This window comes from Chryseobacterium sp. AG363 (assembly GCF_003610675.1).
Taxonomy (GTDB): domain Bacteria; phylum Bacteroidota; class Bacteroidia; order Flavobacteriales; family Weeksellaceae; genus Chryseobacterium; species Chryseobacterium cucumeris.
This window is the reverse complement of the sequence record NZ_RAQF01000006.1, coordinates 115,344-173,014: the sequence shown is the minus strand read 5'-3', so window position 1 is coordinate 173,014 and position 57,671 is coordinate 115,344. Positions and strand designations below refer to the sequence as shown.

The following is a 57,671-nucleotide window of genomic DNA, read 5'->3' as shown; positions in this document are numbered from 1 at the left end:
GCTGCACAATATGGTTCTGATGCTATTGCCGGAGTGATCAACATTATTCTTAAGAAAAATGCCGGAGCTTCAGCAAGTCTTACTTACGGATTAAGCGGAAGAAATGATGGAGATACTTATCAGGCAGGAGTCAACTATGGTACTTCATTAGGAAAAAAAGATGGTTATATCAATCTATCCCTGCAATTAAGCCACAGAGGAAAAACCACAAGAACTCAAAATCACGATCTGGATATTTTCGGCGATAATTTTGCTTATGAATTTGCTGGTGACGCTGAAGCGGTAAAAGCAGCCAGAGCTACGGATGATGCCGAAATTGAAAAAAGAGGGTTGACCCGTGATGATTTTAATTTTCAGATCGGAGATGCCCAGATCAGACAGGGACAGTTGTTTTTCAATTCAGAATATCCTTTTAATGATCATTTTAAACTCTATTCTTTCGGAGGTTTCAGTATTAAAGAAGGAGAAGGGTTTGGTTTCAGAAGACTGCCGAGCGAAAAGTCTAATGTAGTTTCATCCATTTATCCGAACGGTTTTCAGGCGGTTCTTGGGTCTCAGGTATATGATGTTTCCTATGCCGTAGGTGCAAAATATAATGTTAACGACTGGCTATTTGACCTTAGTAACACCTTTGGAAGCAATACTTTCAATTATAATGTAAACAATACGAATAATGCTTCTTTGGGAGCAAAATCTCCCACCCGTTTTTATGCCGGAGCGCATAGTTTTCTGCAGAATACCATTAATCTTGATGTTTCTAAAAATATAAACCGTTTCAATATTGCTTTCGGTGGTGAGTTCAGGTTTGAACAATACCAGATTAAAGCGGGTGACGAAGCATCCTATACCCAATATGACATCAATGGAAATGTTGCCACTGAAGGATCAACAGTGCTTGGTGCAGGCGGATCTCAATCCTTCATCGGATTCTCTCCCAACAATGCCTTGAAGAAAGACAGACATTCCACGGCAGTATATGCAGATGTTTCCTATGATTTGGATAAAAAACTCAACATTGACGCTGCTGCCAGATTTGAAAATTATTCAGATTTCGGAAATACCTTGAATGGAAAACTCGCTGTACGATATGAGTTTGTAAAAAACTATGCGGTAAGAGCCGCTGTTGGGACAGGATTCAGAGCACCATCATTGCAACAGCAGTATTTTAATAATTCCTATGCGGATATTTCTACCTCGGGTTCAAAGATTGTTACCAAAGGAATATTCAGCAACGATAGCGAAGCCGCTAAAATTCTTGGATTTGATAAACTCAAACAGGAAACTTCTGTCAATGCAAGTGCTGGATTTACGCTTAAACCTTTAAACAACTTGACAATTACTATAGATGGATACTGGATCAAAGTAAAGGATAGAGTTGTGATCACCAGCAATATAACAGATAAAAGACTGGATCAGTTTAAGGTAGAAAGCGGAAGATTCTTCGCCAATGCCATTGATACAGAAACGAAAGGAGTAGATGTAGTGGTTTCCTATGACTGGATTCTTGGGAATGGAAAATTAAATTTGAATCTTGCCGGAAACTATACGGAAACAAAAATCACAGATTTTCATTTTCCTGAAAACTTAGGAACGCCTCAGGATCAGTTTTTTGGTCCCGATCAGATCAATATCATTGAAACCCTGTCTCCAAAAACAAAAGCTTCATTAGGATTAAATTATGGAATAGGAAAATTCAGTTTTCTCGTAAGAAATACCTATTTTGGTAAGGTAATAAGAGATGGTTATCCGTTTGGAGACGTGCAGGAATTCTCACCAAAAGTAGTGACAGACATCAGCGTTGGGTATGATATTACTAAAAGTATCAATTTTACAGTAGGAGCCAACAATATATTTGATGTCTTTCCGGACCGCCAGATTTATAAAAATTCATATTATGGAGTATTCAAATATGCGCCTGTACAGATGGGAACGCTGGGGAATTATTTCTTCGGAAGGCTTAATTTTAATTTTTAATCATTAAATGAGTACTTCCTCACATCAGATTGGCTGGAAAACAGCCGCAGCCATCGTCGTTTCCAATATGATCGGAACAGGGATTTTTACCACCTTGGGATTTCAGCTTTCCGATATTACCAACACCTACAGTATTTTCCTGCTATGGAGCATCGGAGGAGTTCTCGCATTGTTCGGAGCTTTTTGCTACGCAGAATTGGGCTCCCATTTTAAAGGAAACGGAGGCGATTTTATTTATCTTAAAGAAACCTATCATCCGATTTTCGGATACCTCATAAGCTGGATTTCGCTCATCATAGGATTTTCCTCTCCCGTAGCGCTGGCAGCTTTGGCTATGTCAAAATATCTTTCTGTATTTGAATATTCTTTTGGAAACGGATTTGCCATAGCCGCGATATTCCTGGTGGCAATTGCATTATCATTCAGCCTGAAAACATCCAGCAGGTTTCACAACTTTTTTACATTCATTAAAATCGCTTTTATTATTGTACTGGTTATTCTTGGAGTAGGAATTTCAAATTCACCGCAGATCGGCAACAGCCTTAATTTCAGTGACAGCTGGCAAAATGAGATCATGCTTCCTGCCTTTGCTACCTCTCTGGTATTTGTGACCTATTCATACACAGGCTGGAATTCAGCTTCCTATATTGCGGGAGAAATAAAGGATGTGCAGAAAAACCTTCCCAAATCATTGATTATAGGAACTGTTTTTGTGACGGTAAGCTATATTCTGGTGAATTATATTATGCTGAAACACGCTCCAGTAAATCAGCTGGCAGGAAAAGAAGATGTGATGGGCGAAGCAGCAGTCAATATGTTGGGTCCGGCTTTTGGAAAAATTGTTAATATTTTTATAGCCCTGCAGCTGATTGCAACCATAAGCGGATACTTGTGGGTTGGCTCAAGACTGACACAGGCTTTTGCAAAACATACCCACATCTGGAAACCATTGTCATCTGGAAATGCAAAAGGAATTCCGGTAAGAGCTATCTTTGCCCATGCTGTGATTGCTGCTATTATTATTTTAACGGGAAGCTTTAAAGAAATTTTTGTTTATACAGCTTTTATACTACAGCTTTTTGCCAGTCTTGCGATTTCGACGGTTTTCTTTCTGAAGAAAAAAGACAGAAAAATCTTTAAGTCGAATGCTTTCCATATTTTTCCGGCAGTTTTTCTTTTGTTCAGTATCTATATCCTCTATTTTACATTCATTCATAATCCTAAGGAAAGCTTGATAGGATTGGGAATTATCGCTGTAGGAATTATTTTATATCTGATAGACAGAAGACTTTCTAAAGGATATCAAACTTAGTTTTGATGATTCAGAAAGGGAATAAACAGATTGGCAAATCTACCTTTTTGTGGTTTTGCATCCTTTATCCCTAATGCTCAAAAATTTATGATGATTTGGAATTTTAATTTTGAATTAATAATCCTTATCTTTGCACCCACAAAATTTCTACAATGTCTAAATCATTAATTCCAAAATTAGAAGCTATAAAACAAAGATATAATGAGGTTGCAGACCTTATTATACAGCCTGATGTCATTTCAGACCAAAAAAGATATTCTTCTTTGAACAAAGAATATAGTGATTTGGGAAAAATTGTAAGAGTTTATGATCAGTACAAAGGCGCTTTGGACAGTATCGCAGAATCTGAAGAAATCATTGCAGATGGTTCAGACAGAGATCTGGTGGATCTGGCTAAAGAAGAAAAACTGGAAGCTCAGGCTAAAATTCCCGGATTGGAAGAAGAGCTGAAAGTATTGCTGATTCCTAAAGATCCTGCAGATGACAAAAACGTTATCGTGGAACTACGTGCCGGAACCGGAGGTGACGAAGCCGCTATTTTTGTGGAAGATATCTACAGAATGTATACCATGTATTTCAAAACAAAAGGATGGAGACATGAAGTGACAGATTCTAACGAAGCAGCGAAAGGATACAAGGAATTGATCATGAAAGTGGAAGGAGAAGGTGTTTACGGAATCATGAAGTTTGAATCCGGAGTTCATCGTGTACAGCGTGTACCTGAGACAGAATCTCAGGGAAGAGTACATACTTCTGCCATTACGGTTGCAGTTCTTCCGGAAGCTGAAGAAGTAGATTTTGAACTGAATCCTGCAGATATTGAAATGCAGACTTCCCGTTCAGGAGGTGCCGGAGGTCAGAATGTAAACAAGGTTGAAACGAAAGTTCAGCTTACCCACAAGCCTTCAGGACTTGTTGTCGTATGTCAACAGGCTCGTTCTCAGTTGGCTAACCGTGAGCTGGCGATGGAAATGCTGAGAACAAAATTATACGATATCGAATTACAGAAAGTACAGGGAGATATCGCAGCACAGCGTAAATCCATGGTTTCTACCGGTGACCGTTCTGCAAAAATTAAAACGTACAATTATCCGCAAGGTAGAGTTACAGACCATAGAATCAACAAGTCTATGTACAACCTTGATGCTTACATGAATGGCGATATTTCTGAAATGATTGATGCCGTAATCATGGCAGAAAATGCAGAAAAGATGAAAGGGGAAGAAGAAAATTACTAAAAATCGAAATAAAATAAAACACAGCCTCTGATTTTTCAGAGGCTTTTTTACATACTAAATACAATTTAAACTATGAAAAACTACAAAATTATTTTCCTGCTATTGCTTTCCGTGATGGGACAGCAGCTGATGGCTCAGACAGAAGTGAAGAAACCCAAAGAAGCCTTTGAACTCTTTTTCGGAACTTTTGTCAATAATGATGAAACAGCTTTGAACAAACTTAACGATTATCTAAGACCTACTGTAGAAGGTCAGAATGCGTATCAGGTTGATTTTAAGGAAACTTCAAAAGAAATGATAAATGGCAGCGTTGAGAATTTTCTGGCTGCTTTCCCAAAAGCCACGGCTTCAGCATGCAAAAAAGAGGCGGAAGAGTATTTTATCGCGATGTTTGGAAACTTTAAAACGGGAAAACTTATCGTTAAAGACGTAAAAGTAGTTCCGAATGAACATGTTGAAGGGCAAAAAGTTGCTGAGATAAACTATTCTGTAAGTTTTCTTGTTCCATCAAAACTGACTTCCGGACCAAAAGGAGATCTGAATAAAATAAAAACGGAAGACCTTAAAAAGTATTTAATTCAGGCAGTTCAGGATTTTAAAAATGCCAATAAGACTGTAACAACAGATCAAAACTTTACTTTATACGAACTTAAAGAAGGAGATAAAATATACTATTGGAATGGAAGTCCGGATGAAATTGTTTCCAATCTTACCGATTTCTATTTTGAAAGTTTTGGAGCTAATGAATAGTCTAAAAGTACCATCATAAAGAATAGAAAAGTCCCAATACAACGGGACTTTTTTTATTTCACATACTTTGCGTATTTTTGAGAAAAACCGATCAGTATGAATTTTAAGCCTATATTGTTAACCGCTGGAGTATTGTTTTCAGCATCTTTTTATTCTCAGAAAATGAATTATCCTAAAGCATTAAAAGGAAACCAGACAGATACCTATTTTGGAACTGCCGTTTCTGATCCTTTCAGAGATCTGGAGAATGACTCTGAACCTACAAAAAAATGGGTGGATGAAGAAGTTGCTTACAGCCAGAATTACCTTTCTAAGATTCCGTTCAGGGATAAAATTAAAAATCAGTTGAAGGAAATCTGGAACTATGAAAAAATTTCTGCACCTTTCAAAGAAGGAGATTATACCTATTATTATAAAAACGATGGTCTGCAGGCGCAATCTGTTTTGTACAGAACCAACAACAAGACCAATGCTACAGAAGTATTTTTAGATCCTAATAAATTTTCAGAAAAAGGAACGACATCTCTTTCCAATCTTTCATTCAATAAGAAAGGAAACCTTGCAGCTTATTCTATTTCCGAAGGAGGAAGCGATTGGAATAAGATCATCATCATCGATGCTGTGACTAAAAAACAGATTGATGAAACTTTACTGGATGTAAAATTCAGTGGAATTTCATGGCAGGGAGACGAAGGCTTCTATTATTCAAGCTATGACAAACCTAAAGAAGGAACAGTACTTTCCGGGATGACGGATAAGCACAAAGTATACTTTCATAAACTGGGAACAAAACAGTCTGAAGATAAATTGATTTTCGGAGGAGATAAGACTCCAAGAAGATATCTTAGTGCAGGAGTTTCTGAAGATCAGAGATATCTTATCATTTCTGCTGCTAATGCCACGAATGGTAATGAACTGTATATAAAAGACCTTAAAAAAGGAGGAGACTTTGTACAAATTATGAGCGGGTTTGACATTAATGCCAGCATCGTAGATACACAAGGTGATGATCTTTTCATTTTTACAGATAAAGATGCTCCGAATATGCGTCTTGTAAAAACTACCATTGCTAATCCGGCTCCTGCAACATGGAAAGACGTAATTCCACAAACTGAAAACGTATTGGGAATCTCTTCAGGGGGAGGATATTTCTTTGCAACCTACATGATTGATGCGATAGACCAGGTAAAACAGTTTGATAAAACCGGAAAATTGGTGAGAGAAATTACTCTTCCGGGTAAAGGAAATATCTCAGGATTCGGAGGAAAAGAAAAAGAGAAAGATGTTTACTTCTCTTTCAGCAATTATATTACACCGGGAACGACTTATAAATTCAATGTAGATTCCGGAAAGTCTGAAGTCTATCAAAAACCTAAAGTGAAGTTTAATCCGGATGATTATGTTTCGGAACAGGTATTCTATACTTCAAAAGACGGTACAAAAGTTCCTATGATGATCAACTATAAGAAAGGAACTAAACTGGACGGTAAAAATCCTACTATTCTTTACTCTTATGGAGGTTTCAACATCAGCCTTCAGCCATCATTCTCTGTTGTCAACGCTATCTGGATGGAAAATGGCGGTATTTACGCTGTTCCAAACATCCGTGGAGGAGGAGAATATGGTAAGAAATGGCATGATGCAGGAACAAAACAGCAGAAGAAAAATGTTTTTGAAGACTTTATCGCTGCCGGAGAATACCTTCAAAGTAAAGGTTATACTTCAAAAGAATACATGGCCCTTTCCGGAAGATCAAACGGAGGATTATTAGTAGGAGCAACAATGACAATGAGGCCGGACCTTGCGAGAGTAGCCTTCCCGGGAGTAGGAGTGTTGGATATGTTGAGGTATAATAAATTTACAGCAGGAGCAGGGTGGTCTTACGATTATGGTACTGCAGAAGACAGTAAGGAAATGTTCGAATATCTGAAATCATATTCTCCTGTACATAATGTAAAAGCAGGAACTTGCTATCCATCTACAATGATCATTACTAGTGATCATGATGACAGAGTAGTTCCGGCACATTCATTCAAATTTGGAGCAGAACTTCAGGAAAAACAAGCATGTAAAAACCCTATTCTTTTAAGAATTGAAAAGAATGCAGGTCACGGAGCTGGAAGATCAACAGATCAGGTGATCAGTGAAAATGCAGATCTTATATCATTTGCTTTATTTGAGATGGGAATAAAGAAATAACTTAAATTTATACCCATAAGAAAGGCCGGACATTTGTTCGGCCTTTTTCTTTTGCTAAATGAAAGAAAAACAGAATATTAACAGAAGTTTCATGTTTCGTTCAAAAAAATTAACTTTACGGGGACAAAAATAATTGGAATGCGAAAGACAATTTCTGTGAAAAAACCGGATTTTAGTGTATTACCTCAGGAAAAAGAGATTTACAATTTTGAAAAAGACGGCCTTGAACTCAAATCATCCTATGAAAAAAAAGATGTAAAAGATGAATCATTAACGCAGACTTCTCCAGGAATTGCTCCCTATCTGAGAGGGCCGTATTCCACCATGTATGTTCAGAAGCCATGGACAATTCGCCAGTATGCCGGATTTTCCACCGCTGAAGAATCCAATGCTTTCTACAGAAGAAACCTTGCGGCAGGTCAGAAAGGACTTTCCGTAGCATTTGACCTTGCAACGCACAGGGGATATGATTCTGACCATTCAAGAGTGGTGGGAGATGTAGGAAAAGCAGGAGTTGCCATCGACTCTGTGGAGGATATGAAAATCCTTTTCAATGAAATTCCATTAGATCAGATTTCAGTTTCAATGACCATGAACGGAGCTGTACTTCCTATTTTGTCATTCTACATCGTAGCGGCAGAAGAGCAGGGAGTAAAACAGGAGTTGCTTTCCGGAACTATTCAGAATGATATTTTGAAAGAATTCATGGTAAGAAATACTTATATCTATCCGCCAGCACCTTCCATGAAGATTATCGCAGATATTTTTGAATACACTTCGCAAAATATTCCCAAATTCAATTCCATTTCCATTTCCGGATACCATATGCAGGAAGCTGGTGCAACGCCTGTACTTGAAATGGCTTACACATTGGCAGATGGTCTTGAATATGTAAGAACAGGAATAAAAGCAGGAATGAACGTAGACGATTTCGCCCCAAGGTTATCCTTCTTCTGGGCAATCGGAATGAATCATTTCATGGAAATTGCGAAAATGCGTGCCGCAAGATATATCTGGGCAACCCTTTTGAAACAGTTTAATCCACAGAATCCAAAATCTCTGGCATTAAGAACCCATTCACAAACTTCAGGATGGTCTTTAACGGAGCAGGAGCCTTTCAATAATATTACAAGAACGGCTATTGAAGCGTTGTCTTCAGCATTAGGAGGAACGCAGTCTCTCCATACCAATGCACTGGATGAAGCTATCGCCCTTCCTACAGATTATTCGGCAAAAATTGCAAGAAATACACAGATCATTCTTCAGCAGGAAAGCGGAATATGTGATGTCGTAGATCCGATGGGAGGAAGTAACCTTGTAGAAAGCCTTACTCAGCAAATGATTGAGGAAGCAATGAGGTATATTGATGAGGTAGAGCAGGAAGGAGGAATGACCAAAGCCATTGAAGCCGGAATTCCAAAAATGAGAATTGAAGAAGCCGCAGCAAAAAAACAGGCTAAGATCGATAGTGGTGAGGAATTTATTATCGGAGTCAATTCATTCAAATCCTCATTGAAGCAGGATCAGATAGAAATTTTAGATATTGACAATACTGAAGTTCGCAGAAAACAAATTGAAAGGTTAAATACGATCAAAGCAGAAAGAAATACAGAAGCTGTTGGGCAAATCCTGAATGACATCCGCGAAAGCGCGAAAACAGGAAAAGGAAACCTTCTGGCTCTATGTATCGAAGCCGCAAGAAGAAGAGTAACCCTTGGCGAAATGAGTGATGCCATGGAAGAAACCTTTGGAAGATATAAAGCAAATATTAAAACAATCTCTGGTGTATACGCAATGAATGCCGGTAAAAACGAATACTTTGAAAAAGCCCTTAATCTGACTCAGAAATTTGAAGAAGAAGAAGGACGCCGCCCAAGGCTAATGGTCGCTAAAATGGGGCAGGATGGACACGACAGAGGCGCGAAAGTAGTAGCTACAGCATTTGCCGATATGGGATTTGACGTAGACGTTGCTCCATTGTTTCAGACGCCGGAAGAAGTGGCTAAGCAAGCGGTAGAAAATGATATTCACATTTTGGGAGTTTCTTCATTGGCTGCAGGACACAAAACATTAGTTCCGCAGGTAGTGGAAGAATTATCTAAACTGGGAGCAGACGATATTACCATCGTTGTAGGAGGAGTGATTCCGCAACAGGATTATGAATTCCTTTATGCTAATGGTGCTGACTTTATTTTCGGGCCCGGAACCAATCTTCCGAAATGTGCAGTGGAAATTTTAGAAAGATTTTTAGAAAAATAAATAGAAAAACTTAATTTCTGTACTGAAATTAAAACATAACCTATGAATCTGAAGAATATAATAAAGCCTACGAGGAAAAAGTTGTTTCTTCTCGTAGGCTTATTTATTATCGCCGGTGCTTTCCTTTTAGCTTCAGGAAAAAATGAATCCATACAAAGCTCAAAAACCGTTGCAGATACTGCTTTGGTTAAGAAACATTTGACAGCACTTACCCAAACAGTGCAATTTAGAAATCATAAAAATATTGACCAGCTGAGTCATATCGCAGATTATATTCATCAGACGTTTGCTCCTTATGGAGACAGTACCGCTTTTCAGGAATATAAAGTAGACGGGAAAATTTATAAAAACGTTATTACTTCTTTTGGAACAGAAAATACCAAACGGATCATTATTGGAGCACATTACGACGTTTGTGGAGATCAGCAGGGAGCAGACGATAATGCCACCGGAGTTACTGCCCTATTGGAGCTCGCTAGAATGTTGAAAGGACAGAAGCTGAAGTACAGAGTAGATCTGGTTGCTTACACGCTGGAAGAGCCGCCTTATTTCAGAACCGAAAATATGGGAAGCTATATTCATGCAAAATACTTAAAAGACAACAAAATTGATGTCTATGGAATGGCCAGTGTAGAAATGATAGGTTATTTCCGAGACGAAAAAGGTTCTCAGGGTTTTCCTATAGGTATTCTTTCCTGGATATATGGTGATCAAGGAAATTTTATTATGTTGGCTAAAAAGATGACTGGAGCAGGCCCATTTGTAAAAAGCTTTATTAAAAATTTTAAAGGCTCAAAGCAGATCAAAACAGAGACGTTCTCTGCTCCCAAATTCGTTGCAGGAATAGACTATTCCGACCATTTGAACTATTGGAATTTTGATATCCCTGCCCTCATGATCACCGATACTTCTTTCTTCAGAAATAAAAATTATCACCAAACTACGGATACTTTGAAAACACTGGATACAAAACGGATGACAAAGGTAATTGATGCCATTTTTCTCAGTATTATTCACCTTAAGTGAAAAAAATATTTTGATTTTCAGAAAAATGTATATATTTGCACCTGAAAATCAAGTTTAACCAATAAAAACAACGAAGCAATGTTCAGAACTAATCAGAATTCTACAGTTGGATTGCCACTTATGGTGGTAAGGCTTCGCGGTTTGGTACATTCTTAGAATAACAGTACAATGAAATATCAGAACCCGAAGTCGTAGAGATTTCGGGTTTTTTATTGCGCAATATTTCAAACTTCAAGTTTCCCCGAAATCTTTTTTTAGTGTCATTAAGGACAAAATAGAAGTAGGACATTCCTCAGAACTATTAAGTCTATTATTAATCCATTCAACTAGTATTTTAGTTGATTAAAAGTTGTGTGAGATAAAAAAACAATTAAGTTTCTATAATCTCACATCATACTTCTGTGAACAATGGAAAATGATAACCTTCTGCATTTCCGCCTGAGAAGCGTAAGAAGCAGAAAAAGAACAATTAGAAAAGATGTAGAAAAGCAGATAAGAACAAAATACAAACGTAGTAGAGAGCTCTGGAAAATAAGAAGAAATCTTCCGTTGATACCATTAGATAAACCTTATCAAAAAGGATTTGTAAGATTCTTTGTCGTAAGGGATGATGTAAAACAATCCAAGGACGGAGATTTTTTCGAAGGAATTTTAAAGAAGATAAATACCTATATGTATTCTGATAACCGAAAATTTCTAAAAAAGAAAAGAAAATTAGGAAGAAAGATATATCTAGAAAGAGAACAGAAGCTCAGGTATATTACTTCATTTTCCTGGAATTATCCAAAATGGGAACTTACCGACAGAGAAAGACAATACTTTGAAAAGAAGGATGACTATTGTCCTGTCCGTAAAATATTCGGAACCTACTACAAATTTACTGAACCATGGAGATTTGTTCTAAGAGTAAAGCCCAATATGATTACCCATTACAAACCCCTGGATTTGGTGCTGGAAAAAGAATATGCAGCGCTGGATTCCTGTTTGGGACAGCATAAGGTAATAGGGATTATTCACAAGACTATTTTATGTAAGTCGAATCCATGGAAAGAAAGGTATCAAAGAGAACTTATCAAAAGCAGGAAATATGTTTCCTGCACAATGTCTGCAACAGAGATTGCAGAAAGCTTACAGGACTTATAAGTCCAACTGTTATTTAAAACAAAAACAATGGGAAATTTAAAACTAAAAGGAAAAGATATATTAAAACTGGGCTATCCAAATAACCAAAGCGTCAACGTAGCATTGGAAGTCATGAAAAGAAATTTTGCAACGAAGAATATTCATCATGTAAAAGCTATTTTAAAGGAGATCCTGCTGAATCCGGAAGAATTTGAAAAAGATCTGACTTTCGGACAAATTGCAGAAACTTTGCTTTCATCCAAAAAAACTGAAAAAAGAATGCTGAATTCACAACGTGCTTCGTTTCAGATTTTTGGTAACAATATCTCAGAAGAGGCAAAAAATCAGTTGTACACAGCTTTGAAACTGCCTGTTTCTACTCAGGGAGCATTAATGCCGGATGCCCACAGCGGGTACGGACTTCCCATAGGAGGAGTTCTGGCAGTGGAAAATGCAGTAATTCCTTACGGAGTAGGGATGGATATTGGTTGCAGAATGAGCCTTAGTATTTTGGATACACCGGTTTCATATCTTGAAGGAGCAAGAGATAAATATGAAAAAGCGCTTGCTGAGCATACAAAATTCGGAATGTATGAAACGCATAAATCTCACATAGATCATGAGATTTTCGACAGAGATACATTCGATATGATCCCGATCTTAAGAAGATTAAAGGGAAAAGCCATCAAACAGATGGGATCCTCAGGCGGAGGAAATCACTTCGTAGAATTCGGGGAAGTGGAAATCACTGAAGAGGACGAACAAATTGGTCTCCCAAAAGGAAAATATCTGGGAATACTTTCTCACAGTGGCTCAAGAGGCCTGGGGGCAGAAATAGCACAATATTATTCAAGAATGGCGACAGAACAATGTCCGTTACCAAAAGAAGCACAAAACTTCGCATGGCTGGATTTGAGTACCCATCTTGGATTGGAATACTGGACGGCAATGAACCTTGCCGGAGATTATGCTTCAGCCTGTCATGATGATATTCACAGAAGGCTTGTAAAAGCAGTTGGTGGAAGAATGAAAGCCAGAATTGAAAATCATCACAACTTTGCCTGGAAAGAAATCCATAACGGTAAAGAAGTAATCGTTCATCGAAAAGGTGCAACACCTGCCAATGAGAATGAATTGGGAATAATTCCGGGATCTATGACCGCAAAAGGGTTCATCGTTCGCGGTAAGGGAAATCCTGAATCCCTGAATTCAGCATCACATGGTGCAGGAAGAGCTCACTCACGAGGAGAATGCAGAAGCCTTTTCACTCAGCATGATATCAAAAAAGAGCTGAAACTTAAAAATGTCACATTGATGGGCGGAAATGCAGAAGAAGCACCAATGGCCTACAAAGACATCAATGAAGTGATGAATGCACAGTGTGAGCTGGTAGATATTCTGGGAACATTCCAGCCGAGAATTGTGAGAATGGACAAATAATGCGCCTCATACTTTATAACCTTACAGGTTTCAAAAACCTGTAAGGTTTAATCAGAAAATATTGAAAAACAAAAAATGGGAGCACCACATAACATAAAACGATACGGTGAAGTCTGGCCGGAATTCATAATTCAGTCAGGACTCGGAATTTTAGATAAATTAAAAGATAAAGTCATTATATCAGGGGGTTGGGCATGGCATTTTATGTCAGAAACAGGACATACAGAATACAAGCATGCCCATGACCACAAGGATATTGATGTTTTTGTAAAAAAAGAAAATGTAGCAGAAGTAGTTATCATTCTTCAGCAGGAAGGATTCCAGAAAGTCTGGACACGATATGACCATCTGCCGAGTGACGAAAACTTTCGCAGGTATGAAAAAACAGTTGAACTGAAAAATGAAAAACTTTACAGAATTACCATAGACTTCTTTGAAAGAGATGATCTAGAGACAGTAGAAACCAATGGTTTTACCGTTGTGAGGCCTGATATTTTACTTTCTTTTTACAGAAATATTCACTCCAGTGACAAATGCTGGGCAGTGATGGCCGCAAAAGAACTATTACAAAAGGGAATAAATCCGGTTGGAAACCCTTTATTAAGCAAAATGCCAACATAAAAAATGGAAAAATTAATACAGATCACTTCGGGAAGAGGCCCTTTAGAATGCCAGTGGGTAGTAGCCAGGGTTCTGAAGGCCTTTCTTGAAGAGGCAAAACACAATACAATAGAATACGAAATCATTCATCGTGAAAATGGAGATGAAAACCTGACATTAAAATCAGTAACCCTGCTTTTGAAAGGAAAAGACCTAAGCTTGTTTTTAAAAAGCTGGCTGGGAAGTGTTTGCTGGATAGGGAAAAGTACATTCAGGAAGCTCCATAAAAGAAGCAATTGGTTTATCGGAATTTTTGAACTGGAAAATGTAAAAATGACTGATTTCCATGAAAAAGATATCCGGTTTCAGACTGTAAGAAGCCAGGGAAGTGGAGGACAAAACGTAAACAAGGTGAATACCGCTGTACGTGCCACCCATATTCCTACCAACGAAACTGTTTTTGTACAGGATTCCCGTTCACAGCTGGAGAATAAAAAACGGTCTGTGATCAGACTCAAAGAAAAGGTGATGGCAGTTTATATACAACAACTGGAAAGAAAACTAAAAGAAACCTGGTCGATGCAGATGCAGGTAGAGCGCGGAAATCCGGTTCGTACATTCTCAGGGACAGATTTTAAAAAGAATTACGAAGACAAGACATTTAAGAAAAGAAGAAATGCCTTGAAAAATGAATTAAAAAACTACAGAAATGACGTTAACTAAAAGTAAATATTATTTTGAAGCATTAGACTACTTTCCTTTCAACCTTGCTGAATGTATGGATGCGCTGAATTATGCTTTATCCTATGAACCGGAAGATGCGGACAGTCTTTGTCTCATGGGAAGAATATATTCAGAAGAATTAAAGGATTATGAAACTGCCAAAAAATACTTTGATGAAGCCATGCAGAGTAATATTGGGAATATTAATACTCCCAAATATTATATTGAATGTCTTTTGAGTAATGAAGATTATAGAGAAGCAGAAAAACTGATTGAATTTGCTTTGAAACTAAAAGGAATTGATAAATCAGAAATCCTGACCTGTCTTTCTCTTCTTCAGGAGAGAAGCTTTGATTACAAACAGGCTTTGGCAACACTTAAAGAAGCTAAAAAATTTGCTTACAACCGTGCAGCACTCGAAATTATTGAAGACAGAGAAAAACTGGTTAAAGGAAAAGTAACCAGGACAAGAACCGTAAAAAAGGCCGAATAATCTTTTTTTTGATTTATAATAAAAACAGTATGACTACCTCAAAAGTCAAATCATTTGACTTCTGTCATTCTGACGAATGAAGAATCTTATTGATAACCATAAGCGTGAGATTCTCCATTACATTTCGTTCAGAATGACAATTTTGAGGTAGTCTTATTTTTTATTCACGGAGATCAGATAATCATACACCATTTGATGTTGGTCATCAGTAAGCTTGGCCTTCGGAGCCATTCTGCTTAAAGTATTGATCCATCCCTGGTTGTCATGCTTGGTTGGCTCCGGAAGCTTATGGCATTTTGCACAGGAATTTTCAAAAATGGTTTTTCCTTGCGCCAACTGCTCAGATGAGGTGTACTTTGGCCCGGTAACAGCCACACTTTTCGGTCCGCAGGATACCAGAAATGCCGATGCTGCAATACCTGTTAAAATGAATTTTTTCATATCCTAATATTTTTTTGATGATTACTTCTTTACAGAAACAATATAATCATAAACCCATTGATGCTGTTCATCCGTCAATTTTGCCTTTGGAGCCATAGAATTCATGATTCCTACCCATTGCACAGGGTTGTGTGAAGCAGGATCTGGTAATTTATGACATCTTCCGCAAGAGTTTTCAAAAATAGTTTTCCCCTGAGCAATCTGTTCTGCAGTAGAGGTAGAGGTTCCTGCAGTAGTAGCGGACGTAGAAGCTTTCGGCGTACAGGATACAAGCAAAATAGCCGTAAACGAAGCCGCAGCGATGAGTTTTTTCATGTTTCTTCTTTTGATATAAAACAAATGTAATAAATTCCTGAAGCCGTTGATACAGGATATTCTAGTTTTAATTTAGAAGAAATAAAAACTAAATTCATAAAAAATTGATAATTCCAAATAAAGCCAATTTGTGTCTTTTGTGTGATCATTATGATCCAGGTATTGACCATTCACATTTTAATTATTAATTTTGAATTAATGAAATTTTCTACAGAAGAGCTAATAGAGGGAATACAGTCAGGAAACAAACGCCTGATTGCAAAAGCTATTACATTGGTTGAAAGTAAGAAAGCAGAGCACAGAGCCCAGGCAGAAGAGCTTTTGAAGAAAATTATGCCTCTTACCGGAAACTCTGTGAGGGTAGGAGTAACGGGTGTTCCCGGAGCAGGAAAATCTACCTTTATAGAAAACTTTGGTCGCCTGGTTATTGCTCAGGGAAAAAAGGTTGCTGTTTTGGCTATTGACCCAAGCTCGGCTATCAACAAAGGAAGTATTCTGGGGGATAAAACCAGAATGGAGGAACTTGCCAAAGAAGAAAATGCATTCATTCGTCCTTCTCCTAGTTCAGGATTTCTGGGAGGAGTAGCCAATACTACTTTTGAAACCATGATGATCTGCGAAGCTGCAGGCTATGACTATGTTTTAATAGAAACTGTAGGAGTAGGGCAATCAGAAGTTCTGGTGGCTGATATTACCGATGTCTTCTTATTCCTTAAAATCATTGGAGGAGGAGATGAACTTCAGGGAATAAAACGAGGGATCATGGAAATGGTAGATCTTATCTTCATCAATAAAGTAGATCAGGACAATCTTCAGAAAGCGAAAAATACAAGACTTGAATTAAAAAGAGCTCTAGACTTTATTCCGCCTAAAGAAAAAGGATGGAAGATTCCAGTTTTACTAGGTTCTGCACTTCATAATCAAGGATTACAGGAAGTTTATGATACAATATTCGAATTTATTGATCTGAAAAAGAAAAGCGGCCGTTTTGAAGAAATCCGTGTTCAGCAGGCTGAAAAACGATTTGAATATTGGGTTCAGGAATATATTTTATCCCTGATGAAAAAAAGTAATGCTGTGGAGGAAGCTTATCATATGCACAAAAAAAATGCTTCAGCCATGGTTTCCAATCCAAGTACTGAAGCAAAATTATTTGTTGAAAAATTTTTATCGAACGAAAACAGGGATTAAAGTTTCTCTTTGTCCTGTTTTACCTCAGTTTTAGAAATGTATCCATCATAAGTAATGGGCTGTCTGTCACTACTTCTCATAGAAACGAAAGCTTTTCCGTTTTTAAATACTTCAATATTAACTTCGTCTACGTTTCTTACATCTTTAGGTTTGAACTTAAAAGTCCAGGTTCCTTTTTTATTCTGAGTTTTAGTTACCGTAAAATCTTTTGAAGTAAATCGGTAGCTGTTATCACTGGCACTTCCAAAAGTTGGATTGAACATCCTTCCAAAATAAGGCAACACTACATCCAGTGTATTTTTACTGACATCAATGGTATAATCTCCATTCAGATTCAACATTCTTGTTGCTGTGGCATTAGGCATTGAATTCATGACATTAATAACATCATAATTCGTAGGATTGGCTCTTTGTGCATAGAACGTAAATTCCTGGGAATTCACCAAAGTGTCCACTGTTTTCGGATCTAATGAACCTTGTGAAGCACAGCTCTGAAATAAGAACAGGAATCCAAAAATCATCAGTAAAGAAATATACTTTTTCATAATGATATAATTATTAAATTTAAACAGCAAAATGTATGCAAATATATTCTTTCTGAAATATTTTGGAATAAAAATTGTTAAGGTTGAATTATTAACACTCAAACTATGAAAGTTACACATCTATTTGGAATGGGAGCTATTGCTCTGTCGGCTGTTGCCTGTACTACAAACCCGATTACGGGGAGGTCTTCTTTACAGCTGGCCAACAATTCGGAAATTTTAACAATGTCTTCACAGGAATATAGAACGACATTGTCTAAAGGTAAAGTGATTACCGGTACAGCAGATGCAAAGAGAGTGGTAAATGTAGGAAACAGAATTAAAAATGCAGCAGAAAGATATTATCAGAGTATTGGAAGATCAGCAGATCTTGCAAGCTACAGCTGGGAATTTAATCTTTTGCAGAGCAATGAGCTGAACGCCTGGTGTATGCCTGGTGGAAAAGTTGCAGTCTATACGGGAATATTACCGGTAACAAAAGACGATAACGGACTTGCAGTTGTAATGGGACATGAAGTTTCTCACGCGCTGGCAGGCCATGGAAACGAAAGAATTTCTCAGGCAATGGTTGCTCAGTATGGAGGGGCAATCCTGGGAGGAACAATCTCAAATTCACAATGGGCAAGTGTTTTCCAGAAGGTTTACCCTATCGGTTCACAGGTTGCTTTATTGAAATACGGAAGAGGTCAGGAATCTGAGGCAGATGAAATGGGGCTTTACCTGATGTCTATGGCAGGATATGATCCAAGAGCAGCCATTCCTTTCTGGAACAGAATGGAAGCCGCATCTACAGGAGCAAGACAGCCTGAGTTCTTATCTACCCACCCGAATCCGGAAACAAGAATTTCAGATATCAACAAAGATCTTCCGAAAGCTTTAGAATATTATAAGGCTGCGGGAGGAAAATTATAATTAGAATTTTAATCTTGAGTAAGGCCTTATTAAATTTTTAGTAAATTTGGTAAGGCTTTTTTATGTAACCACCTAAACACAATATTATGAAGAGTTTATCAATTACCGGACTTATCCTTTTAGCTGTTTCTGCATTACTTTTCTATTTAACAACCGATTTTGCCGTAGAACAAATAAAAATTTCTCACATTATGGGAATCATGGCGGGAATCGGGATCGGCCTTATCATTGGAGGAATGGTAGGCTATGTAAGTAAAGGAAGCGCTATAAAAGCGGAACAGAAGAAAAAAGAATTCAAACAGCTGCAGAAAGACAAAGAAGAGCTTGAAAAACAAGCTGCAGAAATTGCAAAACGCCAGGCTGAACTTGAAGCACAAAATAAAAACCCTCAAATTTAAATTTGAGGGTTTAAAGTTGTTATTTTCAATAATTCATTAGAATTTATATCCTAAACCTACCATAAACAAATTAGGTCTGTTATCATATCTGATTTCCGAACCGGAAACTTTGTTGATGAAATTTCTTTCGTCTTTGCTGAAAGCGCCCTCATATCTGGCATTTACAATAAGCTTTTTGATTTCAAGCTGCGCACCGAACTGGTATCCTACTGTAAAGTCATTTTTAGCATTTTCTTTGAAATCGTTGTAAGTATTGTCTTTATTTAAGTTAAAACTTCCTACAGGTCCTACAAAAACGCCCAGCATATTCCCTAAAAGATTATATCCTAAAAGAACCGGAACATCGATACGGTTGCTTTTTACATCAAAAGTAGTGTTCTCTGTAGTAAACTCATTTTTGAAGTGAGTGTAATAGATTTCCGGCATCACAAACAAGGAAGTAGGAAGACCTACTTTTAATGAAAGCCCAACATTGAAACCTACATTATTTTTACCTGTTCCTTCAATCGCATCATTCACTGTTCCTTTAATATTGGACCATGAAGGAGAGCCTGTCGGAAAAATTAAGTTGGCTTTACCTGCCAGTGAAATCTGTGCAGAAGCCCACATTGAAAACCCTAATAACGCTATACTAAGTACCTTTTTCATTATCGTCTATTTTTGTATTTGTCGTTTCAATCGTTTTATTATTCTCTAGTAAATATTCTCTCAGCTCTTTAAACAGTTCTGAAGAATAAACGAAGTCAATCAGATTTTTATTGCCTGCAGTAATCAGAATGTCTTTGTTGCCTTCCCATTCTTTGATTCCCAGTCTTAGGTATACAATTTTCTCGCCAATCGTCATTACAGAGTTCATATCGTGAGTATTGACAATGGTTGTGGTGTTGTATTCCTTTGTGATCTCGTAAAGAAGATCATCTATTACTTTTGATGTATAGGGATCAAGTCCCGAATTGGGTTCATCACAGAACAAATATTTGGGATTGTTTACAATTGCTCTCGCAATAGCAACCCTTTTCTGCATTCCCCCTGAAATTTCAGAAGGATATTTCTTTTCAGCTTTATCAAGGTGTACTCTTCCTATTACTTCAAAAACCCTTTTCTTTTTTTCTCTGTAGGTAAGATTGGTAAACATGTCAAGAGGAAACATAATGTTTTCTTCAACAGTTAAAGAATCAAATAATGCACTTCCCTGGAATACGGTTCCGATTTCTGAACGGAGATGTTGTTTTTCATCTCTGGTCATCGTATTAATATCTTTCCCATCAAACAGGATTTCTCCTGATGAAGGCATATAAACATTCAATAAACTTTTTAGAAAAACGGTTTTCCCGGAACCACTCTGCCCAATAATTAAGTTTACTTTTCCTTTATCAAATGAAGTTGAAATTCCCTTAAGCACTTCAACATCATCAAAACTTTTCTTAAGATCTTTTACCTCAATCATCAGCTTAATATTAATTGGGTTAAAATTAATTCAGAGATAATAATGAACACCATTGTCCATACTACGGCCTGTGTACTGGCTCTACCTACTTCCAAAGATCCTCCTTTTACATTATATCCGAAGTAGGAAGGTACTGTTGCAATGATAAAAGCGAAAACAGTGGTTTTGGTAAATGCATAATAAATGAATAAATTAGGCATATACATTTGAATACCAACAATATAGTCGTTTTCTGTCCAGTTGCCTGTTAAAATTCCTGCAATATATCCTCCGAGAATACCAAATACAATACTGATGGCAATAAGCAGAGGATTAAAAATCATACAAGCGATAATTTTGGGAAATATGAGGAAGTTGGGTGAATTTACTCCCATAATATCCAATGCATCAATTTGCTCTGAAACCCTCATCGTTCCAATACTGGAAGCAATATATGATCCTACTTTACCGGCCAGAATAAGGCTGATGATGGTAGGGGCAAATTCCAATACCAATACTGCTTTTGTAGCGTATCCTACAAATGATGGAGGAATAGGAAAGGAAGAGGCGTCAAAGTTGTTGAACATCTGAATAGCAACTACAGCCCCCACAAAGATTGATGTGAAGACGACAAGCCCGAAAGAATTTACTCCCAAATCATTAATTTCTCTCATGAACAGCTTCCAGAATACTCTCATTTTCTGAGGTTTCTGCAGGGATTTTCCCAAGAGGATAATGTATTCCCCTATCGCTGTGAAAAACTTTTTTAACATACTGCTAAATTAGACTTTTTTATTTAATTGGGCTAGGGTCAAGAATAAGACCAAAGCTTGGTTTTGTGTTAAAATTATTTCAATATTTTTGTTATTCCGTTCTTCATTTTGCATTTTTATCTCCTCCAATCACCAATAAAACGGTTTTTAAAATAATAACCAGATCAAGTACGAAACTCCAGTTTCTTACATAGAAAGCATCTGCCAGAACTCTTTTTTTCATTTCTACTTCCACATCTCCGAAGTCACCACGCAGTCCATTTACTTGTGCTAGTCCGGTAATACCAGGACTTACCATACTTCTCAGACTGTATCTGCCGATTTTAGGTTTGTAATAATTGTCGACAGCCAGCATGTGAGGACGCGGGCCTACCACAGACATTTCTCCTCTCAGCACATTGATGAATTGAGGAAGTTCATCAAGACTGGTTTTTCTTAAAAACTTACCCACTCTGGTAATTCTGGAATCATTGACAGAGGTGGTTTTGGTTGTAGATTCATCATTGACAACCATTGTTCTGAATTTAATACAATTGAAAACCTCTTCATGAAAGCCGTATCTCTTCTGAATGAAAAATACTGGACCTTTGGAAGTTGTTTTGATTAAAATAGCAATGATTGGGAATACCCACGAGCAGATTAAAACCAATATAATAACAGAAAAGAAAATATCAAATGTCCTTTTCATCAGGAAATTAGAAAAATAATCTAATGGATATCTGGCCTGATTAAGGACGGGCTGGGTCTGTATATAGCCAAGGTCATAAAGGAAAAAATCGCTTTGGGTGATACTTGGAATCAGTGAAATGTGAATCTTATGATCTTCGGCCAGTCTGAAAATTTCATTTTCCATTGCTTCGTCATAGGAGTTTTCCATCGATAAAAATAAGGTGTGGATTCCGTTCTTTTTCCAGAAATCTACCAGTTCACTGATCTTCACCGCGGTATGTTCGTATTCAAATATTCTGTATCCATAATCTTTACGGTCTGTAAAGATATTCTTCAAAATTTCTGTGGAATGGTTGTCTCCTAAAAACATGACATTCCTGTAATTGGCACCAAGAGACCGTAAATATTTGATTGCAAAATATACTAATGATTTTGCAAGAAAGATGGCAATAAAAAGGTAAAGGGAAAGCCAGTAAATATCCGAATTGAAAAATACATTCTTACTTACCTTTCCTATAAGCAGCACTCCCAGTATAAAAAACAGGAAATGAATTAAAAGCCGTTCAAGAAACAGGGTATAAGTGAGGTTTCTCGGGATATTGTATATTTTTGTCCTACCACTTAATAGTACCCAGAACAAAAACAACAGAACCAGAGAAAAACTATTCTGATACCAGGTTTCTTTATTGTATTTTAAACTTTCATTTCTGCTTATAAAAAAGAATATGAAGATAGATGCAATAACCATGAGGTCAAGCAACATAATGATTGATTTCAGGTATCTAGAGTATCGAATTCTCTGCATCTATCGGTATTATAGCGAATAAGCCCGGCTAATTTACACTTTTTTACGGGATATTCAGATATTTGTGCGTCTGAACAGAAGCCTGCCATTCAGGGTTTTCCAGAATGAAATCTGTGATCTTGGGATACATGTCGTTTCTTTTGCTCCATTCACTCTGAAGATAAAGCTTACAGTTTTCAGAAACTTTTGCAGCCTGTTCCTGAGCAAAAGTAAAATCATGCTGATTGAAAATAATGACTTTAAGCTCATTGGCCTTTTGATAGATCTCTTCTTTAGGAAGTCCTGTTTTCTTAGGGGAGAGAGTAATCCAGTCCAGTTGCCCGCTCATAGGATACGCTCCTGACGTTTCGATGTGCACTGTACATCCCAATTCTTTCAGTTTGGAGGTCAGGATATCTAAATTCCACATTAAAGGTTCACCGCCGGTCAATACAATTGTTTTACAGTGTCTGGCAGCTGTTTCTGCAATTTCTTCTGCATTCATCAAAGGGTGGAGTTCCGGATCCCAGCTTTCTTTTACATCACACCAGTGACATCCAACATCACAACCTCCCAGCCTGATAAAATAGGCGGCTTTTCCGGTATGTGCTCCTTCTCCCTGTAAAGTGTAAAAATGCTCCATCACAGGGAGCATTTTACCTTCTCTTAATAAAATATCTTCTTCTTTATTCATTTTAAAATTAGTCGTTATAGACCGAAGTTTTGTAAGCAATGATGGTGTTTTTCATCAGCATCGCTCTTGTCATTGGGCCTACTCCTCCAGGTACGGGAGTGATCCAGCTTGCTTTGGCAGCACAGCTGTCAAAATCCACATCACCTGCAAGATAATATCCTTTTGGAGAGTCATTATCTACTCTTGTAATACCCACGTCAACAATTACTGCTCCTTCCTTGATCATATCTCCTTTTAAGAAATGTGGATCTCCCAAAGCGGTAATGACGATGTCTGCTTTTCTTGTATATTCTTCGATGTCTTTCGTGTATGAGTGTGTAAGGGTAACAGTAGAGTTTCCAGGGAAATCTTTTCTTCCCATCAAAATACTCATTGGTCTTCCTACAATTTTACTTCTTCCGATAATGACACAGTCTTTTCCTTTCGTTTCAATATTATATCTTTCCAATAAAGTTAAGATCCCGAAAGGAGTTGCCGGTAAGAAAGTATCCATTTCAAGAGCCATTTTACCGAAGTTTTCCGGGTGGAAACCATCCACATCTTTTCTAGGGTCAATAGCATTGATGATCTTTTCCTGATCAATCTGATCTGGTAAAGGCAGCTGAACGATAAATCCGTCTACTGCTTTAGACTTATTAAGCTCGTCAATTTTTTCCAATAGTTCAGATTCAGAAACAGTGCTTGGAAACTTGATTAAGCTGGATTGAAATCCTACTTCCTCACAGTCTTTCACTTTAGAGTTTACATAGGCCTTGCTAGCTCCGTTATTTCCTACAAGAATAGCCACCAAGTGCGGAGCTCTTCTTTTGCTTGCGAGAATCTTTTCTACTTCTACCTTGATCTCCGCTTTAATTTCCTTGGATACTTTAAGTCCGTCAAGAATTTCTGCCATTTTTACTTTTTTACTTTATAGATTTACTTTTACTTTCTTTTTACTTACTATTTATTTTCTTTATAGTAATTGATCAATCCGTTGGTAGAGCTGTCATGAGAGCTTATTGCTTCATTATTTTCAAGCTCAGGAAGGATTTTATTGGCTAATACTTTTCCTAATTCTACCCCAAACTGGTCAAAGCTGAAAATATTCCAGATGACACCCTGAACGAAAATTTTGTGTTCGTAAAGGGCGATCAATTGACCTAATGAGAAAGGAGTTAATTCTTTGAATAATATAGAGTTAGTTGGAGTGTTTCCATGGAAGACTTTGAAATTGATCAGTCTGTCTATTTCTTCATCAGATTTACCCGAATTTCTAAGCTCTTCTTCCACTTCTTCTTCCAGTTTTCCGAAGGCAAGAGCCTCAGTCTGAGCGAAAAAGTTAGCTAATAGCTTGTCCTGGTGATCAGAAACATGGTTCGGGCTTTTTGCATAGGCAATAAAATCTGCCGGAATCAATTCTGTTCCCTGATGGATTAACTGATAGAATGCATGTTGTCCATTGGTTCCAGGTTCTCCCCAGATGATCGGTCCCGTTTCATATTCTACGAATTCACCATTTCTGTCTACACACTTTCCATTACTTTCCATATCTCCCTGCTGAAGATACGCTGCAAATCTGTCCAGATATTGAGAATAAGGTAAGATGGCATAAGTGGTTGCTGCATAAAAATTACGGTACCAGATTCCTAAAAGTCCCATTAATACGGGAACATTTTCAGAGAATTCTGCTGTCTGGAAGTGTTGGTCTGTATCAAAAGCACCTCTTAAAAGCTGCTCAAAGTTTTCATATCCTACAGAAAGTACAATACTTAATCCGATAGCACTCCAAAGAGAATATCTTCCGCCTACCCAGTCCCAGAATTCAAAAATATTTTCTTCTGCGATTCCAAACTTCTTAACTTCTTCAATATTAGTAGATAAAGCAACGAAATGTTTTGCTACATCTTCCTGTTTTCCTGCTTTCAGAAACCAGTCTTTAGCTGAATTGGCATTCGTCATTGTTTCCTGAGTCGTAAATGTCTTGGAAGCAATGATGAATAAAGTAGTTTCAGGATTTAAATCTTTTACTACTTCTGCGATATGATTTCCGTCCACGTTGGAAACAAAGTGAGCGTTTAATCTTGTTTTAAAATGCTTTAAAGCTGAACAAACCATAACAGGACCTAAATCTGATCCTCCGATTCCGATGTTGACTACATCTGTAATCTCTTTTCCGCTGAAACCTTTATGTTCTCCTGAAATAATCTTCTCAGAAAAAGATTTCATATGCTCAAGAACTCTCTTGATCTGTGGTTTGATATTTTCTCCATCTACGATAATTTCACGGTCGGAGAAATCTCTTAAGGCGGTATGAAGAACAGCTCTCCCTTCTGTTTCATTGATTTTATCTCCTGAGAACATTTTGGAAATAGCATCTTTTAACTGGCTTTCTTCAGCAAGTTGTAGTAAAAGATTCTTTGTTCTTGAATCGATTAAATTTTTAGAATAATCAAAAAGATAATTGTCCTTTTGTAGAGAAAACTCATTAAAACGATTCGGGTTATACTGGAAAAGAGTTCTAAGATCAAAGTCATTTCCACCGAAGTGTTCGTCAAGTGCTTTCCAGCTGCTAGTTTGTGTTGGATTTATTTTTGATAGCATATTACAGAATTTTTATCAATCAGAAGATCATATATCGGATGAGAATAGGTCATAATCCATAATGATTTATTTCTGATTTGCAAATTTACGGAAAAATAAAACCTCTGATAAATTTGAAGACGATAAATAACATTTTTTTAAAAAACAAAACCCCAGAACAGGTCTGAGGTTTTGTAAAATGTGTTTTGTGGTAGGAGTTTTCAATACTATTCATCCATTTCGTTCAGAATGTTTTCCAATTGTTTTGCGCTTCCTCCATAGATGTATTTTGTCCATAGAACAATGCTGGTTATAAACCCTAACGTTCCTATCAGTACTGCAATGATTAATCCCTGTTGAAGAGAAGCAGACAGTTCTGGTAAAGACTTTCCCTGCTCTTTCATCGTATTGTAGATAACCAGTCCAATAGTAATAAGTAAATGTGGAAGTAATAAAAATCCAAAAGACTGATATCTTTCCATATTCAGACGAAGTTCATGATATATTTTCCAAAGACTGTTTTTGGTGTTTCCTGTATAAAGTTCTGTCTGCTTGTAGAATTTATAAAATCCTAGCAGATAGTATGAAGAGATAACCACCATCATCGTATAGGATACATAATAAATAATGTACTGTGAATGAGGGAATTTGAACTGTAAAGGGAAAAAAGCGATCAGAATGATGGCCAGAATCTGCATAGGAAATTCTTTCTTCATGTTTTTCTGGATTTTTTCTATAGGGTGTTTGCTTTCCTTTAATTGCTTTATGGTATCAGGAATATGGACATCGCTGTCTTCTTTATTCCACTGTTCTTTTAATTGATCAAAATTCATAACCTGATTTTTTTATGATTTGCTGTATTTTTTCTTTTGTTCTATTGAGTTTTACTCGCGCGTTGCCTTCACTAAGTCCTAAATTATTCCCTATTTCTTTGTGAGACATCCCTTCCATGAAATAAAATATGACGGCTTTTTCCAGAGAGTTCAGTTCCTGAACGGCCCTGTAGAAAATTTCCAGCTGCCTGTCTTTGGTGGGATTATAATCTTCCTGCTGAACTTCAAAGTGCGAAGGAGCATCTGTGTGATTATTAGATCTTTGCTTTTCCTTTTTTAAATAGGTAATTGCAGTATTGATGGCAACCCGGTACATCCATGTGGAAAACTCACTATTGCCTTTGAAATTCTGGTAGGACTTCCAAAGCTGGATTAGGATTTCCTGCTGCAGGTCTTCCCGGTCTTCTACGGAATCTGCATAGATCCTTGAAGCTTTATATAAAATGCCCTTGTGCTGGTTGACGAGCTTTAAAAAAGCGGTTTCAGTTGGATTGCTCACAATCGTTTCATGGTTTGGTTATAATTATAAGCTTGATACAGGTTTTACCTTGTAGCCTTTTGCCTGTAGAAGAGGAATAATTCCGTTTTCACCCATAAGATGAGAGCCTCCAACGGCAAAGAAAGAACTTTCTTTTTTCATCATGTCCGGCATTACTTTTACCCAATTTTGATTTCTGTTGGTCAGCATGGCTTTTTCCTGTCGGGCATTCATGAATCTTTCATCCTTAAAAAGACTGTAAAGAGATTGTACATTTTCATTTTTAAAAGCTTCAATCATCTTTCTGAACAATATTTGATATTCCTTATCCATTTTCAGTTGAGCAATAGTGCTTTTCAGATCATACGCTTCATTGATTGATTTCATCTGATCTTCCACTTTTTCAAGTCCTTTGATGCTTTTTTTATCTTTTATTGCTTTCTGAAGAAGTTCCATTTCGTAAAGCTTTACTTCCGTCTGAGGGCAGGGGATTGCTTTGGTAGAAAGAAGAGCATACAATGCCTGAGGGCTTGAAGAATCTATACTTTTCAGATCCGTTCCGTAATTGGCAAGAACAGTATTCAGCTCTTTAGCTTCTTCGGGAGAAAGCTGATCCGATATTTTTTTATCTGCTTTAAACATTTTCTGTAATGACATCATTTCAGCGGGATCTGTATAATTGATTTCCATAACAAAGTTGTCAGATTTCTCAAGCGCTTTCAATACCTTAGATTTGATCTCAAAATCTTTACTGCATAAGATATGAAAAGTTCCGGTAATATAAGAAGGCTTCGAAAGTCCGTTGCCGGATATTTCCCAAAGCAGGCTGTTTTCTTTGTTTTTACTTTGTGCGTTGGCTGTTATGAAATTCAATGACAGTAATGCTGCGAATCCAAGTTTTATTAAATTTCTCATTGTATTAATTTTTTTGATTTTCTGTTCTTTTAAACAGTAGGTAAAGCAGGCATTACAATCGTTACAATTTTTTTCAAAAAAAGATAAAAACCTCCTGAAAACAGGAGGCTGTAAAATCTAAAATTATAATGATAACCAATTGGTTAGGATGGTTTTTTTATTCCGGGTTTTTTGGATATTCAGGTTTTGAAATTTTTCTTTTTCTTAAAAAATAGAAGATTGCAGCAGCAATTAATAGGAGTGGCCATACATTGATAAGCCCCACAATAATTCTCTGAATCAGATAAAAACCGTATACAAAGCCATCTTTAGCATCATAGATGAAATTGTATTTATACTTATTATCAATACTTGTAGTGTTGGTAACAGCAATTTCTGCAATACGCAACTGAGGTTCTTTGATGTAAATGTCAATCGTGCTGTATTTCAGATCATCCGTCATGTTCATGCTGGAAAGCTTTTGAAGATTTGCTTCAGACATATTCTCATCATCCAGCGTTACTTTATCTTTATTTGTTTTCAGCTTGCTGATGTTCTCAGAAGTTTTTTGATTTCTTTTCCCTTCTAGTTCAGAATACTTGATGTTGGCCGTAACATCCTCAGCATTGATGGATCTTGAATTAAGAAATAATTTATTGGTATTGATCGCTGTCAATAATTCTCCCAGTTTTTCCGTTGGAATACGTACCTGCATTCTGTTCTCTGTCTGGTATTTTTTAACCAGCATCGCCTTTTCATTGGATGTGTTGTAGGTGTTTTCAGAAACAACGTTACTTTGAAGATTACTATTGGTAACAAATCCTCCAAGCTCCTGAACCGATTTTTCAATAGCAATCGTTGCATTATACACATCTTTTACTTCCATGTTCACATCAGCTGTTTTGATGAACTGTTTGTCTTTTACTTTCATTTCTGCAACGGATGAAATACTGTCGGAAACAATAGCAGAAGCAGAATCTGTTGTAGCATATGCTTCAAGGTCTGTTGAAGCTACTTCTCCTTTTTTACATGAATAAATTCCTAATAAAAGTATAGCTGACAGAGATAATTTAATGTAAGTGGTTTTCATAGCGCTGATTTTTGTTGTTTTGCTTGAGTCAAAGTTCAGTCAGGATCTTTTGTAACACTTGAAAATCAAAAGTAAAAACCTTGTAAACAAAATTTTCGGTTTTAATGAATTGAAATATAGTATTTTGTAAAATAAACTTGAGCTTCAGCCATTGCTTTCGGAGCAGTTTTTGCTTATCTTTTACAAACCAAAACTACAATCTATCACTATGTCAAATACTTTTTCCAAAATCCGAAACGCAATAGGATTATTCACATCTATAGATTTTGATCAGCTGAGCGCCATTTCTCAAAAAGTAGATTTGCCAAAACTGATGCATAATTTTTCAAAACTGGATGATAAACAGCTTTCCGGGCTTATGAAAATGCTTGATCCCGAAAAGAAAAAGAAAGAGCTTCCACCCATTGACGGAGATTTTTATGATATCTACCATACTCTTACTCCCGAACAGCGTGAAATTCAGCTGAAAGTAAGAGCGTTCATGGAAAAAGAAGTCAAGCCTCTGGTCAATCACTACTGGCTCAGAGATGAATTTCCTTTTGAACTGATCCCAAAATTTCAAAAACTGGATATCTGCGGGGTTACTTATGAAGGGTATGGCTGTCCGGGAATGCCTTTCCTGATGGAAGGTGTTATTGCCATGGAGATGGCAAGAGTAGATGCTTCTATTGCCACTTTTTTCGGAGTACAATCCGGACTGGCAATGGGTTCTATTTATATCTGCGGATCGGAAGAACAGAAGCAAAAATGGCTTCCGCAGATGCAGAAATTTGAAAAAATTGGTGCCTTTGGACTTACGGAGCCCGAAGTTGGATCAGGAGCAGCAGGCGGACTTACGGTAACCTGTAAAAAAACACCTGAAGGCTGGATTCTTAATGGTCAGAAAAAATGGATCGGAAATGCTACTTTCGCTGATCTAATCATTATCTGGGCAAGAGATCTGGATAGCGGAGAAGTGAAAGGTTTTATTGTAGAAAAAGATAATCCGGGATATTCCGTAGAAAAGATCAAAGGAAAAATGGCGTTAAGAATTGTTCAGAACGGATTGATTACCTTAAAAGACTGTCTCGTTACCGAAGAAAACCGTCTGCAGAATGCCAATTCCTTTAAAGATACAGGAAAAGTACTGAGAATGACAAGAGCTGGAGTAGCATGGATGGCCACAGGTTGTGCACGCGGAGCTTACGAAAGTGCTTTGGATTATACCCGAAAAAGAGAACAGTTTGGAAGACCTATTGCCTCATTCCAAATGATTCAGGGACATCTGGTGGAAATGTTGTCCAATCTTACCGCTATGCAGACAATGGTTTTCAGACTGTCTGAAATGCAGGATGAAGGAATTTTAAAAGATGAACATGCTTCTTTAGCCAAAGTTTTCTGTACCCTCAGAACAAGAGACATTGTTTCCAGAGCAAGAGAAGTAATGGGAGGAAACGGAATTCTGCTTGAGTACGATGTGGCCCGGTTTGTTGCCGATGCAGAAGCCATTTATTCTTACGAAGGAACAAAAGAAATCAACTCGCTCATCGTAGGACGATCGATAACAGGTTTCAGTGCTTTCGTATAGGTGACGGGTAGCAGATGGCAGGTAATAGGTTGTAGGTGCTGCAACCTGCAACCTATCATCTGCCGCCTTATGAAACTAAATGTTTATATTTTTCCTTGTTGTCAATAATCATCCAAAGATTGATCAGAAACATTACTCCGGCAATACTCATTCCCATAGGAGATTTATCCATTGTGAAAACATGCGTGACAATTCCTACCATGACAGGTAAAATAACAATGGCACCTAATGCTCTTGTTTTTGGGAAAATAAATAATAACCCGCCAATAACTTCTACAATGCCCACTAATGGCATCAGCCAGCTGATTTCTCCAAAAGCAGCGAAAAGTTTCATTTGTTCTGGAGTAGGTTTCTCCATGGGCATATAATTAAAAAACTTGTTTAATCCGGCATTAATAAACATAAGCCCGAAAAGTAAACATAAAATGAATTTTACTGTTTTCATGTTTGGTGATTTTATACCAAATGTAAAATAAAAATAGGATTCTTTGATTGTATTTTTATAAAAAATGTATAATTAATGTTAATGATAGGTTAATGTTGTGTTTTGGACAATTTCATTGTTTATATTTGATATTCAAACTAAACTAATACTATTATGTTGAAAAATCTTAAAAAATTAAACCGTACGGATTTGAGAGAAATCCAAGGAGGCGGAGGTGTTGGAAAATGTGATATAGGACCTATAGGATGTCCTTGTAAAATTCCACCAGGTGATCCTTGTTTAGGTGGCCCGGGTGGAGATCCTAGTGGACCTTCTTATGGATATTGTCCTGACAGTCAATCTTATATTCTTTGTACGGAAACGTGTCCAAATGGAATGAGCCCTTTGTGTGCTCTTCCATAAATAATATAAAAAAGACTGTCTCGAAAAAGGCAGTCTTTTTATTTAAAGTTACGAGTATACCAATGAGTACCCATTGCTTATTACTCATTACTCATATTCTAGTCCATTTCCTTCAAAGTGATATTCTTGGAAATTTTGTAGCTTTTTTTCCTCTTATGAGGTTTGGGCTCTTCTCCTAGCAATCTTCCCCAAGGTTTTAGATCGTCTACTCTTTCACAGATAATTTTTATAATCGCAATCGCTGGAATGCACAGGAACATTCCTGCAATTCCCCAAAGATGTTCTCCTAAAAGGATTCCAATAAAAGAAAATAGAGCGTTGATCTTTACTTTAGAGCCCACCACAAATGGTAGGACAATATTTCCATCTACAGCATGAATGGCAATATACCCTAAGGCAACATAAATACAGGTTGAAGGCATAGAAGTAGCAAACGCTATAAAACAGGAAATGAGAAGAGAAATAAAAATTCCCAGATACGGAATAACGTTTAATAATCCTGTGAGAACTCCTAAAAGGATAGCATATTTCACTCCCAGAATGGTAAGGAGCGTGGAAGTAAGAACAGATACAATAATCACCTGAAGGAAAAGCCCGAAGATATACTTCTTGGTCATGATTCTAATTTCGTTTACAGCTTCCTGTACACTTGCTTTATGTCTTTCATTGAAAACTGTAACGATAAAATTGTTTAAAAGTCTTCTGTAATTTAAAATAAAGATAAAAAAAAGGGTGAAAAATATAATAAATCCGAATCCGGTTGAAAATATTCCAAAAGTAAATCCTAAAATGACTCCCGAAGAAGAAAGCAGTTTAGTTAATCCCTGGTTAATATAATCCACCTGTTCATCCACTTTCACATTAAATGTTTTGGAAACCCAATGCTGAAGGCTGTTAAAAACAGTCGTAAACTGTTCCTTGAGGTGTGGAAGATCCTTACTGAAGTCAGACAGCTGATTGGTAAAGAAATAAATGATACCACCTAAAATCATCAGCATAATAAATACTGAAGTCATGGTAGACATAGATCTTGGAAATCTTAACTTTCTTTCCATAAAAGTGGCTGCAGGTAAAAACAGCATTGCCATCAGGAATGCCAGGAAAAACGGAGCTAAAATACTCTGTCCCAATGCCAGAAGATAGCCAAGTCCAATGATGGAAACCACCACGAGGGTAAGCTTGACAAGGAAAGGAAGTCTAAGAAAATTCATAATCTAAAAATATGCGGTGTGGAATAAAAATAAGAAAACCCTTCCGAATTGAAAAATTTTTTATTCAATCCTTCAGGATTTTCTTGGATTGTATCAAATTTTATTCCACCCAGCCAGATTGATTGTGATTTTTTACCTAAAACAGAAACACGCCCTGAATATCAGAACGTGTTTCTTTATTGAGAAGTTAATATGTTATAAGTTGTTTTATTCTTCAATGGCGATGTCAATGACTTCCTCCATTCTGTTGACGTAGTGTACTCTCAGATTTTTAAGATAATCTTTTTTGATTTCCTCCACATCTTTTCTGTTGGCCTCACAAAGAATAACATCTTTGATTCCTGCTCTTGTTGCTGCAAGAAGCTTTTCCTTGATTCCCCCTACAGGTAGTACTTTCCCTCTTAATGTAATCTCCCCGGTCATTGCCAGGTGGGGTTTTACTTTCTTGTTTTTAAATGAAGAAACCATGGATGTCAGCATAGCAATACCGGCAGACGGTCCATCTTTAGGCGTTGCCCCTTCAGGAACGTGTACGTGAATGTTTTTCTTTTCAATGTCTTCCTGAGGAATACCCAGTTCATCATGCTTAGCTTTAATATATTCCAAAGCAATAGTCGCAGATTCTTTCATTACCGTTCCCAGGTTTCCAGTCATCGTTAATGCCCCTTTACCATTGCTTAAAATACTTTCAATATAAAGGATATCTCCACCTACACTTGTCCATGCAAGACCAGTTACCACACCCGGAACTCCAGTGATTTCAGATAAGCTTTTAGGTCTTGGAACCCCAAGAATTTCATCTACTTTTTCCACTGAGATTTTTGGATCATAATCTTTTATCAAAGCAGTCTGTAGCGCTACCCATCTTCCAATGGCTGCAATTCTTTTTTCCAGAGTTCTCACTCCGCTTTCTGAAGTATGAGCTTCTATAATATGTTTGAGTTCTGCATTTCCAAGTTTGAATGATTTTGCATCCAGACCATTTTCCTCCTGTTGTTTCCTGATCAAATGTCTTTTGGCAATCTCAATCTTTTCCTCCAAAGTATAGCCGGCAATCTGAATAATTTCGGTTCTGTCTAAAAGAGGAGTCTGTATGGTTGAAAGTGAGTTGGCAGTTGCAATGAACATTACTTTTGAAAGGTCATAACCCATCTCCAGGAAATTATCATAGAAAGACTTATTTTGCTCTGGGTCAAGGACTTCTAGAAGTGCTGAGCTCGGGTCCCCATGAAGTCCCTGTCCGATTTTATCAATCTCATCAAGAACAATTACCGGATTTGAAGTACCGGATTTTTTGATGGACTGTAAAATTCTTCCCGCCATAGCACCGATATACGTTTTTCTATGTCCACGGATTTCACTCTCGTCATGAAGTCCTCCCAATGATAGTCTTACATATTTTCTCCCTAAAGCATCCGCAATAGATTTTCCTAAAGAAGTTTTACCCACCCCCGGAGGCCCTACCAATAATAGGATAGGAGACTTCATGTTGTTTTTTAATTTTAAAACAGCCATGTGCTCCAGGATTCTTTTCTTAATATCTTCCAGTCCGAAGTGCGCTTTGTCAAGTACTTTTTCAGCTTTTGCAATATCAAAAATATCTTTTGTATAAGTTTCCCAAGGTAGATCTGTAAAGAAATCCAGATAGTTTCTCTGAACATTATAATCCGGAGAGTTGGGATTCTGACGCTGCAGTCTGCCGATTTCCTTCTGGAAATGGTCTTCTACCTCCTGACTCCATTTTTTTGTTTTAGCTTTAGCAATAAGGTCTTCCACATCACTTTCAGGTCCACCGCCCAGTTCTTCCTGGATTGTTCTGATTTGCTGATTCAGGAAATATTCTCTCTGTTGCTTATCTAAATCTTTTGAAGTTTTCTGATGAATCTGATTTCTCAGTTCCAGTTTTCTGAAATCCTCATGCATCAGCTCGTAGCACTGGTTGGCTCTTGTCATAAGACTTTTCTCTTCAAGCAGTTTTTGTTTTGCAATCGAAGAGAAATTAGCATTGGTGCAGATGAAATTCAGAAGATCATCATTATTGTTAATATTTTTAATCGCAAAGTTGGCGGCATTAGGAATATTAGGATCCAGTTCAATGATCTTTAAGGCAAGATCCTTGATGTTTTCCAGCAATGCTTCATACTCTTCCCGGTCTTTAGGCTGGGTATCTTTTAATTTTGATATTTCAGCTTTAAAATATGGTTGATTATCAACGATTTTTTTAATCTTAAATCTGTGAAATCCTTTGGTAATAGCTGTAATATTGCCTTCGGGAAGCTTAATGATCTTAATAATCTTTGCCAGTGTTCCGGTAGTATATATATCTTTTTCGGATGGTTGTTCCAGATCCGAATTTTTCTGGCTTACAATTCCAATAAAATCCCCGTTTTTCTGTGCCTCTTCAAGAAGCTGTATAGAGGTTTTTCTCCCCGCAGTAATAGGAATTACCACATTAGGGAACATGACCATATTTCTTACGGGAAGTATAGGGAATATTTTCTGTTCGGAATTTTTATCAGTCTCTGCGAAATCGGAAAGATTGATTTCTTCAGTTACGATATCAAATCCGTCACTGATCATTTCTTCTAAACTAATATCTTCAAATTCTGTCATAGTCAATCGAATGACAAATTGTCATTTTCGTTTTTTATCGTTAAAGGGATTTTTATATAATATACTCTGAAAACGTGCGGCATATTATAATGTTTTAAAAATGCACAATACTTATGCCATTTGTTTTTTACTTAAAAATACGGTCAAAATTTCCTTTTTTAGATAAACTTTGCATTAAAAATCAAAATAAAGCAGTTCTGTTTCTGTAATTTCTTAAAAATGTGTATTTTCGCAAACTGATAAAAAACTATAATTTATAAAATGGCAATTTTAGGACAGATTAGGAGTAAGCCTTGGCTTTTAATGGGAGTAATAGCCTTAGCGCTTTTGGCGTTCCTGGTAAACCCCGATAGTATCGACAAGGTTTTTGGTAAGAATCCTGACGTTTTAGGAAAAGTAAACGGTGAGAAAATCACCCGCGAAGAGTTCAATGATCAGCTTTTCGTGTTGCAGCAGCAGGCTGAACAGCAAGGTCGTCCGAAAAACGGTCTTGAAGAGCAGGCGTGGCAGTTACTTGTACAATCTAAACTTATCAAACAACAGTTTGAGAAACTGGGCTTTGAAATGACTGATGATTATTTCTGGAATCAAATCCAGTACGATCAGATGTTTGCTCAGAATCAACAGTTCTTTGATGAGAAAGGTAACTTTAAAACTCAAGAGCTTAAAAAAGAAATTGAAACATTACAAAACACCAATCCTCAGGGATATGCACAATGGTTGAAAACGAGAAAGACAATCGAGTACAGACTAATGGCAAGACAGGTGTTTACTAATCTTTCAGCAGGGATTACTACAGGTAAGAAAGAAGCTGAAGAATTAATGAAGCAGAGAGATCAGCTTGCAGATATCGACTTTGTAAAAGTAGATTACGCAGCTTATCTTCAAAAAACAAAGATCAATGTTACCACACAGGATCTTGCTGATTACATCAAGAAGCACCCTGTAATGTTCAAAGCTGAGCCAAGCAGAAATATCGGTATTGTGTTTTTCCCATCTAAACCTAGTGCAGCAGATGATGCAGCAGCCCTGAAAGAAATTACAAAATTATATTCAGGAGGTACAGATGCAAGTGGAGGAACTGAAAACTTCCAGAATACTAAAAACGATTCTATGTTTGTTGCAGCAAATTCTGATGCACCATTCAATCCTCAGTATCTGAATCCTGCACAATTGCCTCCAACAATCAAAGATCAGATCACAGCAGCAGCGGTAGGTCAGACTTTTGGTCCTTATAAAGAACAAGATGTATACGTAGTCTCTAAATTGGTAGGAAAAAGACCTTCAGATTCTACTTTATCCAGACATATCCTAATTGCATTCAAAGGAAGCCCTGCAGGTGAAGGGGTAACGAGAACCAAAGAGCAGGCTAAGAAATTGGCAGACTCTATCGGAGCTATTGTAAAAGCTACTCCTGCTAAATTTACAGAATTCCTTAAGCTTTCAAGTGATCCGAATTCTGCAGCTCAGGGAGGTAGCCTTGGATGGACAACACCGGAAACACCTTTCGTTCCTGAATTCCTTGCTTATCTTGCAAACAATCCTAAAGGAGCTACAGGGGTAGTAGAAACACAATTCGGTTACCATATCATCAATATTGAAGATAAAAAATCAGGATCAATGGGGTATAAAGTTGCTAACCTTGTGAAAGCAATCAAACCTTCAGATGCTACTGAAGCTGAAACAGATAAAAACTCAAGAAAATTCATTCAGCAGGTTCAAGGAAAATCTTTCAACGATTTTGTGAACATTGCTAAAAAAGGAAACTACCAGTTCTCCAATCCAAAAGCAGCAAAAAGATTTGAAGGTCAGCTTCAGGGCTTAGGTACTGAAAAAGATGCTGATATCCTTACCTGGGCTTTTGATAAGAAAAGAGAAAAAGGAGATACTGAATTATTTACAGTAGACGGAACAGGTGATAAAATTGTAGTATATCTGAACGGAAAACAGGAGGCAGGTCTTGCTGATCCTGAATCTGTAAGAGATCAGATTGAAGTTATCGTTAAAAATAAACTGGCAGCAAAACAAATCTCTGATAAAATTGCAGCAGCAAAAGCTTCAAGCTTAGATCAGATTGCCAAATTATTTGCAGCTCCAAAACAATCAGCTCAGGTGAATCTGTTGAATCCTTCTGTAGCAGGGGCTATGGAACCTAAAGTTGCCGGTGCAGCGTTCGGTGTTGCAAAAGGTAAACTTTCTAACCCGGTTGAAGGTGGAACAGGAGTTTATGTTCTGATCAAAAAATCAGAAACTGTAAACAAGCAGCCTGGAGATCTAAAGCAATTTACAGAATCTCTTACTCAGAGAAGTGCTGGAATGTTCGGACAGGCTTGGATGAAGAGTCTTCAGGATAATGCAGATATCGAAGATTACAGAATCGAGATCTGGAACAAGCTGGGGAATCAGCAACAATAAGAAATTCATTTCAATGATATAAAAAGCGGCAAAATTTTTTGTCGCTTTTTTTGTATTTATGGCAGAATAATAAAGGAAAAGATTTATTTAAAATGTATTATATTTGCTTATTAGAAAAAAATTAGCAAGTGAAGTTCAGTAAAGAATTAAAAGCTGGTGTGATTGCACTTCTAGCTATCGTAGGCTTTGTGGTGTTGTTTCAGTTTATGAAAGGGAAAAGCCTTTTTACTACCGACAATATATTTTACGCAAAATATGACAATGTAGAAGGTCTGGCGCAGTCTGCGGCAGTTTCTATTAATGGTCTGAAAGTAGGGCAGGTAGATAAGATTATTCCTATCACCTCAAAAGATGGAAAAATTAATTTTGTCGTAAAAGTTACCGTCGACAATAAATTCGAATTTTCAAAAAACTCATCATTGGAGATCTTTGAGCCGGGATTAATGTCTGGTAAAGAAATGAGAGTAAACCTTATGTATGGTGGGCCGACTGCAAAAGACGGTGACACTTTAAAAGGTGCTTTCAAGCTGGGAACGCTGGGAAGTCTTTCTTCGCAGGTAGGTCCGGTAAAAGATCAGCTACAGGTGGTTTTACATAGAGTAGACTCTTTAATGGCGAATGCCAATCAGGTTTTTGATGCTCAGAACAGAGCCGAAATAAAAGCTTTACTAGCCAACCTTAATAAAACAGTAGGAGCATTACAATCCACAGCAGGAAGTGTAAATACGCTTGTAGGACACAATGATCCAAAACTGCAAAAAGTGTTGGATGATGCAAGTCTTACTATGCAAAGCGGAAAAGTAACACTAGATAAATACGGACATCTTGCAGAAAGTATCGACACTAAACAGTTGAATGCTACCATTGCAAGTTTAGATGCTACAGTAGGAAAATTGAATCAGGTGATTGGAGGTATTGATAAAGGAGAAGGAAGTTTAGGTAAACTGATGAAGGACGATCAACTGTACAACAACCTGAATTCAGCTTCTTCCAATCTGAATACATTAATCGAAGATATGAAAGCGAATCCGAAGAGATATATCAACTTCTCGGTTTTCGGTAAAAATAACAAAGACTAATACGCCTTATGCAGTACATCGATAACATTATTTTCCTGATTTTATTAGTAGCCGGGTTCGGGCTGTTTGCCAAAAGCCTGCAGAAGATATACAGAAATATCAGGCTGGGTCGTGAAATCAATAGAAGTGACAGAAAATCTGAACGCTGGAGTATCATGGCCAATGTGGCTATGGGACAGAGTAAGATGGTCAAACGTCCTATCGCAGGAATTTTACACATTTTTGTCTATGTTGGTTTTATTATCATTAATATAGAACTCATTGAAATAATTGTTGATGGACTGTTTGGTACTCACCGTTTTCTGGCCTCGGTTTTGGGACACGGATTCTATAGCTTCTTTACAGCTACATTAGAAGTGCTTGCACTTCTGGTTGTAATAGGTGTGGTTATATTTTTCATTAGAAGAAACTTTTACGGGGTTAAAAGATTAACAATGAAGGAGCTTTTCGGATGGCCGAAAGAAGATGCCAACTGGATTCTTATCATCGAATTTGCCCTGATGATGGCTTTCTTTAAAATGAATGCCTCAGATTTTATTTTGCAGTCAAGAGGAGTTTTACCAGTACATGGAAGCTTCCCGATCAGTGAGATGACATTTGTGCCGTTCTTGGAAATCTTCAACTTTGACAGCGGGTTTTTGATGTTCACAGAGAAAGGAGCATGGTGGTTCCACTTTGTAGGTATTCTTTTCTTTATGAACTATCTTTATTACTCAAAACATTTGCATATTATCCTGGCGTTTCCAAGTACATGGTATGCAAACCTTGATAAAAAAGGAAAGTTCAATAACCTTGAGTCTGTAACAAAGGAGATCAAATTAATGATGGATCCTAATGCAGATCCATATGCTGCTCCGGCTGAAGGCGCAGAAGCTGATGTACCTTCTAAATTTGGGGCAGAAGATATTTTTGATCTGAACCAGGTACAATTGCTGAATGCCTATTCGTGTACAGAATGTGGACGTTGTACTTCCGTTTGCCCGGCTAATATTACCGGTAAAAAACTTTCTCCGAGATTGATCCTGATGAAGACCAGAGACCGATTGGAAGAAGTGGGAAGAAACATTGATAAAAACGGAAAATTCGTAGATGACGGTAAAAAACTGTTGAACGATTATATCACGAAAGAAGAACTTTGGGCTTGTACCACATGTAATGCATGTACAGAAGCTTGCCCGGTATTGCTTGACCCTCTTTCCATTATCTTTGAAATGAGAAGATTCCTGGTGATGGAACAGTCTGCTGCTCCACAGGAACTGAATCTGATGATGACCAATGTGGAAAATAATGCAGCCCCTTGGCAGTATAATCAGGCTGACCGTCTGAACTGGGCAAACGAAAATTAATGTAACAATGTAAATAATGTAACGATGTAACAATCATTGGTAAACTGTTACATTTGTATATTGATAAATTTGATTTAGAATGGATTTCACTATAAAAACAATGGCAGAATATGCTGCCGAAGGAAAAGCCCCTGAAGTTTTATTCTGGGTTGGATGTGCGGGAAGTTTTGATGACCGTGCTAAAAAAATTACAAAAGCATTTTGCAAGATATTAAATAAAATAGGAGTTGAATTTGCTGTTCTTGGACAGGAAGAAAGTTGTACAGGAGATCCTGCGAAAAGAGCAGGAAACGAATTCGTTTTCCAGATGATGGCTCTTACCAATATCGAAGTGTTAAATGCTTACGAAGTAAAGAAAATCGTAACAGCTTGTCCACACTGTTTCAATACTCTGAAAAATGAATATCCAAGCCTTGGCGGGCACTTTGAAGTAGTACACCATACCCAGTTCCTTAAAACCTTAATGGAAGAAGGAAGACTGAAGATTGAAGGAGGTGCATTCAGAGGGAAAAAAATTACCTTCCATGATCCATGTTATCTGGGACGTGCCAACGACGAATATGAAGCGCCAAGAATGCTTCTTGAAAAGCTGGATGCTGAACTTGTAGAAATGAAGCGTTGCAAAACCAATGGTCTTTGTTGTGGAGCAGGAGGCGCACAGATGTTTAAAGAACCTGAAAAAGGAAAGAAAGACATCAATATTGAAAGAACAGAAGAAGCTTTATCTTTTGAGCCTAAGGTAATTGCTACAGGATGCCCTTTCTGCAATACCATGATGACGGATGGTGTAAAACACTTTAACAAAAATACAGAGGTTGCCGTAAAAGATATCGTTGAACTTCTTGCTGAAGCAGAAGACTTATAATTGACATCTTATACAGGTTTATGAAGCTGAAATGGAGACTCTCCTTTTTGTTTATCATTTCGATACTTGCTCTTCTTACATTCTGGAATTATCAGAACAGAGTATATGACTGGGATATGCCGGGCTATATGGGATGTATGTATACTTCCGAATTTCCGGACTCACCGGATAAAGTCCGAATCCTGACCTATGAGGAAATCAAGAAAGAGGCTCCTGCAGAACATTATACAGACATTATCGGAATAAAGCAATGGGACATTCCCAGGCAGTATTTCGTAAAAAATACCCAATCTTTTACAGAACAATTACCCTATTTTCAGATCAAAGTAGGGTATATTCTTATGATCACCCTTTTTTATAAGCTTGGATTATCGTCGCCAATGGCCGTATTGTTTACCAGTCTTATTTCTTACTTTTTTTCAGGAATATTATTATTTTATATTCTGAAACTCCTGTTTCCAAAGAAATACTGGCTTGCGATACTATTAACGATTGCCGCCATGCTTTTGCCACCAATGACTTACATGTCGAGGGTTTCTACACCGGATATGTTTATTTTTCAGTTTATGCTGATTTTTATGATCGGGTTACTCAAAAAATGGAACAAATGGGCAATGTTTGTACTTTTATTCGGTATTACTTTTATTCGGCCAGATTATATTACATTCACCCTGACTTATATTATGGCTGTTTTCTTTTTCCATTATTTCCGGGAAAAGAAAATTGATATTTCTTTTATTGCACAGGGAATCGTACTTCTTGCCATGTATCTCGCCATCATTAAGTTTTATCATTATCCCGGATGGAAAGATCTGTTTTATGATACTTTTATTGACAGAAGACCTATTATTTCAACACACCCCATCGATGTTAGTTTAAAAGACTACCTGAGTATTATCTATATTAAAATCATTTATTTTAAAAAAGTCACTTTATCGTTGGCTATTATGATAGGAGTGATCTTTTGGCGATCTAAAAACGCATGGGTGAGGATGATTTCAGTTCTTTTTGTGGTGAATGTCTATATCAAATTCTTTTTCTTTCCGCAGTCGGCTGCTTTAAGGTTCTTCTTCCCTTTTATTTTTCCGGTTTTTATGATGATGCTTTATGTATTGAGTAAAAAATACAATGATCTTAAACTCGAGAAAATTGCGTAATTTTGTATTTAAGATGATAAGGATATTCAATCAGCGTTAAATTAATATTCTGGTTAGTGATCAGAATTTATTTTTTTGATATGTTCTTGAAAAATAAATATTTACATTATGAAAATCGAAGAATCTAATATTGTAGAAACCAACGACTACAGAGTCATTATATACCCGGCTTCAAGACCTTTTGAAACAAAAGAAGCAAAAGCTATTACTGAAAAACTATTTGATTTCCTTGCAACGTGGGCTGCTCATGGAAAACCACTTTCTTCTTCTTTTAAAATTGAAAAGAATCAGTTTATCATCGTATGTGTGGATGAAGAAAAAGAAATGGCTTCAGGATGCAGCATTGATGCATTAGGAAAGGTAATGAGAGAAATTGACGAAGAATGTCAGCTAGGCCTTTTCGATAGGATGAAAGCAAGTTTTGTGGAGAATGGTGAAGTGAAAACGTTAAAATTAATGGACTTTAAAACGAAGCTGAGAAACGGAGAACTTGCAGAAGATATTCAGGTTTTTGACTTCTCTAAAAATACGTATCTGGACTTTTTAAGCCACTTCCTTCTTCCTTTGGAGAAGAGCTGGGCGGCTTCTATAAAATAATTGCTGTTAAGCTGATACAAAAGAGTAATCATAAAGTGGAAAATATATTTCCACTTTTTTGTTTTAATGTATATTTGTATAGATTCGAGCAGTGACTAATGCCTAAAGTACTTTTTTTAACGACTTCCCACAGCTATAATGATGACCGCATTTTTTATCATCAGGCAAAAGCTCTTAGAGATAATGGGTATGAAGTGAAAATATGCAGTTTATATGCAGAGTATAAAGGTTGTATTGATGGGATTGAAATAGAATCTTTTGCCATTCTGGAAGAAAGTATAGAAACGAAAATGGAAACTTTCCGGAAAGTTTGCGATTCTTTTCATCCTGAGTGTATCATTTGCTCTGAACCATTGGCTGTTGTGGCAGTAAAGAAGTTTGTAAAAGAACACAGGATAAGCTGCATCTATGATATTACAGAATGGTATCCTTCCATGTCAATGCTTCAAAAGTACAGGTTTCCGGTTACCATTTTTCAGGCCATAAAGTTTTCTCTCATTCAGCTGTATGCCGGATTTTTAAGTACTCATTTCATTTTTGGTGAAACCACTAAAAAATTTCCTTTAGTTTATTTTTTTGGATTTAAAAAACAGATCATTGTTCCTTATTATCCGGATTCTCTTTATATCAAGGAAAGCATAAAGCAACTCGATACGAACGTCGTCAAGCTATGCTATACCGGACAGATTTCTAAAGATAAAGGAATTGAAAATTTCTTCAACGTAATAGATAGTCTTCGTCAGAAAATGCCTGCACTTCATATCAGGATTCTTATTATTGGTTCAACTGTACAGGAAAGCGATGAGCTCTACTTTTCATCATTATTAAAGATATATTCTTTTGATGATATTGAGATCAGAAAACCAACAAGATTTGAAACATTTACAGAAGCATTTGAAGATGCGGATCTATGTTTTGATCTTCGGGAAATTAACTTTGAAAATAATCATTCTCTGCCAATAAAACTGTTTTATTTTATGGGAGCAGGAAAGCCTGTGATTTATTCAGATTTGAAAGGGATCAGGGAGCATATGGGAGAGCTTTCGTTTGGAAGTCTGGTAGAGCCTCATAATGCTGAAGCAATCTCAAACGTGATCATTAATTATATCAGGAATCCTGAATTGTATCATTCTCATGCCCTGAATGCCAGAAAAGAATTTAAAGAAAAATATAACTGGGAACTTATAAAAGATAATTTCGTTGATTTTGTAAAAAAATCTATTGATCAATAATCATCATGCAGCTTACTATCATTAAAACCTTTGTCTCACGTTTTCTGATTCTGATCCTCAGTTTCGGTCTGGTGATCTATTCTACGAATATGTGGGGAAGTGAGGGTAAGGGGACCATTTCTATTGTGGTGGCCAATGCAGCGGCAGTAAGCTTTTTCAGCAGCATTTTTTCCGGAAGCAGTGCTTCTTATTTCGCATCAAGATTCAGAATAGAAAAGGTTTTATTGTATGCCTATCTGTGGTCTCTCCTGACTGGACTTTTAATCCCTTTTTTATTCAGTGTAGCTTCTATTCAGGGCGAATATCTATTGTATCTGATCGGAATATCTGTTTTTTCTTCACTCTTATCTACCAATATCAGCTTGTTTATTGGAACACAAAATATTAGAAAGTTTAATGTGTATACTGTTTTACAACAGTTGGTCCATATTATCTTTATAGGAATATTGGTATATGGGTTTGGAAAGAAAGATGTTACTGTGTATTTTCTTGCACAGATTGGCTGCCTGGCGCTTCTTTTCCTCACTAGTTTTTTTCAGATTATCAAAAAATGCAATATTTCTGAAATATCATTCTGTAAAGACGTGGGTAGAAATATGTTTGAATATGGCTGGAAAACTCAATTGAGTGCGTTTGTTCAGTTTTTGAATTACAGGCTTTCGTTTTATTTCTTAGAATATTTTGAAGGTCTAGCGAGTGTAGGGATATTTTCCATCGGGGTTACTTTTTCAGAAGCGATCTGGACCATTACCCGCAGTATTGCTGTTATTTTATATTCAGATGTAGTGAACAGTAAAAGTAGGGAAGAATCTATAAAGAAAACTAAAGAATCTTTAAAACTGACTTTTTTTCTGATGATAGGTTTTGTGCTGGGAATCATGATCATACCCTCTCAGGTTTACGAGTTGATTTTCGGGAAAGAATTTAAAGATACTAAGGAAATAATGCTTCTTTTATCGCCGGGAATTTTTGCCATTGCAGTAAGTGATATGGTGGGACATTACTTTTCAGGAATGAGAGAACTGAAAATTCTTAATGTCAAATCAATTGTAGGTCTTGTGGTTACCGTTGTATTTTCTTTCATTGCGATACCAAAATGGGGAATTATAGGCGCTTGTGTTGCCACTACATCGTCCTATTTTGTTTCGGCCTTCCTGCTGTTCAGAAAGTTTTATAGTTCTACTCCGTTTATTTTTAGAGACTATATGGTTTCAAAAGAAGAAGTACAGCTTTTAAAGCAAAAATTTTTAAAGAAATAATTACTTGATAGCTCCCCTTAAATAAAGTCATTTTTCCTATTTTTACATATCTATTAATCCTTTTCTATGTGCGGAATCACCGGTTATTATTCATTTCATAAAAGTATTTCCTCTACAAATATTCTGGAAATGAATCAGGCGATCAGACATCGCGGTCCGGATGATGAAGGGTTCTGGATGTATAGTAACGGAGAGGGAGCCTCTTTTTCGGGAAACGATTCCACGCAAAAAATTAAAGAACAGTTTCCGGTTCTAAAAGAGAAAAATTCTAATATTGCGTTAGGTTTCCGTAGATTATCCATTATTGATCTGTCTGAAAAAGGGCATCAGCCTATGCTTTCAAAGAATGAGCAGATTATTATTACATTTAACGGAGAGATTTATAATTTTAAAAAATTAAGGAAAGAACTTGAGTCTTTAGGTCATTCTTTCTGCAGTACTTCAGACACTGAAGTTATTCTCAAAGCTTATCAGGAGTGGGGAAGTTCCACCTTTGCAAAGCTGGATGGGATGTTTGCGGTTTGTATTGTGGACCTTATCTCTCAAAAACTTATTCTGGCAAGAGACCGAGTAGGAATGAAGCCTCTTTTTTATCATCACAGTAAGGAAGGAATGATTTGGGGATCAGAAATAAAAGCATTGTTGAAAAACCAGCTGGTAAAGGCTGAAATCAACTGGAACGGAGTCTACACCAATTTTCTTTTTCAAACAACATTGGCTCCACAAACCTGTTTTCAGAATATTTTCTCTCTGGAACCTGCATCTTTTATGACTATTGATTTAAAAAATCAGAAAATCACTACAGAAAAATTCTGGAGACTGCCTTCTCAGTCTGAAAAAAATATTTCCGATGAAGAAGCGGTAAAAAGGATTGACGAACTTCTTTCTGAAAGTATTTCAGAACAATTATATGCGGATGTTCCTGTAGCAGTGATGATGAGTGGTGGAATTGATTCAACGTTAATTGCTTCAAAATCAAAATCTTTCAGTGCTCATGTTAATACATACACAATAAGTTATCCGTTTTCGGAAGAAGAAGTACATAATGCATCTCTGGCCGCCAGACATTTTGGAATTCCGCATGAGATAAAAAAGGTAAATGATGACGAGGCACTGGAAGACCTTAAAGAAAATATTCAGCATTTTGAAGAACCTTACAGCAGTTTTGAAGTCTTGATTAATGCTGCAAAATATGCACATAATCAGAATTTTAAAGTCGTATTAAGTGGAAATGGAGCGGATGAGCTCTTTGCAGGCTATTCTCATACGCTGAAACTGAACAGATGGCTTCTGATGAGGAATTTTAATTTTATAGGCCCTTTGATCTTTACAAAGGATAAATTTTCACAACGGGTGAAAAACTACTTTTCCCAGGATCATATGTTTGATTTTTTCAGACAAAGCCAGATCAGTATGAGACCGATGGAAGTTAAAAGTCTTATAACCCCAGCTATTTATAGTAAAATAGATTTACACCTTTCAGAATATCATCTTTCAGAAGGAAAAAATTATGCCGGGTATTTTGAATACGACATGAAATATTCACTCTCTTCCCACCATGTTTTCCGGGATGATCTGAGTGCGATGAAGTATAGCGTAGAATTCCGTTATCCTTATCTGAGCAATAACCTGATAGATTATGTATCATCACTTCCGGAAAATATCAGATTTAATGGAATTCAGAATAAACCTTTATTACGTAAAGCAGCTAAAAAATATCTTCCTCAGGAAGTTCTGAATATGCCCAAGAAAGGGTTTTCATTTCCGGTGAATTATTTCATTAAAAATGAGCAAAAAGTAAGAGACTTTATTACCGAAAATCTGGAAAGCTTAAAAAAGCGAAATTTCTTCAATGCTGCAGTGATTGATGAATGGTGGAATCATCAGGAACATGAATATGATTGGGTAAAAATATGGCAGCTGGTTACCTTTGAACTGTGGTATCAGAAATATTTTGAAAAATAAAGAAGGAGTCTAAAGATTAATATTTTACCTTTGTATTTATGATGAAATATTTTTGGGGCATTTTTGTAGCGGTTTTTGCACTCATCAGTTGTAAAAATGATGATGATTCTTTGCAGAGAATAGATCAGGCGCTGAATATTTATATGAAAAACAGTGCAGGTCAGGACCTTCTGAACAGTAAAAAAGCCGGATCTTATACTGGATTTTCGGTAAATGATATTTTTGGAACCAAAGATATTGCCCCGGTAAGTATTCCATTGAAAATGACAACGGATTCCTTATTTTACATGGATTATCTGGCGGGTGCTAAAAGAAGAAGATTAGATTCTATCAGTCCTGATAATCCGGGAACAGGAACTTCTTACCATTCCAAAATGTTAATTACCTTTACAAAAAGTACCAATGTCAATGATAATGTTACCGGGACATTGGAAATTCAATATCGTAATACACCTACTGTATTTCAGGTTTCAAAGGTATTGTATGACGGAAATGAAGTGTTTTCAAAAGAGGCTGATGCACCTACTTCAATAAATACCGTTACGATCACAAAATAATTTTTAAATTTGTACAATTGTTAGCTTATTATGAGCTTAACATCTAATATTTAACATCTAAATAAAATGTTACAAGTCAATTTTTTGCGCGACAACAAAGAACGCGTTTTAGAAGGTCTTAAGAAAAGACAATTCAAAAATCTTGAGTTGGTAGACGAGGCTATCGCTGCCGACGAAGAAAGAAAAAGAATCCAGTTTGAGCTAGATTCCCAGCTTTCCGAAATCAATAAAATTTCGAAAGAAATCGGACTTTTGATGAAAGAAGGGAAAAAAGAAGAAGCGGAATCTGCAAAGTCTAAAACAGCACAATACAAAGAGTCGAGCTCAGAATTGAAATCCCAGCTAGAAGTTAAAGAAAACGACTTACTGAATATTCTTTATCAACTACCCAACATTCCCAATGAACTGGTAAAGAGTGGTGCTTCTGCGGATGATAACGAAATCATTTTCCAGTCTCATCCTGTAGAAGGTCTTGGTGAAGGAGCAATCCCTCATTGGGAGCTGGCAAAAAAATACAACCTGATTGATTTTGAATTAGGGGTAAAAATTGCCGGTGCAGGTTTTCCTGTTTATTTAGGAAAAGGAGCGAGATTGCAGAGAGCTCTGGTTCAGTATTTCTTAGATAAAAACGTAGAAAAGGGATATACAGAAGTGAACCCTCCTCATGTTGTCAATGAAGCCTCAGGTTTCGGTACCGGACAGCTGCCGGATAAAGAAGGACAGATGTATTATATCAACGAAGATAGATTATATCTTATTCCTACTGCAGAAGTTCCTGTAACAAACCTTTACCGTGATGTATTACTGGATGAAAAAGATCTTCCGATCAAAAATACGGCATTCTCTCAGTGCTACAGAAGAGAAGCAGGAAGCTACGGAGCTCACGTAAGAGGATTGAACCGTCTCCACCAGTTTGAAAAAGTAGAAATCGTAAGAATTGAAAAACCGGAAAATTCTTATGCTGTTTTGGAAGAAATGGTAGAGCATATCAAAGAAATTCTTACCGATCTTGAGCTTCCGTTCAGAGTATTAAGACTTTGCGGTGGTGATACAGGTTTTGCATCTGCCATGACCTATGACTTTGAAGTTTGGAGTGCCGCTCAGGAAATGTGGCTGGAAGTAAGCTCTGTTTCGAATTTTGAAACATTCCAGGCAAACAGACTGAAATGCCGTTACAAAGGAGATGGTAAATCTCAGCTGGTTCACACCCTGAATGGATCTGCAATGGCTTTACCTAGAATTATGGCTGCATTGCTGGAGAATAACCAGACACCGGAAGGAATCAAGCTTCCTAAGAAGGTTGCGGAATATGCAAGATTTGATATGATCAACTAAATTAATCTATTTTTAGTAACAATAAAAAGACCACCATAATCCGGTGGTCTTTGTTTTATTCAGTAACGATGATAATCTTCTTATCAGCGTTTTTGAGTTTTGTATCATTATCGTAAATAGCTTTCAGATCATAATCTATTCTTATGGAATGATCATCAATCTGTTTTACCCAATCATGTTTACCTGAGATTGATTGTATTTTATTTTCAAATTTTAAGGTTGTACCGATCTTTTTGAAAAACATTACCATCATCCCGGCTACTTTCTCAGCTTCTTCCTTTGAGCTTTTGGTTTTGACAGCCTCTTCAATACTTCTAAGATTAAAATTTTCTGTATCGATGGTGAGTGTTTTTCCATCCCAGCTATTGTATATATTTTGATCTAAAGGGATTTTTTCGGTCTTTGTAAAACTTTTTAAAACCAAATAATCTTCTGCAGTAAAATGTTCCATTTTAAAAGAAAATCCTGCCAGCTTGTTGTCCTCCTTTGTGGATTTCATGAAAACTTTTTTCATGATTCTGATAGAGTCCGGATTTTCAGTTTTTAATTTTCCTTCCTTTTTGGCAAGATCATACATACTTGTCCAGGTAGTCGGAAGTCTGTCCATTTCCCCAAATTCCTTCTGCTTTAATGAATCCGGTGTCATCGCCATCATTTCAGCCATAAACTCCCTTGTATCAATATCGGTGACAGAAGACGACGCAGCATCTTTATGATAGACAATTTCAGAATTGATACTGCAGGATTGCAATATAAAAAGACTGATCAGAAATAAGAGGATGTTTTTCTTCATGGTAGATTTAAATACAAATTAATGGCAGTTAACGGCTCCGTTCGGATCTTTAATAATTGTCATGGCTTCTGCTTTCGGAGAAACATAGGGAATTCCGAGTTCAAGACCTCTCAGAATGAATAATCCTCCCAAAATAATCATAATCACAGGAACTGCTTTTAAAACTTTTACTCTGAAGGCCTGATTCATGAGATTTCCAGCCAGAACTATAGCGAACATGAACGGAAGGGTTCCCAAACCAAATAAAGCCATATATAAAGCTCCCTGCCATATCCCTCCTCCTGCGAGGCTGGCGGTAAGTGCCATATACACCATTCCACACGGTAAGAAGCCATTTAATACACCAGTCGTAAATCTTGAACGGTAATCTGCTTTCTGAAGTAATTTTCCCAAATTCATTTTTACGCTGTACAGAAACTTGGATAGGAAAGGAATTTTTGAAGCAAAATCTTTTCCACCAAATGAAAATACAGCCATAATGATCAGAAGAACTCCTGCCGTAATAGTGAGGTATTTCTGAAAGCCAGCCATTTCAAATCCTTGACCGATAATTCCGAGAAGTGCACCCAATAAGGAGTAGGTGAAAATTCTTCCGAATTGATAAGTAAGGTTCTGAAGATAGAAATTAGCTGACTGTTTTTTGGTTAATCCCATCGATAAAGCAATAGGTCCGCACATTCCGATACAATGAAAACCGGAAGCAAAGCCTAAAGCAATAGCCGATACAATAAGTCCTATTTCCATATCACATCATAATCCATTCGGTAGTCTGTTTTATCTTTTGTCCAACTTAATCTTAATGTGTAGTTTCCTACTTTCAATACCTGTGCAGGAATTGTGAAAGACTGGCTGGCATCAAGCTGTACAGATTTTTTAATGTCTAAATTCTGGTCGTCGGTTCTGTTTAAAACAAATTTTACCGTAGTATTTGAGTTATTATATTCTTTAGGAAAAGTAATTTTAATTCCTTGAGTATCCTGGCTGTATACAGGTTTTTCCTGAAGATCATCTGCCTTTTTCTTAGCATCAATCACATCCTGGTACTTCAACTCTTCTTCGTAATAATTATCGGTTACCATTTCAGAATTCTTCTGCCCGTTCGGGAAAAGAAACATCATGGATAATATAAAAACTATGAATGCTAATAGTGCAATTACAACACCATGTCCCCAACTAAAGTTCTTCATCTTTTTCTAATTAAAATTGCAGTTTAAATGGTCCTTCAAAATAAGTCTGATAAGAGTCTATCAATTTACCTTTCATATCGTAAACACCGATAGTAATATTTTGTTTAGAGAGTTTCATATCATTTTCCGGGAAGCTGATGTTGATCGTTCCTTTGGAAATTTTATCTCTGTCTACCTGAATCTTACTTGATGCACTATACGTAATTTCACCATGTGCAGGATCTATTACTTTGATGGTAACGATTTTTTTCTCGTTCGTTTTATTAAGGAAGGTATAATTATAAGTGTTGGTAATTTTACCGTCTCTCACAAAGAATGTACTTCCCGCAGGTTTGATGAATTTAGCCTCCATCTCACCACGGCTGTACAGAAGATATCCCAGGAATCCTACAAGAAATAACAGGAATATAGAAAACCCTTTCATTCTTCCTGTAAACTTGAACTGAGTTTCTTTTTCAATTTCGTTTTCAGAAGCATATCGGATCAATCCTTTTGGAAGTCCTACTTTTTCCATTACTTCATCACAGGCATCAATACATGCGGTACAGTTGATACATTCCAGCTGTTGTCCGTCTCTGATGTCAATTCCGGTAGGGCATACCACTACACACTGGTGGCAGTCGATACAATCTCCTTTTCCTGCAGCTTTACGATCTTCACCCTTTCTCCATTTTGCTCTGTTTTCTCCTCTTTTGAAGTCATAGAAAACATTGATAGTGTCTTTATCTATCAATACGCCCTGAAGTCTTCCGTAAGGACAAACCAATGTACAAACCTGCTCTCTGAACCACGCAAATACAAAGTAAAATGCTGCGGTAAGAAGAATCATTACAATAAAATTGGTAGGATGTGCAAATGGCCCTTCTCCAACAATTTTAAATACTTCCTCATATCCTACGATATACATGAACATAAAGTGGGTGATAATGAGTGAAATGATGACATAAATACTCCATTTCAAACTTCTTTTCCAGATCTTCTCACTGTTCCACTCCTGTCTGTCCAGCTTCATCTGCTTATTTCGGTCACCTTCAATCAGATATTCGATTTTACGGAATATCGATTCCATAAAAATTGTCTGAGGGCAGATCCACCCGCAGAAAATTCTTCCGAACGCAATCGTAAAAACAATAATAAAGATTAAAGAGGCAATAGCACCTAAAGTAAGGATAAAAAAGTCCTGTGGATAGAAAGGCTGTCCAAAAATGAAAAACTCCCTGTCTATTACATTAAACATCAGCAATGGGTTTCCATTGATTTTGATGAATGGTAATGTAAAATAAATAATTAATAGTAAATAGCTTACAATGTTTCTATAGTTGGTGTACTTTCCTTTAGGTTTTCTTGGAAAGACCCATTTTCTTTTTCCGGATTGCTCCATTGTCCCTATAGAATCTCTGTAAGTCTCAGGGTCCAGAACCTGTCCCTGTCCGCCGCGTACTTCTATATCTTCTATGTCTGACATATGTAATAGGTTTTAAAAAAGAAAAAACATAATTCGTTACTATTTTAATCTAATAACAAATTATGTTTTTTCATATGTTTTCTAATTTTTTAAATTATTCTTTTTCCCAATGTGCTTCGGTTCCCTGAGGAGCTGCTCCTCCCTGAGCCGGAGTCACTGGTGGTTGTTCCTGGTTGATGTGATATACATACGCTGCAATCTTCTCAATTTCTGCTCCTGAAACTTCTCCGTTTTTACCGAAGGCTCTCATGGCAGGGTTAGTAGGAGAACCATTCCAGTCCATGTGGAATACGTTTTTGAATAACGTTTTCTCAGGCTGGTTGATCCAGTAGTTATCAGTAAGGTTTGGCCCGATACCTCCACTACCGTCTTCTTTGTGACAAGATGCACAGTTTGTTTTGAATAATTCTTTACCTTCTGCAATGTTATCAGCTGAATACTTAGCTGTTTCAATCGTTACAGGAGGCTGAGATTTCTGATATTCTTCAATACTTGCCAACTGCTCTTTATATTCTTTTTCATATTCGCTTAACGGGTGAGCGAAGTCTGTGAAAGAGTAAGCTGCAATATATACAATACAAAAAGCGGTCCCAAAATAGAATAAACCTACCCACCATTTCGGTAATTGGTTATCCAGCTCCATGATTCCGTCGAAACCGTGGTCGATAAGGATATCCTTTTCTTCAGAAGCCGATTGCTTTTTGAAAGCACTTTGGTACAATCTTTTGAAATAAGGAACTTTCTTTTCAGCTAAATATGCTGCCTTTTCCTCAGGAGATAATTTCTTGAATTTGTTGTTCTCAATTAGGTCTCCGATAGCTCCATGAATGTAAGCCAGGATACCAGCGATCACAACAGTTCCCCAGAAGTAAGGTGAAGAAAGGAACGCGTAGCTCTGTACAAATAAATAATAAAAAACTATTAAAAGTCCGATTATTATTAAGATGTTTATAACAACAGGTGTTCTTTGTTTCATAAAAAATAGTTTAATTTTTTAAATTAAAATCGTCATCTTCATCATCCCCAAGAGGTGCCTCTTCTTCTTCTTTGTAATATTTTTTAGGTCTGCTAAAAACATAGATTACTAAAGCTATGAAGAACAGCATAAAGAAAATCAGAGCCAGTGTCTGGTAGAAGCCAGCATTTTCAGTATTGGATAATATATCTTTAAAGTTCTGAGGAATCATAGTATGAACTTTTTAATGTTTTTTAGTTATTACTTGCTGTTTTGATTTCAGTTGTTTTGATATCTGTACCTAATCTCTGAAGATAAGAAATAAGAGCTACAATTTCTTTTTTCTCTAGTTCTCCCTGAGGTCTCTTAGCATAAGCCTGCTTAAGGTCATTAGCTTCAGAGAAGATATCTTTCACAATTTTTGCTGATTGGTTGTTTGCCCATGTGTCTGCAGAATCAATTTCAGCCTTAGTATAAGGTACATCGAATACATTCTTCATCAGCTTCATCTTGTCTACCATCTTAGTTCTGTCTAAGTCAGTAGCAATTAACCAAGGGTAACGAGGCATGATAGAACCAGCAGAAGTAGATCTTGGGTTATACATGTGCTTGTAGTGCCAAGAACTTGGGTTTTTACCACCTTCTCTATGTAAATCCGGTCCTGTTCTCTTAGAACCCCATAGGAATGGTCTGTCGTATACGAATTCTCCAGCTTTGGAGTACTGTCCGTTTTTACCGTTGAATCTTGTAATCTCATCTCTGAACGGTCTGATCATCTGAGAGTGACAAGCGTTACATCCTTCACGGATATAAATATCTCTACCTTCAAGTTCCAGCGGTGAATAAGGTTTTACCGCAGAAATCGTAGGTACACTTTTCTTAAGAGATAGTGTTGGAATAATTTCAATTGAACTACCGATTGATATCGTGATGAAAGACAGGATACCTAATAATACCGGAGTTCTTTCCAGCCAAAGGTGAGTACCTTCTCCTTCTTTTCTGTTTTTGCTGATGTTTGCCAACGCTGGAGCTTCAGCAGGAACTTCTTTTTGGAATGATCCTTTTCTTACTGTAGCAATTACGTTTACAATCATCAGGATAGATCCTGAGATATAGAATAGACCTCCTACAAATCTCATTTTGAAGTAAGGAATAATTGCCGTTACCGTATCCAGCCAGTTTTTCCATAATAAGGTTCCATCCGGGTTGAACTGCTTCCACATTAATCCTTGTGTAAATCCTGAAATATACATTGGAACTGCATAGAAGATAATTCCTAAAGTACCTAACCAGAAATGCCAGTTAGCTAATTTTACAGACCAAAGTTTTGTTCTCCACATGATTGGTACCAGGTAATAGATAACCCCGAATGCCATGAAACCATTCCATCCAAGAGCTCCTAAGTGAACGTGACCGATAACCCAGTCTGTAAAGTGACCAATTTTGTTGATGTTTTTAGTTGCCAAAAGCGGTCCTTCAAACGTTGCCATACCATAACAGGTAACAGCTACTACGAAGAACTTAAGGATAGGATTTTCTCTTACTTTATCCCAAGCTCCTCTCAGCGTAAGAAGACCATTTAACATACCTCCCCAGGATGGTGCAATAAGCATGATAGAGAAACCTGTTCCTACCGCCTGAGCCCAAGCCGGAAGAGCTGTATACTGAAGGTGGTGAGGACCAGCCCAGATATATACGAAAATTAATGACCAGAAGTGAATAATAGACAGTTTATAAGAGAATACCGGTCTGTCTGCAGCCTTCGGAAGGAAGTAATACATTAAACCAAGAACCGGAGTCGTCAATACGAATGCAACCGCATTGTGTCCATACCACCACTGTACAATAGCATCTTTTACCCCCGCATATGCTGAATAAGATTTCCAGCCTGTGAAAGATAAAGGTACTTCAAGGTTGTTGAAGATGTGAAGCATTGCTACTGCAATCCAGGTACCGATGTAGAACCAGATGGCTACATAAAGGTGTCTCACTCTTCTCTTAGAAATAGTCAGGAACATATTGATACCAAAAATGATCCATGAGAATGCGATCAATATGTCGATCGGCCACTCGTGTTCAGCATATTCTTTAGAGGTATTAATCCCCATAAAGAATGTAACGAACGTAGCAACGATCATAAACTGCCAGGTCCAGAAATGTAACCAAGACAATGTGTCACTGTACATTCTTGTTTTTAATAATCTCTGTAATGAGTAATAAATACCCGTGTAAACAATGTTACAAACGAATGCAAAGATTACGGTATTGGTGTGCAGCATTCTGATTCTACCAAAACCAAATGCACCATGAGTGTTTATTAACCCTTCAATATTACCAGATGCCAAACTTTTAATGGTTGTGTCATCCGTCCCGAAAAAGAATTCAGGTAATTCAGGGTAGAAAAGCATTAATGCCGCCGTAAGCCCGAACGTAAATCCAATGAGACCGAAAACTAAGGTCGCATAAAGGAACGCACGGACAATACTATTGTCATAACTAAACTTCTGTGTTTCCATATCAACTATTCACTATTTTTCTCAATTTTTATTATTTTCTCCTATTTCTTTATCGTCTTTATTTTTGTTGCCGGTTTCATCTTTTTCTTCGACTTTTTCGTCATCAAAAAGGATTCTGACAGCCGGAGATTCATCATCTTCAAACTGTCCTTTTCGGGCATACACTATAAATACGACCAAGAAAATCGCAGCCAAAGAAACACTGCAGAGGATCATTAAATATAGAATATCCATTGGACAACAAAATTAACCTATTTTCGGGGTTCAAATTTAGTGAAAAATAATGACATTCATCACGAAATGCCGATTTCAGCTAATTTAAAATCAGTCTAAATAAGGGCTTTTACGCCTGTTTTTTGAAATATTTACGACCTAAAATCCAGGTTGAAAGTGTAGTAAAGGTAACCACTGTAATCGAACTGATTGGCATGATGATTGCAGCGAAAAGCGGATGCATATGCCCTGTAACAGCGTAACTTAAACCAACAATATTGTACAGAAAACTGATTATAAATGTCATTTTCACAATCGTGATGGAACCCTTACAAACGTTCAGGTAATTGTCCAGAGTAACTACTTTATCTCCGTTCATGATGACATCGGAAGATGGGGTAAAACTATTCGTGTCGTCAGCAATAGCAATTCCCACATTACTTTGTTTTAAAGCTCCTGCATCATTAAGTCCGTCTCCTAGCATTGCGACTTTTAAGTGCTGATCCTGAAGGGATTTGATGTAGTTTAACTTGTCTTCCGGGCTTTGATTAAAGGCCATTCCTTTGTAATTAGGAATAAGCTCTTTAAGTTGATTTTCTTCTGAGGAATTGTCTCCGCTCAGGATAAATATTTTGTAGTGGGTAAGTTTTGTGAAAAGTTCTTTCAGCTTCGGGCGGTATTCATTTTTAAAGATGAATTTTCCTAAATATTCTCCGTTTTTACTGATGTAAACCGCCGTTTCAAGGTTTTTAGGCTCCCGGTTGTTATACCTTGCGGAACCAATTTTATATAGGTTTCCTCTTACGCTTGCTTCGTATCCTTTTCCGGAGATTTCAACGAAATTTTCTACCGGGAAATAATCATCATTGACTTCAAAGAACTCATACAATGATTTTGAAAGCGGGTGATTGGAATTTTTTAATAAAGTTTTGATATTCAAAGAGTCAAATTCGCTGATCTCAGATCCTTCGTATTTGATGTTTGATTTCTTTCTGTGTGTAATGGTTCCTGTTTTGTCAAAAACAATCGTATCAAGTTTCGCGATTTTTTCAATCGTTAAAGTATCTTTTACGTAAAACTTATTTCGGCCTAAAATTCTCATAATGTGACCGAAAGTGAACGGAGCAGACAAGGCAAGTGCACAAGGACATGCAATAATCAGAATCGCAGAAATAACCTGAAACATAATTTTTAAATCAATAAAATACCAATAAGTTCCTGCGACTAAAGCGATACCTAAAATAATGAATGTGAAATATTTGCTGACGTTATTCGTAAGAGTATCGAGACCTGTTTCGTGTTTTTTAAATGCCTCTTTATTCCAAAGCTGAGTTAAATAACTTTGATCTACGTTTTTAA

General features: G+C 37.0%; 54 protein-coding genes (2 of these 54 cut by a window edge). 28 read left to right on the top strand and 26 right to left on the bottom strand.

Going from position 1 to position 57,671, the window contains the following annotated elements:
- From DEU39_RS21115 to DEU39_RS21060, 12 genes are all read left to right on the top strand, one after another.
- Positions 1-1,974 carry the 3' portion of a TonB-dependent receptor plug domain-containing protein gene (locus DEU39_RS21115; RefSeq protein WP_120233277.1) on the top strand. It extends 459 nt beyond the left edge of the window, so 1,974 of the gene's 2,433 nt are visible here — the last part of the coding sequence; its start codon lies beyond the left edge, outside the window; it ends in the stop codon at positions 1,972-1,974.
- 7 nt (positions 1,975-1,981) lie between these two features.
- Complete coding sequence (locus tag DEU39_RS21110; RefSeq protein WP_120233276.1) at positions 1,982-3,286, top strand: APC family permease; 1,305 nt, start codon at positions 1,982-1,984, stop codon at positions 3,284-3,286.
- A 152-nt stretch (positions 3,287-3,438) separates the two neighbouring features.
- Positions 3,439-4,524: a peptide chain release factor 1 gene (prfA, locus tag DEU39_RS21105; RefSeq protein ID WP_120233275.1), complete on the top strand. Its 1,086-nt coding sequence runs from the start codon at positions 3,439-3,441 to the stop codon at positions 4,522-4,524.
- Between the two features lie 72 nt (positions 4,525-4,596).
- On the top strand, positions 4,597-5,274 hold the full coding sequence (locus tag DEU39_RS21100; RefSeq protein WP_120233274.1) for a hypothetical protein: 678 nt from the start codon (positions 4,597-4,599) through the stop codon (positions 5,272-5,274).
- 96 nt (positions 5,275-5,370) lie between these two features.
- A complete protein-coding gene (locus tag DEU39_RS21095; RefSeq protein WP_120233273.1) occupies positions 5,371-7,473 on the top strand; it encodes a prolyl oligopeptidase family serine peptidase in 2,103 nt (700 codons plus the stop codon).
- 138 nt (positions 7,474-7,611) lie between these two features.
- A complete protein-coding gene (gene scpA / locus DEU39_RS21090; RefSeq protein WP_062676050.1) occupies positions 7,612-9,732 on the top strand; it encodes a methylmalonyl-CoA mutase in 2,121 nt (706 codons plus the stop codon).
- Between the two features lie 42 nt (positions 9,733-9,774).
- Positions 9,775-10,758 (top strand): M28 family peptidase, encoded by a 984-nt coding sequence (locus tag DEU39_RS21085; protein WP_120233272.1) that lies wholly within the window; start codon positions 9,775-9,777, stop codon positions 10,756-10,758.
- Positions 10,759-11,166: 408 nt separating this feature from the next.
- A complete protein-coding gene (locus DEU39_RS21080; RefSeq protein ID WP_120233271.1) occupies positions 11,167-11,901 on the top strand; it encodes a hypothetical protein in 735 nt (244 codons plus the stop codon).
- A gap of 27 nt (positions 11,902-11,928) precedes the next feature.
- Complete coding sequence (locus tag DEU39_RS21075) at positions 11,929-13,320, top strand: RtcB family protein (RefSeq protein WP_120233270.1); 1,392 nt, start codon at positions 11,929-11,931, stop codon at positions 13,318-13,320.
- A 75-nt stretch (positions 13,321-13,395) separates the two neighbouring features.
- Complete coding sequence (locus DEU39_RS21070) at positions 13,396-13,941, top strand: hypothetical protein (protein ID WP_120233269.1); 546 nt, start codon at positions 13,396-13,398, stop codon at positions 13,939-13,941.
- Positions 13,942-13,944: 3 nt separating this feature from the next.
- Positions 13,945-14,643 carry a peptide chain release factor H gene (prfH, locus tag DEU39_RS21065; protein WP_120233268.1) on the top strand — a complete coding sequence of 233 codons (699 nt, stop codon included), beginning with the start codon at positions 13,945-13,947 and terminating at the stop codon, positions 14,641-14,643.
- Positions 14,630-15,136, top strand: a complete 507-nt coding sequence (locus tag DEU39_RS21060; RefSeq protein ID WP_120233267.1) for a tetratricopeptide repeat protein — start codon at positions 14,630-14,632, stop codon at positions 15,134-15,136. Before prfH ends, DEU39_RS21060 begins: the two co-directional genes overlap by 14 nt.
- 153 nt (positions 15,137-15,289) lie before the next feature.
- On the opposite strand, the gene DEU39_RS21055 is transcribed toward DEU39_RS21060, so the two are convergent.
- Together DEU39_RS21055 and DEU39_RS21050 are read right to left on the bottom strand one after the other, a co-directional pair.
- The gene (locus DEU39_RS21055; RefSeq protein ID WP_034692685.1) at positions 15,290-15,577 is read right to left on the bottom strand and encodes a c-type cytochrome; all 288 of its coding nucleotides are present in this window, start codon (positions 15,575-15,577) and stop codon (positions 15,290-15,292) included.
- Positions 15,578-15,598: 21 nt separating this feature from the next.
- Positions 15,599-15,892, bottom strand: coding sequence for a c-type cytochrome (locus tag DEU39_RS21050; RefSeq protein WP_062676044.1), 294 nt, complete (start codon positions 15,890-15,892; stop codon positions 15,599-15,601).
- Between the two features lie 198 nt (positions 15,893-16,090).
- Between DEU39_RS21050 and meaB the strand changes: the two genes are divergently transcribed.
- The gene (gene meaB / locus DEU39_RS21045) at positions 16,091-17,083 is read left to right on the top strand and encodes a methylmalonyl Co-A mutase-associated GTPase MeaB (RefSeq protein WP_120233329.1); all 993 of its coding nucleotides are present in this window, start codon (positions 16,091-16,093) and stop codon (positions 17,081-17,083) included.
- On the opposite strand, the gene DEU39_RS21040 is transcribed toward meaB, so the two are convergent.
- Positions 17,080-17,628 (bottom strand): DUF4251 domain-containing protein, encoded by a 549-nt coding sequence (locus DEU39_RS21040; protein ID WP_120233266.1) that lies wholly within the window; start codon positions 17,626-17,628, stop codon positions 17,080-17,082. The genes meaB and DEU39_RS21040 overlap by 4 nt on opposite strands.
- Before the next feature lie 105 nt (positions 17,629-17,733).
- Here DEU39_RS21040 and DEU39_RS21035 point away from each other — a divergent pair, with 105 nt between their 5' ends.
- Positions 17,734-18,540 (top strand): M48 family metallopeptidase, encoded by an 807-nt coding sequence (locus DEU39_RS21035; RefSeq protein WP_120233265.1) that lies wholly within the window; start codon positions 17,734-17,736, stop codon positions 18,538-18,540.
- A gap of 86 nt (positions 18,541-18,626) precedes the next feature.
- The gene (locus tag DEU39_RS21030; RefSeq protein ID WP_062676041.1) at positions 18,627-18,938 is read left to right on the top strand and encodes a hypothetical protein; all 312 of its coding nucleotides are present in this window, start codon (positions 18,627-18,629) and stop codon (positions 18,936-18,938) included.
- Between the two features lie 36 nt (positions 18,939-18,974).
- On the opposite strand, the gene DEU39_RS21025 is transcribed toward DEU39_RS21030, so the two are convergent.
- From DEU39_RS21025 to DEU39_RS20975, 11 genes are all read right to left on the bottom strand, one after another.
- Complete coding sequence (locus DEU39_RS21025) at positions 18,975-19,586, bottom strand: outer membrane beta-barrel protein (protein WP_062676040.1); 612 nt, start codon at positions 19,584-19,586, stop codon at positions 18,975-18,977.
- Positions 19,570-20,385: an ABC transporter ATP-binding protein gene (locus DEU39_RS21020; RefSeq protein WP_062676039.1), complete on the bottom strand. Its 816-nt coding sequence runs from the start codon at positions 20,383-20,385 to the stop codon at positions 19,570-19,572. Before DEU39_RS21020 ends, DEU39_RS21025 begins: the two co-directional genes overlap by 17 nt.
- Complete coding sequence (locus DEU39_RS21015; protein ID WP_062676038.1) at positions 20,385-21,137, bottom strand: MlaE family ABC transporter permease; 753 nt, start codon at positions 21,135-21,137, stop codon at positions 20,385-20,387. Before DEU39_RS21015 ends, DEU39_RS21020 begins: the two co-directional genes overlap by 1 nt.
- A 103-nt stretch (positions 21,138-21,240) precedes the next feature.
- On the bottom strand, positions 21,241-22,611 hold the full coding sequence (locus tag DEU39_RS21010) for an exopolysaccharide biosynthesis polyprenyl glycosylphosphotransferase (protein ID WP_120233264.1): 1,371 nt from the start codon (positions 22,609-22,611) through the stop codon (positions 21,241-21,243).
- 43 nt (positions 22,612-22,654) lie between these two features.
- Positions 22,655-23,284, bottom strand: a complete 630-nt coding sequence (locus DEU39_RS21005) for a 7-carboxy-7-deazaguanine synthase QueE (RefSeq protein ID WP_120233263.1) — start codon at positions 23,282-23,284, stop codon at positions 22,655-22,657.
- 7 nt (positions 23,285-23,291) lie between these two features.
- Complete coding sequence (locus tag DEU39_RS21000; RefSeq protein ID WP_034692667.1) at positions 23,292-24,176, bottom strand: bifunctional 5,10-methylenetetrahydrofolate dehydrogenase/5,10-methenyltetrahydrofolate cyclohydrolase; 885 nt, start codon at positions 24,174-24,176, stop codon at positions 23,292-23,294.
- A 47-nt stretch (positions 24,177-24,223) separates the two neighbouring features.
- Complete coding sequence (gene pgi, locus DEU39_RS20995; protein ID WP_120233262.1) at positions 24,224-25,864, bottom strand: glucose-6-phosphate isomerase; 1,641 nt, start codon at positions 25,862-25,864, stop codon at positions 24,224-24,226.
- A 206-nt stretch (positions 25,865-26,070) separates the two neighbouring features.
- Complete coding sequence (locus DEU39_RS20990; RefSeq protein WP_120233261.1) at positions 26,071-26,676, bottom strand: hypothetical protein; 606 nt, start codon at positions 26,674-26,676, stop codon at positions 26,071-26,073.
- Positions 26,666-27,100, bottom strand: a complete 435-nt coding sequence (locus DEU39_RS20985) for an RNA polymerase sigma factor (protein ID WP_394361698.1) — start codon at positions 27,098-27,100, stop codon at positions 26,666-26,668. Before DEU39_RS20985 ends, DEU39_RS20990 begins: the two co-directional genes overlap by 11 nt.
- Positions 27,101-27,199: 99 nt before the next feature.
- Positions 27,200-28,069: a TraB/GumN family protein gene (locus DEU39_RS20980; protein WP_120233260.1), complete on the bottom strand. Its 870-nt coding sequence runs from the start codon at positions 28,067-28,069 to the stop codon at positions 27,200-27,202.
- Between the two features lie 157 nt (positions 28,070-28,226).
- On the bottom strand, positions 28,227-29,138 hold the full coding sequence (locus tag DEU39_RS20975) for a DUF4349 domain-containing protein (RefSeq protein WP_120233259.1): 912 nt from the start codon (positions 29,136-29,138) through the stop codon (positions 28,227-28,229).
- A 208-nt stretch (positions 29,139-29,346) separates the two neighbouring features.
- Here DEU39_RS20975 and DEU39_RS20970 point away from each other — a divergent pair, with 208 nt between their 5' ends.
- Positions 29,347-30,705, top strand: coding sequence for an acyl-CoA dehydrogenase family protein (locus tag DEU39_RS20970; RefSeq protein WP_062676030.1), 1,359 nt, complete (start codon positions 29,347-29,349; stop codon positions 30,703-30,705).
- A 67-nt stretch (positions 30,706-30,772) separates the two neighbouring features.
- Here DEU39_RS20970 and DEU39_RS20965 read toward each other — a convergent pair whose 3' ends face one another.
- Positions 30,773-31,150 carry a DoxX family protein gene (locus tag DEU39_RS20965; protein ID WP_110009924.1) on the bottom strand — a complete coding sequence of 126 codons (378 nt, stop codon included), beginning with the start codon at positions 31,148-31,150 and terminating at the stop codon, positions 30,773-30,775.
- A 153-nt stretch (positions 31,151-31,303) separates the two neighbouring features.
- Here DEU39_RS20965 and DEU39_RS20960 point away from each other — a divergent pair, with 153 nt between their 5' ends.
- The gene (locus DEU39_RS20960) at positions 31,304-31,552 is read left to right on the top strand and encodes a bacteriocin-like protein (protein ID WP_062676028.1); all 249 of its coding nucleotides are present in this window, start codon (positions 31,304-31,306) and stop codon (positions 31,550-31,552) included.
- Between the two features lie 98 nt (positions 31,553-31,650).
- Here DEU39_RS20960 and DEU39_RS20955 read toward each other — a convergent pair whose 3' ends face one another.
- Positions 31,651-32,763: an AI-2E family transporter gene (locus DEU39_RS20955; protein WP_120233258.1), complete on the bottom strand. Its 1,113-nt coding sequence runs from the start codon at positions 32,761-32,763 to the stop codon at positions 31,651-31,653.
- A gap of 207 nt (positions 32,764-32,970) precedes the next feature.
- Entirely contained in the window at positions 32,971-35,376 is a 2,406-nt protein-coding gene (gene lon, locus DEU39_RS20950; RefSeq protein WP_120233257.1) for an endopeptidase La, read from the bottom strand.
- Between the two features lie 261 nt (positions 35,377-35,637).
- On the opposite strand from lon, the gene DEU39_RS20945 reads away from it, so the two are divergent.
- The 11 genes from DEU39_RS20945 to serS all read left to right on the top strand — a co-directional run bounded on the left by DEU39_RS20945 (position 35,638) and on the right by serS (position 49,183).
- Positions 35,638-37,791: a SurA N-terminal domain-containing protein gene (locus DEU39_RS20945; RefSeq protein ID WP_062676025.1), complete on the top strand. Its 2,154-nt coding sequence runs from the start codon at positions 35,638-35,640 to the stop codon at positions 37,789-37,791.
- A 128-nt stretch (positions 37,792-37,919) separates the two neighbouring features.
- The gene (locus DEU39_RS20940) at positions 37,920-38,870 is read left to right on the top strand and encodes an MlaD family protein (protein WP_062676024.1); all 951 of its coding nucleotides are present in this window, start codon (positions 37,920-37,922) and stop codon (positions 38,868-38,870) included.
- An 8-nt stretch (positions 38,871-38,878) separates the two neighbouring features.
- Positions 38,879-40,216 (top strand): (Fe-S)-binding protein, encoded by a 1,338-nt coding sequence (locus DEU39_RS20935; protein ID WP_062676023.1) that lies wholly within the window; start codon positions 38,879-38,881, stop codon positions 40,214-40,216.
- Positions 40,217-40,295: 79 nt separating this feature from the next.
- Positions 40,296-41,081 carry a (Fe-S)-binding protein gene (locus tag DEU39_RS20930; RefSeq protein WP_062676022.1) on the top strand — a complete coding sequence of 262 codons (786 nt, stop codon included), beginning with the start codon at positions 40,296-40,298 and terminating at the stop codon, positions 41,079-41,081.
- Between the two features lie 20 nt (positions 41,082-41,101).
- Complete coding sequence (locus DEU39_RS20925; RefSeq protein WP_120233256.1) at positions 41,102-42,238, top strand: hypothetical protein; 1,137 nt, start codon at positions 41,102-41,104, stop codon at positions 42,236-42,238.
- Positions 42,239-42,346: 108 nt separating this feature from the next.
- Positions 42,347-42,835: a hypothetical protein gene (locus DEU39_RS20920; protein WP_120233255.1), complete on the top strand. Its 489-nt coding sequence runs from the start codon at positions 42,347-42,349 to the stop codon at positions 42,833-42,835.
- A gap of 98 nt (positions 42,836-42,933) precedes the next feature.
- Complete coding sequence (locus DEU39_RS20915) at positions 42,934-44,067, top strand: glycosyltransferase (protein WP_120233254.1); 1,134 nt, start codon at positions 42,934-42,936, stop codon at positions 44,065-44,067.
- Between the two features lie 5 nt (positions 44,068-44,072).
- Complete coding sequence (locus DEU39_RS20910; RefSeq protein ID WP_120233253.1) at positions 44,073-45,326, top strand: polysaccharide biosynthesis C-terminal domain-containing protein; 1,254 nt, start codon at positions 44,073-44,075, stop codon at positions 45,324-45,326.
- 66 nt (positions 45,327-45,392) lie between these two features.
- Positions 45,393-47,291, top strand: a complete 1,899-nt coding sequence (gene asnB / locus DEU39_RS20905) for an asparagine synthase (glutamine-hydrolyzing) (RefSeq protein ID WP_120233252.1) — start codon at positions 45,393-45,395, stop codon at positions 47,289-47,291.
- A gap of 38 nt (positions 47,292-47,329) precedes the next feature.
- Positions 47,330-47,848, top strand: a complete 519-nt coding sequence (locus tag DEU39_RS20900; RefSeq protein WP_120233251.1) for a hypothetical protein — start codon at positions 47,330-47,332, stop codon at positions 47,846-47,848.
- Between the two features lie 66 nt (positions 47,849-47,914).
- Positions 47,915-49,183, top strand: a complete 1,269-nt coding sequence (serS, locus tag DEU39_RS20895) for a serine--tRNA ligase (RefSeq protein ID WP_120233250.1) — start codon at positions 47,915-47,917, stop codon at positions 49,181-49,183.
- A 55-nt stretch (positions 49,184-49,238) separates the two neighbouring features.
- On the opposite strand, the gene DEU39_RS20890 is transcribed toward serS, so the two are convergent.
- From DEU39_RS20890 to DEU39_RS20850, 9 genes are all read right to left on the bottom strand, one after another.
- Positions 49,239-49,976, bottom strand: a complete 738-nt coding sequence (locus DEU39_RS20890) for a hypothetical protein (RefSeq protein ID WP_120233249.1) — start codon at positions 49,974-49,976, stop codon at positions 49,239-49,241.
- 18 nt (positions 49,977-49,994) lie between these two features.
- Positions 49,995-50,720 (bottom strand): sulfite exporter TauE/SafE family protein, encoded by a 726-nt coding sequence (locus DEU39_RS20885; RefSeq protein WP_120233248.1) that lies wholly within the window; start codon positions 50,718-50,720, stop codon positions 49,995-49,997.
- Positions 50,711-51,163, bottom strand: coding sequence for a FixH family protein (locus DEU39_RS20880; protein WP_034692611.1), 453 nt, complete (start codon positions 51,161-51,163; stop codon positions 50,711-50,713). Before DEU39_RS20880 ends, DEU39_RS20885 begins: the two co-directional genes overlap by 10 nt.
- A 10-nt stretch (positions 51,164-51,173) precedes the next feature.
- Positions 51,174-52,628: a cytochrome c oxidase accessory protein CcoG gene (gene ccoG, locus DEU39_RS20875; RefSeq protein ID WP_062676012.1), complete on the bottom strand. Its 1,455-nt coding sequence runs from the start codon at positions 52,626-52,628 to the stop codon at positions 51,174-51,176.
- A 94-nt stretch (positions 52,629-52,722) separates the two neighbouring features.
- Complete coding sequence (locus tag DEU39_RS20870; protein WP_062676011.1) at positions 52,723-53,604, bottom strand: cbb3-type cytochrome c oxidase N-terminal domain-containing protein; 882 nt, start codon at positions 53,602-53,604, stop codon at positions 52,723-52,725.
- A 10-nt stretch (positions 53,605-53,614) separates the two neighbouring features.
- Complete coding sequence (locus tag DEU39_RS20865) at positions 53,615-53,815, bottom strand: cbb3-type cytochrome oxidase subunit 3 (RefSeq protein WP_002983870.1); 201 nt, start codon at positions 53,813-53,815, stop codon at positions 53,615-53,617.
- Between the two features lie 22 nt (positions 53,816-53,837).
- Positions 53,838-56,099, bottom strand: a complete 2,262-nt coding sequence (gene ccoN, locus DEU39_RS20860) for a cytochrome-c oxidase, cbb3-type subunit I (RefSeq protein WP_062676010.1) — start codon at positions 56,097-56,099, stop codon at positions 53,838-53,840.
- A 21-nt stretch (positions 56,100-56,120) separates the two neighbouring features.
- Positions 56,121-56,333: a cbb3-type cytochrome oxidase assembly protein CcoS gene (ccoS, locus tag DEU39_RS20855; RefSeq protein ID WP_062676009.1), complete on the bottom strand. Its 213-nt coding sequence runs from the start codon at positions 56,331-56,333 to the stop codon at positions 56,121-56,123.
- Positions 56,334-56,442: 109 nt separating this feature from the next.
- Positions 56,443-57,671: the 3' portion of a heavy metal translocating P-type ATPase gene (locus DEU39_RS20850; protein WP_120233247.1), read on the bottom strand. The gene runs 1,150 nt beyond the window's last position; only the last 1,229 of its 2,379 coding nucleotides appear in the window; its start codon lies off the right edge, out of view; it ends in the stop codon at positions 56,443-56,445.

Excerpts from the sequence above, each read along its gene's own strand:
- DEU39_RS20975 (WP_120233259.1), bottom strand. The coding sequence starts at position 29,138 with ATGAAAACCACTTACATTAAATTATCTCTGTCAGCTATACTTTTATTA.
- DEU39_RS20865 (WP_002983870.1), bottom strand. The coding sequence starts at position 53,815 with ATGATTCCTCAGAACTTTAAAGATATATTATCCAATACTGAAAATGCT.
- DEU39_RS21085 (WP_120233272.1), top strand. The coding sequence starts at position 9,775 with ATGAATCTGAAGAATATAATAAAGCCTACGAGGAAAAAGTTGTTTCTT.
- DEU39_RS20960 (WP_062676028.1), top strand. The coding sequence starts at position 31,304 with ATGTTGAAAAATCTTAAAAAATTAAACCGTACGGATTTGAGAGAAATC.
- DEU39_RS21110 (WP_120233276.1), top strand. The coding sequence starts at position 1,982 with ATGAGTACTTCCTCACATCAGATTGGCTGGAAAACAGCCGCAGCCATC.
- meaB (WP_120233329.1), top strand. The coding sequence starts at position 16,091 with ATGAAATTTTCTACAGAAGAGCTAATAGAGGGAATACAGTCAGGAAAC.
- DEU39_RS21005 (WP_120233263.1), bottom strand. The coding sequence starts at position 23,284 with ATGAATAAAGAAGAAGATATTTTATTAAGAGAAGGTAAAATGCTCCCT.
- DEU39_RS20910 (WP_120233253.1), top strand. The coding sequence starts at position 44,073 with ATGCAGCTTACTATCATTAAAACCTTTGTCTCACGTTTTCTGATTCTG.
- DEU39_RS20945 (WP_062676025.1), top strand. The coding sequence starts at position 35,638 with ATGGCAATTTTAGGACAGATTAGGAGTAAGCCTTGGCTTTTAATGGGA.
- DEU39_RS21025 (WP_062676040.1), bottom strand. The coding sequence starts at position 19,586 with ATGAAAAAGGTACTTAGTATAGCGTTATTAGGGTTTTCAATGTGGGCT.
- DEU39_RS21060 (WP_120233267.1), top strand. The coding sequence starts at position 14,630 with ATGACGTTAACTAAAAGTAAATATTATTTTGAAGCATTAGACTACTTT.
- DEU39_RS20890 (WP_120233249.1), bottom strand. The coding sequence starts at position 49,976 with ATGAAGAAAAACATCCTCTTATTTCTGATCAGTCTTTTTATATTGCAA.
- DEU39_RS21020 (WP_062676039.1), bottom strand. The coding sequence starts at position 20,385 with ATGATTGAGGTAAAAGATCTTAAGAAAAGTTTTGATGATGTTGAAGTG.
- pgi (WP_120233262.1), bottom strand. The coding sequence starts at position 25,864 with ATGCTATCAAAAATAAATCCAACACAAACTAGCAGCTGGAAAGCACTT.
- DEU39_RS20970 (WP_062676030.1), top strand. The coding sequence starts at position 29,347 with ATGTCAAATACTTTTTCCAAAATCCGAAACGCAATAGGATTATTCACA.
- ccoS (WP_062676009.1), bottom strand. The coding sequence starts at position 56,333 with ATGGATATTCTATATTTAATGATCCTCTGCAGTGTTTCTTTGGCTGCG.
- DEU39_RS20920 (WP_120233255.1), top strand. The coding sequence starts at position 42,347 with ATGAAAATCGAAGAATCTAATATTGTAGAAACCAACGACTACAGAGTC.
- prfH (WP_120233268.1), top strand. The coding sequence starts at position 13,945 with ATGGAAAAATTAATACAGATCACTTCGGGAAGAGGCCCTTTAGAATGC.
- ccoN (WP_062676010.1), bottom strand. The coding sequence starts at position 56,099 with ATGGAAACACAGAAGTTTAGTTATGACAATAGTATTGTCCGTGCGTTC.
- DEU39_RS21035 (WP_120233265.1), top strand. The coding sequence starts at position 17,734 with ATGAAAGTTACACATCTATTTGGAATGGGAGCTATTGCTCTGTCGGCT.
- DEU39_RS21015 (WP_062676038.1), bottom strand. The coding sequence starts at position 21,137 with ATGTTAAAAAAGTTTTTCACAGCGATAGGGGAATACATTATCCTCTTG.
- DEU39_RS20885 (WP_120233248.1), bottom strand. The coding sequence starts at position 50,720 with ATGGAAATAGGACTTATTGTATCGGCTATTGCTTTAGGCTTTGCTTCC.
- lon (WP_120233257.1), bottom strand. The coding sequence starts at position 35,376 with ATGACAGAATTTGAAGATATTAGTTTAGAAGAAATGATCAGTGACGGA.
- DEU39_RS21040 (WP_120233266.1), bottom strand. The coding sequence starts at position 17,628 with ATGAAAAAGTATATTTCTTTACTGATGATTTTTGGATTCCTGTTCTTA.
- DEU39_RS20880 (WP_034692611.1), bottom strand. The coding sequence starts at position 51,163 with ATGAAGAACTTTAGTTGGGGACATGGTGTTGTAATTGCACTATTAGCA.
- DEU39_RS21000 (WP_034692667.1), bottom strand. The coding sequence starts at position 24,176 with ATGGCAGAAATTCTTGACGGACTTAAAGTATCCAAGGAAATTAAAGCG.
- DEU39_RS21095 (WP_120233273.1), top strand. The coding sequence starts at position 5,371 with ATGAATTTTAAGCCTATATTGTTAACCGCTGGAGTATTGTTTTCAGCA.
- DEU39_RS21030 (WP_062676041.1), top strand. The coding sequence starts at position 18,627 with ATGAAGAGTTTATCAATTACCGGACTTATCCTTTTAGCTGTTTCTGCA.
- DEU39_RS21010 (WP_120233264.1), bottom strand. The coding sequence starts at position 22,611 with ATGCAGAGAATTCGATACTCTAGATACCTGAAATCAATCATTATGTTG.
- DEU39_RS20990 (WP_120233261.1), bottom strand. The coding sequence starts at position 26,676 with ATGAATTTTGATCAATTAAAAGAACAGTGGAATAAAGAAGACAGCGAT.
- scpA (WP_062676050.1), top strand. The coding sequence starts at position 7,612 with ATGCGAAAGACAATTTCTGTGAAAAAACCGGATTTTAGTGTATTACCT.
- prfA (WP_120233275.1), top strand. The coding sequence starts at position 3,439 with ATGTCTAAATCATTAATTCCAAAATTAGAAGCTATAAAACAAAGATAT.
- DEU39_RS21100 (WP_120233274.1), top strand. The coding sequence starts at position 4,597 with ATGAAAAACTACAAAATTATTTTCCTGCTATTGCTTTCCGTGATGGGA.
- DEU39_RS21075 (WP_120233270.1), top strand. The coding sequence starts at position 11,929 with ATGGGAAATTTAAAACTAAAAGGAAAAGATATATTAAAACTGGGCTAT.
- asnB (WP_120233252.1), top strand. The coding sequence starts at position 45,393 with ATGTGCGGAATCACCGGTTATTATTCATTTCATAAAAGTATTTCCTCT.
- serS (WP_120233250.1), top strand. The coding sequence starts at position 47,915 with ATGTTACAAGTCAATTTTTTGCGCGACAACAAAGAACGCGTTTTAGAA.
- DEU39_RS20900 (WP_120233251.1), top strand. The coding sequence starts at position 47,330 with ATGATGAAATATTTTTGGGGCATTTTTGTAGCGGTTTTTGCACTCATC.
- DEU39_RS21055 (WP_034692685.1), bottom strand. The coding sequence starts at position 15,577 with ATGAAAAAATTCATTTTAACAGGTATTGCAGCATCGGCATTTCTGGTA.
- DEU39_RS20965 (WP_110009924.1), bottom strand. The coding sequence starts at position 31,150 with ATGAAAACAGTAAAATTCATTTTATGTTTACTTTTCGGGCTTATGTTT.
- DEU39_RS20980 (WP_120233260.1), bottom strand. The coding sequence starts at position 28,069 with ATGAGAAATTTAATAAAACTTGGATTCGCAGCATTACTGTCATTGAAT.
- DEU39_RS20870 (WP_062676011.1), bottom strand. The coding sequence starts at position 53,604 with ATGAAACAAAGAACACCTGTTGTTATAAACATCTTAATAATAATCGGA.
- DEU39_RS20925 (WP_120233256.1), top strand. The coding sequence starts at position 41,102 with ATGAAGCTGAAATGGAGACTCTCCTTTTTGTTTATCATTTCGATACTT.
- DEU39_RS20935 (WP_062676023.1), top strand. The coding sequence starts at position 38,879 with ATGCAGTACATCGATAACATTATTTTCCTGATTTTATTAGTAGCCGGG.
- DEU39_RS21080 (WP_120233271.1), top strand. The coding sequence starts at position 11,167 with ATGGAAAATGATAACCTTCTGCATTTCCGCCTGAGAAGCGTAAGAAGC.
- DEU39_RS21050 (WP_062676044.1), bottom strand. The coding sequence starts at position 15,892 with ATGAAAAAACTCATCGCTGCGGCTTCGTTTACGGCTATTTTGCTTGTA.
- DEU39_RS20955 (WP_120233258.1), bottom strand. The coding sequence starts at position 32,763 with ATGAATTTTCTTAGACTTCCTTTCCTTGTCAAGCTTACCCTCGTGGTG.
- ccoG (WP_062676012.1), bottom strand. The coding sequence starts at position 52,628 with ATGTCAGACATAGAAGATATAGAAGTACGCGGCGGACAGGGACAGGTT.
- DEU39_RS20915 (WP_120233254.1), top strand. The coding sequence starts at position 42,934 with ATGCCTAAAGTACTTTTTTTAACGACTTCCCACAGCTATAATGATGAC.
- DEU39_RS21070 (WP_120233269.1), top strand. The coding sequence starts at position 13,396 with ATGGGAGCACCACATAACATAAAACGATACGGTGAAGTCTGGCCGGAA.
- DEU39_RS20930 (WP_062676022.1), top strand. The coding sequence starts at position 40,296 with ATGGATTTCACTATAAAAACAATGGCAGAATATGCTGCCGAAGGAAAA.